This is a genomic window from Paracoccus homiensis (genome assembly GCF_900111675.1).
Lineage (GTDB): Bacteria > Pseudomonadota > Alphaproteobacteria > Rhodobacterales > Rhodobacteraceae > Paracoccus > Paracoccus homiensis.
Map to the genome: position 1 here is coordinate 111,986 of NZ_FOHO01000006.1, position 55,272 is coordinate 167,257.

At 64.4% G+C, this 55,272-nt stretch carries 56 protein-coding genes (1 of these 56 running past the window's edge); 40 read left to right on the plus strand and 16 right to left on the minus strand.

Annotated features, from left to right (window positions below; genetic code table 11):
* Positions 1-274: 274 nt before the first annotated feature.
* From sucD to mdh, 4 genes are all read right to left on the minus strand, one after another.
* Positions 275-1,159, minus strand: coding sequence for a succinate--CoA ligase subunit alpha (gene sucD, locus BMX67_RS10150; protein ID WP_090734589.1), 885 nt, complete (start codon positions 1,157-1,159; stop codon positions 275-277).
* Between the two features lie 79 nt (positions 1,160-1,238).
* Positions 1,239-2,432 (minus strand): ADP-forming succinate--CoA ligase subunit beta, encoded by a 1,194-nt coding sequence (gene sucC, locus BMX67_RS10155; RefSeq protein ID WP_090734591.1) that lies wholly within the window; start codon positions 2,430-2,432, stop codon positions 1,239-1,241.
* A gap of 181 nt (positions 2,433-2,613) precedes the next feature.
* The gene (locus BMX67_RS10160; protein ID WP_139206487.1) at positions 2,614-3,750 is read right to left on the minus strand and encodes a hypothetical protein; all 1,137 of its coding nucleotides are present in this window, start codon (positions 3,748-3,750) and stop codon (positions 2,614-2,616) included.
* 114 nt (positions 3,751-3,864) lie between these two features.
* Entirely contained in the window at positions 3,865-4,827 is a 963-nt protein-coding gene (mdh, locus tag BMX67_RS10165) for a malate dehydrogenase (protein ID WP_090734594.1), read from the minus strand.
* A 159-nt stretch (positions 4,828-4,986) separates the two neighbouring features.
* On the opposite strand from mdh, the gene BMX67_RS10170 reads away from it, so the two are divergent.
* The 12 genes from BMX67_RS10170 (at position 4,987) to BMX67_RS10225 (ending at position 13,658) form a co-directional block, all read left to right on the plus strand.
* Positions 4,987-5,736 carry a sulfite exporter TauE/SafE family protein gene (locus tag BMX67_RS10170; RefSeq protein ID WP_090734595.1) on the plus strand — a complete coding sequence of 250 codons (750 nt, stop codon included), beginning with the start codon at positions 4,987-4,989 and terminating at the stop codon, positions 5,734-5,736.
* A 92-nt stretch (positions 5,737-5,828) separates the two neighbouring features.
* Positions 5,829-6,680: an HpcH/HpaI aldolase/citrate lyase family protein gene (locus BMX67_RS10175; RefSeq protein ID WP_090734597.1), complete on the plus strand. Its 852-nt coding sequence runs from the start codon at positions 5,829-5,831 to the stop codon at positions 6,678-6,680.
* 42 nt (positions 6,681-6,722) lie between these two features.
* Complete coding sequence (locus BMX67_RS10180) at positions 6,723-7,268, plus strand: NnrU family protein (protein WP_090734599.1); 546 nt, start codon at positions 6,723-6,725, stop codon at positions 7,266-7,268.
* A gap of 1 nt (position 7,269) precedes the next feature.
* Positions 7,270-7,476, plus strand: a complete 207-nt coding sequence (locus tag BMX67_RS10185) for a DUF1737 domain-containing protein (RefSeq protein WP_090734600.1) — start codon at positions 7,270-7,272, stop codon at positions 7,474-7,476.
* Positions 7,473-8,507 carry a MaoC family dehydratase gene (locus tag BMX67_RS10190; RefSeq protein WP_090734602.1) on the plus strand — a complete coding sequence of 345 codons (1,035 nt, stop codon included), beginning with the start codon at positions 7,473-7,475 and terminating at the stop codon, positions 8,505-8,507. The genes BMX67_RS10185 and BMX67_RS10190 overlap by 4 nt, the downstream gene beginning before the upstream one ends.
* Positions 8,508-8,731: 224 nt before the next feature.
* On the plus strand, positions 8,732-9,124 hold the full coding sequence (sdhC, locus tag BMX67_RS10195) for a succinate dehydrogenase, cytochrome b556 subunit (protein ID WP_090734604.1): 393 nt from the start codon (positions 8,732-8,734) through the stop codon (positions 9,122-9,124).
* Positions 9,125-9,136: 12 nt separating this feature from the next.
* Positions 9,137-9,523, plus strand: coding sequence for a succinate dehydrogenase, hydrophobic membrane anchor protein (locus BMX67_RS10200; protein ID WP_090734605.1), 387 nt, complete (start codon positions 9,137-9,139; stop codon positions 9,521-9,523).
* Positions 9,524-9,530: 7 nt separating this feature from the next.
* Entirely contained in the window at positions 9,531-11,333 is a 1,803-nt protein-coding gene (gene sdhA, locus BMX67_RS10205; RefSeq protein WP_090734607.1) for a succinate dehydrogenase flavoprotein subunit, read from the plus strand.
* Entirely contained in the window at positions 11,333-11,701 is a 369-nt protein-coding gene (locus tag BMX67_RS10210; protein WP_090734609.1) for a hypothetical protein, read from the plus strand. The genes sdhA and BMX67_RS10210 overlap by 1 nt, the downstream gene beginning before the upstream one ends.
* Before the next feature lie 4 nt (positions 11,702-11,705).
* The gene (locus tag BMX67_RS10215) at positions 11,706-12,023 is read left to right on the plus strand and encodes a hypothetical protein (protein WP_090734611.1); all 318 of its coding nucleotides are present in this window, start codon (positions 11,706-11,708) and stop codon (positions 12,021-12,023) included.
* Positions 12,024-12,027: 4 nt separating this feature from the next.
* Positions 12,028-12,867 carry a hypothetical protein gene (locus BMX67_RS10220; protein ID WP_090734612.1) on the plus strand — a complete coding sequence of 280 codons (840 nt, stop codon included), beginning with the start codon at positions 12,028-12,030 and terminating at the stop codon, positions 12,865-12,867.
* An 11-nt stretch (positions 12,868-12,878) separates the two neighbouring features.
* On the plus strand, positions 12,879-13,658 hold the full coding sequence (locus BMX67_RS10225; RefSeq protein WP_090734613.1) for a succinate dehydrogenase iron-sulfur subunit: 780 nt from the start codon (positions 12,879-12,881) through the stop codon (positions 13,656-13,658).
* A gap of 107 nt (positions 13,659-13,765) precedes the next feature.
* On the opposite strand, the gene glyS is transcribed toward BMX67_RS10225, so the two are convergent.
* The 3 genes from glyS to BMX67_RS10240 are packed head-to-tail and all read right to left on the minus strand — an operon-like array spanning position 13,766 to position 17,441.
* Entirely contained in the window at positions 13,766-16,045 is a 2,280-nt protein-coding gene (glyS, locus tag BMX67_RS10230; protein WP_090734615.1) for a glycine--tRNA ligase subunit beta, read from the minus strand.
* A complete protein-coding gene (locus BMX67_RS10235) occupies positions 16,045-16,521 on the minus strand; it encodes a DUF6446 family protein (RefSeq protein ID WP_090734616.1) in 477 nt (158 codons plus the stop codon). Before BMX67_RS10235 ends, glyS begins: the two co-directional genes overlap by 1 nt.
* Positions 16,518-17,441 carry a glycine--tRNA ligase subunit alpha gene (locus tag BMX67_RS10240; protein WP_090734618.1) on the minus strand — a complete coding sequence of 308 codons (924 nt, stop codon included), beginning with the start codon at positions 17,439-17,441 and terminating at the stop codon, positions 16,518-16,520. Before BMX67_RS10240 ends, BMX67_RS10235 begins: the two co-directional genes overlap by 4 nt.
* Positions 17,442-17,560: 119 nt before the next feature.
* On the opposite strand from BMX67_RS10240, the gene BMX67_RS10245 reads away from it, so the two are divergent.
* A complete protein-coding gene (locus BMX67_RS10245) occupies positions 17,561-18,829 on the plus strand; it encodes a peptidoglycan-binding domain-containing protein (RefSeq protein ID WP_090734619.1) in 1,269 nt (422 codons plus the stop codon).
* Here the strand turns inward: BMX67_RS10245 and BMX67_RS10250 are convergent.
* Complete coding sequence (locus BMX67_RS10250; RefSeq protein ID WP_090734621.1) at positions 18,826-20,277, minus strand: TrkH family potassium uptake protein; 1,452 nt, start codon at positions 20,275-20,277, stop codon at positions 18,826-18,828. The two genes, BMX67_RS10245 and BMX67_RS10250, sit on opposite strands and share 4 nt — an antisense overlap.
* 211 nt (positions 20,278-20,488) lie before the next feature.
* On the opposite strand from BMX67_RS10250, the gene BMX67_RS10255 reads away from it, so the two are divergent.
* Together BMX67_RS10255 and BMX67_RS10260 are read left to right on the plus strand one after the other, a co-directional pair.
* Complete coding sequence (locus tag BMX67_RS10255; RefSeq protein ID WP_090734622.1) at positions 20,489-21,610, plus strand: Ppx/GppA phosphatase family protein; 1,122 nt, start codon at positions 20,489-20,491, stop codon at positions 21,608-21,610.
* Positions 21,610-22,362, plus strand: coding sequence for an RlmE family RNA methyltransferase (locus BMX67_RS10260; protein ID WP_090734624.1), 753 nt, complete (start codon positions 21,610-21,612; stop codon positions 22,360-22,362). Before BMX67_RS10255 ends, BMX67_RS10260 begins: the two co-directional genes overlap by 1 nt.
* Here the strand turns inward: BMX67_RS10260 and BMX67_RS10265 are convergent.
* Complete coding sequence (locus BMX67_RS10265; RefSeq protein WP_090734626.1) at positions 22,347-23,399, minus strand: helix-turn-helix domain-containing protein; 1,053 nt, start codon at positions 23,397-23,399, stop codon at positions 22,347-22,349. The genes BMX67_RS10260 and BMX67_RS10265 overlap by 16 nt on opposite strands.
* Before the next feature lie 104 nt (positions 23,400-23,503).
* On the minus strand, positions 23,504-24,391 hold the full coding sequence (gene miaA, locus BMX67_RS10270) for a tRNA (adenosine(37)-N6)-dimethylallyltransferase MiaA (protein ID WP_090734784.1): 888 nt from the start codon (positions 24,389-24,391) through the stop codon (positions 23,504-23,506).
* Positions 24,392-24,479: 88 nt separating this feature from the next.
* On the opposite strand from miaA, the gene pyrH reads away from it, so the two are divergent.
* The 9 genes from pyrH (at position 24,480) to BMX67_RS10315 (ending at position 33,843) form a co-directional block, all read left to right on the plus strand.
* Positions 24,480-25,214, plus strand: coding sequence for a UMP kinase (pyrH, locus tag BMX67_RS10275; RefSeq protein ID WP_090734627.1), 735 nt, complete (start codon positions 24,480-24,482; stop codon positions 25,212-25,214).
* A gap of 15 nt (positions 25,215-25,229) precedes the next feature.
* The gene (locus BMX67_RS10280; RefSeq protein ID WP_090734629.1) at positions 25,230-26,012 is read left to right on the plus strand and encodes an ion transporter; all 783 of its coding nucleotides are present in this window, start codon (positions 25,230-25,232) and stop codon (positions 26,010-26,012) included.
* Between the two features lie 120 nt (positions 26,013-26,132).
* Positions 26,133-26,696 carry a ribosome recycling factor gene (frr, locus tag BMX67_RS10285; protein WP_090734631.1) on the plus strand — a complete coding sequence of 188 codons (564 nt, stop codon included), beginning with the start codon at positions 26,133-26,135 and terminating at the stop codon, positions 26,694-26,696.
* Positions 26,697-26,704: 8 nt separating this feature from the next.
* Complete coding sequence (gene uppS, locus BMX67_RS10290; protein WP_090734633.1) at positions 26,705-27,436, plus strand: polyprenyl diphosphate synthase; 732 nt, start codon at positions 26,705-26,707, stop codon at positions 27,434-27,436.
* Positions 27,433-28,275 carry a phosphatidate cytidylyltransferase gene (locus tag BMX67_RS10295; RefSeq protein ID WP_090734635.1) on the plus strand — a complete coding sequence of 281 codons (843 nt, stop codon included), beginning with the start codon at positions 27,433-27,435 and terminating at the stop codon, positions 28,273-28,275. The genes uppS and BMX67_RS10295 overlap by 4 nt, the downstream gene beginning before the upstream one ends.
* 3 nt (positions 28,276-28,278) lie before the next feature.
* Entirely contained in the window at positions 28,279-29,436 is a 1,158-nt protein-coding gene (dxr, locus tag BMX67_RS10300) for a 1-deoxy-D-xylulose-5-phosphate reductoisomerase (RefSeq protein WP_090734637.1), read from the plus strand.
* The gene (gene rseP / locus BMX67_RS10305; protein WP_090734639.1) at positions 29,433-30,764 is read left to right on the plus strand and encodes an RIP metalloprotease RseP; all 1,332 of its coding nucleotides are present in this window, start codon (positions 29,433-29,435) and stop codon (positions 30,762-30,764) included. Before dxr ends, rseP begins: the two co-directional genes overlap by 4 nt.
* A 101-nt stretch (positions 30,765-30,865) precedes the next feature.
* Positions 30,866-33,169, plus strand: a complete 2,304-nt coding sequence (gene bamA, locus BMX67_RS10310) for an outer membrane protein assembly factor BamA (RefSeq protein WP_090734641.1) — start codon at positions 30,866-30,868, stop codon at positions 33,167-33,169.
* On the plus strand, positions 33,169-33,843 hold the full coding sequence (locus BMX67_RS10315; protein WP_090734643.1) for an OmpH/Skp family outer membrane protein: 675 nt from the start codon (positions 33,169-33,171) through the stop codon (positions 33,841-33,843). The genes bamA and BMX67_RS10315 overlap by 1 nt, the downstream gene beginning before the upstream one ends.
* On the opposite strand, the gene BMX67_RS10320 is transcribed toward BMX67_RS10315, so the two are convergent.
* Complete coding sequence (locus BMX67_RS10320) at positions 33,840-34,778, minus strand: nucleoside hydrolase (RefSeq protein WP_090734644.1); 939 nt, start codon at positions 34,776-34,778, stop codon at positions 33,840-33,842. The genes BMX67_RS10315 and BMX67_RS10320 overlap by 4 nt on opposite strands.
* A 99-nt stretch (positions 34,779-34,877) precedes the next feature.
* Positions 34,878-35,876, minus strand: a complete 999-nt coding sequence (locus BMX67_RS10325; protein ID WP_090734646.1) for a Fe(3+) ABC transporter substrate-binding protein — start codon at positions 35,874-35,876, stop codon at positions 34,878-34,880.
* A gap of 107 nt (positions 35,877-35,983) precedes the next feature.
* On the opposite strand from BMX67_RS10325, the gene BMX67_RS10330 reads away from it, so the two are divergent.
* The 5 genes from BMX67_RS10330 (at position 35,984) to BMX67_RS10350 (ending at position 40,474) form a co-directional block, all read left to right on the plus strand.
* Positions 35,984-37,801, plus strand: a complete 1,818-nt coding sequence (locus BMX67_RS10330; RefSeq protein WP_090734647.1) for an ABC-F family ATP-binding cassette domain-containing protein — start codon at positions 35,984-35,986, stop codon at positions 37,799-37,801.
* 232 nt (positions 37,802-38,033) lie between these two features.
* A complete protein-coding gene (gene rplU / locus BMX67_RS10335; protein ID WP_090734649.1) occupies positions 38,034-38,402 on the plus strand; it encodes a 50S ribosomal protein L21 in 369 nt (122 codons plus the stop codon).
* Positions 38,403-38,414: 12 nt separating this feature from the next.
* Positions 38,415-38,687 carry a 50S ribosomal protein L27 gene (rpmA, locus tag BMX67_RS10340; RefSeq protein WP_090734650.1) on the plus strand — a complete coding sequence of 91 codons (273 nt, stop codon included), beginning with the start codon at positions 38,415-38,417 and terminating at the stop codon, positions 38,685-38,687.
* 108 nt (positions 38,688-38,795) lie between these two features.
* A complete protein-coding gene (locus BMX67_RS10345; protein WP_175479875.1) occupies positions 38,796-39,365 on the plus strand; it encodes a GNAT family N-acetyltransferase in 570 nt (189 codons plus the stop codon).
* Between the two features lie 122 nt (positions 39,366-39,487).
* Entirely contained in the window at positions 39,488-40,474 is a 987-nt protein-coding gene (locus tag BMX67_RS10350) for an LLM class flavin-dependent oxidoreductase (protein WP_090734653.1), read from the plus strand.
* 3 nt (positions 40,475-40,477) lie between these two features.
* On the opposite strand, the gene cbiB is transcribed toward BMX67_RS10350, so the two are convergent.
* Positions 40,478-41,386: an adenosylcobinamide-phosphate synthase CbiB gene (gene cbiB, locus BMX67_RS10355; protein ID WP_090734655.1), complete on the minus strand. Its 909-nt coding sequence runs from the start codon at positions 41,384-41,386 to the stop codon at positions 40,478-40,480.
* Positions 41,383-41,916: a histidine phosphatase family protein gene (locus tag BMX67_RS10360; protein WP_090734657.1), complete on the minus strand. Its 534-nt coding sequence runs from the start codon at positions 41,914-41,916 to the stop codon at positions 41,383-41,385. Before BMX67_RS10360 ends, cbiB begins: the two co-directional genes overlap by 4 nt.
* Before the next feature lie 174 nt (positions 41,917-42,090).
* Here BMX67_RS10360 and BMX67_RS10365 point away from each other — a divergent pair, with 174 nt between their 5' ends.
* The 10 genes from BMX67_RS10365 to BMX67_RS10410 all read left to right on the plus strand — a co-directional run bounded on the left by BMX67_RS10365 (position 42,091) and on the right by BMX67_RS10410 (position 52,210).
* Complete coding sequence (locus BMX67_RS10365; protein ID WP_090734659.1) at positions 42,091-43,251, plus strand: isovaleryl-CoA dehydrogenase; 1,161 nt, start codon at positions 42,091-42,093, stop codon at positions 43,249-43,251.
* A 62-nt stretch (positions 43,252-43,313) separates the two neighbouring features.
* Positions 43,314-44,858, plus strand: a complete 1,545-nt coding sequence (locus tag BMX67_RS10370; RefSeq protein ID WP_090734661.1) for an AMP-binding protein — start codon at positions 43,314-43,316, stop codon at positions 44,856-44,858.
* On the plus strand, positions 44,846-45,319 hold the full coding sequence (locus BMX67_RS10375) for a lysozyme inhibitor LprI family protein (protein ID WP_090734663.1): 474 nt from the start codon (positions 44,846-44,848) through the stop codon (positions 45,317-45,319). The genes BMX67_RS10370 and BMX67_RS10375 overlap by 13 nt, the downstream gene beginning before the upstream one ends.
* A 56-nt stretch (positions 45,320-45,375) precedes the next feature.
* On the plus strand, positions 45,376-46,980 hold the full coding sequence (locus BMX67_RS10380) for a carboxyl transferase domain-containing protein (protein ID WP_090734786.1): 1,605 nt from the start codon (positions 45,376-45,378) through the stop codon (positions 46,978-46,980).
* Positions 46,981-46,987: 7 nt separating this feature from the next.
* A complete protein-coding gene (locus tag BMX67_RS10385; RefSeq protein ID WP_090734664.1) occupies positions 46,988-47,377 on the plus strand; it encodes an ASCH domain-containing protein in 390 nt (129 codons plus the stop codon).
* A gap of 183 nt (positions 47,378-47,560) precedes the next feature.
* Positions 47,561-49,489 carry an acetyl/propionyl/methylcrotonyl-CoA carboxylase subunit alpha gene (locus BMX67_RS10390; RefSeq protein WP_090734666.1) on the plus strand — a complete coding sequence of 643 codons (1,929 nt, stop codon included), beginning with the start codon at positions 47,561-47,563 and terminating at the stop codon, positions 49,487-49,489.
* Positions 49,486-50,139: a glutathione S-transferase family protein gene (locus tag BMX67_RS10395; protein ID WP_245739413.1), complete on the plus strand. Its 654-nt coding sequence runs from the start codon at positions 49,486-49,488 to the stop codon at positions 50,137-50,139. Before BMX67_RS10390 ends, BMX67_RS10395 begins: the two co-directional genes overlap by 4 nt.
* The gene (locus BMX67_RS10400) at positions 50,132-50,995 is read left to right on the plus strand and encodes a hydroxymethylglutaryl-CoA lyase (RefSeq protein WP_090734668.1); all 864 of its coding nucleotides are present in this window, start codon (positions 50,132-50,134) and stop codon (positions 50,993-50,995) included. The genes BMX67_RS10395 and BMX67_RS10400 overlap by 8 nt, the downstream gene beginning before the upstream one ends.
* Positions 50,988-51,770: a crotonase/enoyl-CoA hydratase family protein gene (locus BMX67_RS10405; protein ID WP_090734669.1), complete on the plus strand. Its 783-nt coding sequence runs from the start codon at positions 50,988-50,990 to the stop codon at positions 51,768-51,770. Before BMX67_RS10400 ends, BMX67_RS10405 begins: the two co-directional genes overlap by 8 nt.
* 29 nt (positions 51,771-51,799) lie before the next feature.
* On the plus strand, positions 51,800-52,210 hold the full coding sequence (locus tag BMX67_RS10410) for an SRPBCC family protein (RefSeq protein ID WP_090734671.1): 411 nt from the start codon (positions 51,800-51,802) through the stop codon (positions 52,208-52,210).
* Between the two features lie 79 nt (positions 52,211-52,289).
* On the opposite strand, the gene glyA is transcribed toward BMX67_RS10410, so the two are convergent.
* Positions 52,290-53,585, minus strand: coding sequence for a serine hydroxymethyltransferase (glyA, locus tag BMX67_RS10415; protein ID WP_090734673.1), 1,296 nt, complete (start codon positions 53,583-53,585; stop codon positions 52,290-52,292).
* 174 nt (positions 53,586-53,759) lie between these two features.
* On the opposite strand from glyA, the gene BMX67_RS10420 reads away from it, so the two are divergent.
* The gene (locus BMX67_RS10420) at positions 53,760-54,521 is read left to right on the plus strand and encodes an NAD kinase (RefSeq protein ID WP_090734674.1); all 762 of its coding nucleotides are present in this window, start codon (positions 53,760-53,762) and stop codon (positions 54,519-54,521) included.
* 3 nt (positions 54,522-54,524) lie between these two features.
* Here BMX67_RS10420 and BMX67_RS10425 read toward each other — a convergent pair whose 3' ends face one another.
* On the minus strand, positions 54,525-55,272 hold the 3' portion of the coding sequence (locus tag BMX67_RS10425) for a hypothetical protein (protein ID WP_090734676.1). The gene runs 275 nt beyond the window's last position; only the last 748 of its 1,023 coding nucleotides appear in the window; its start codon lies off the right edge, out of view — the gene reads right to left on this strand; the stop codon is at positions 54,525-54,527.

Consider the following 55,272-nt stretch of genomic DNA (forward strand, 5'->3'; position numbering starts at 1 on the left):
TCGGCTGGGTGATCTTTCGGTCCGGCGCTAGGTTCCTGAGCGGCCAATTTCATTCCCGGTGCCTAAGTAAGCCGTGCCCCCGATAGTTGGGGCGGGGACACGGGTTGTCAAATCGACTGTGGCTGACGGTTCTGCGAGTGAACCCGAAACCCCGCCCGCGCTGCACCTTCTGCCGACAGGATCGGCAGGCGGGGGCAGGCGATACGGACAGGCTTGCAGGTCATCGTCACACTTTCGTCAGGGGCCGCCCGCGCGTCGCGGACGGCATGGGCGCTTAGCCCTTGATGGCTTTCAGAACGGCCTCGCCCAGACCTGCGGGGCTGTCGGCGACGACGATCCCGGCCTTCTTCATGGCCTCGATCTTCGATTCCGCGTCGCCCTTGCCGCCCGAAACGATGGCGCCGGCATGGCCCATGCGACGACCCGGAGGTGCCGTGCGGCCTGCGATGAAGCCAGCGGTCGGCTTCCACTTGCCCTTCTTCTTCTGCTCGGCCAGGAACTCGGCGGCTTCTTCCTCGGCCGAACCGCCGATCTCGCCGATCATGATGATCGACTCGGTCTCGGGGTCGTCCAGGAACATCTGCAGCACGTCGATATGCTCCATGCCCTTGATCGGGTCGCCGCCGATGCCGACAGCGCTGGACTGGCCCAGGCCCACGTCGGTCGTCTGCTTGACGGCCTCGTAGGTCAGGGTGCCCGAACGCGACACGACGCCGACGCTGCCGCGACGGAAGATGCTGCCCGGCATGATGCCGATCTTGCATTCGTCGGGCGTCATGATGCCCGGGCAGTTCGGGCCGATCAGGCGCGACTTGGAATTGATCAGCGCGCGCTTGACGCGCATCATGTCCAGAACCGGGATGCCTTCGGTGATGCAGACGATCAGCGGGATCTCGGCGTCGATGGCTTCCAGGATCGAATCCGCCGCGAAGGGGGGCGGGACATAGATCGCGGATGCGTTGGCACCGGTCTTCTCGACGGCTTCGTGGACCGAGTTGAAGACGGGCAGGTTCAGGTGCTCGGACCCGCCCTTGCCCGGCGTGACGCCACCGACCATCTGCGTGCCGTAGGCGATCGCCTGTTCGGTGTGGAAAGTACCCTGCGAGCCGGTCAGGCCCTGGCAGATGACTTTGGTATTCTTGTCAACGAGAACGGCCATCATGGCCTCCTTGCGTGAGGTGCGCCGACGCGCACCGATGTTCCAGAGGAAGCTGCGCCACCGGGGCGCAGCCTGCTGCTCAGCCCTTCACGGCCTTGACGATCTTCTGCGCCGCATCGGACAGGTCGTCGGCCGCGATCACGTTCAGACCGCTTGCGCCGATGATTTCCTTGCCCTTCTCGACATTGGTGCCTTCCAGACGAACAACCAGCGGAACCTGCAGGCCGACCTCTTTCACGGCGGCGACGATGCCTTCCGCGATGATGTCGCAGCGCATGATGCCGCCGAAGATGTTGACCAGGATGCCTTTGACGTTCTGGTCGCTGGTGATGATCTTGAAGGCCTCGGTGACCTTTTCCTTGGTCGCGCCGCCGCCGACATCCAGGAAGTTGGCCGGCTCGGCGCCGAACAGCTTGATGATGTCCATGGTGGCCATGGCCAGACCGGCGCCGTTCACCATGCAGCCGATTTCACCGTCCAGCGCGATGTAGTTAAGGTCGAATTTCGACGCGGCCAGTTCCTTGGGGTCTTCTTCGGTCTCGTCGCGCAGCGCGAGGATGTCGGCCTGACGATACAGCGCGTTGTTGTCAAAGCCCATCTTCGCGTCGAGGCATTTCAGGTTGCCTTCGGTGGTGACGATCAGCGGGTTGATCTCCAGCATCTCCATGTCCTTCTCTATGAACATGCGATACAGGTTCTTGACCAGCGCGACGCATTGCTTGACCTGCTGGCCTTTCAGGCCAAGGGCAAAGGCGACGCGGCGGCCGTGGAAATCCGACAGGCCCGAGGCGGGATCGACGCTGAAGCTGACGATCTTTTCCGGGGTCGAGGCTGCGACTTCCTCGATATCCATGCCGCCTTCAGTCGAGGCGACAAAGCTGACGCGGCTGGTATGGCGATCGACCAGCAGGGCCAGGTACAGTTCGGTTTCGATGTCCGAGCCGTCTTCGATATAGATGCGGTTGACCTGCTTGCCCGCGGGGCCGGTCTGGTGCGTGACCAGCGTGCGGCCCAGCATCTGACGGGTCAGTTCCTCGGCTTCTTCCACCGACTTGGCCAGGCGGACGCCGCCTTTTTCACCGGCTTCGGCTTCTTTGAAGCTGCCCTTGCCGCGACCACCTGCGTGGATCTGCGCCTTCACCACCCAAAGCGGGCCGTCCATTTCGCCTGCGGCAGTCTTTGCCTCGTCGGCTTTCATGACGATGCGGCCATCGCTGACCGGCGCGCCGTACTGACGCAGCAGCGCCTTGGCCTGATATTCGTGGATGTTCATCTCGACCCCCTCGTTCGGTTCGACAGATTTGGGGTGTTGTGGCACAGCTTGATCGGCGGATGAACCGTTTTTCAGGGAAAATGGCTAAAACCCGCCGGTTCTGCGGAAATGTGATCACGGCCAGAAATCCTGTGATCACAAAATATGGGATAGGTCAGAACGGCTGTTTCTTTTTCGCGATTCAGTTCAGCAGAACCATGTACATTCCCGTGCGCGCGCCGAACATCTGGGTTACATTTTCGAACACATCGCCGCCCAATGTCAGCCCTTGGCGCAAATAGGGCAGGGCGGCGCTGCCCTGAACCCAGCCGACCAGATCGACGGGCTGCGGATCCTTGATCCACAATGACAGGTCGACACCATGACCCGGCGCCAACCGCCAGAACGGAATCAACTGCCGACCGTCCAACATATCCTGCGCCGCATCCAGCACCGCCAGCCATGCCGGGCCGGTGCCCTGGGGCAAGGCGAACCCAAGCGCCGCCTGCTGCGCGTCGTTCGGGATCCATTCCCGGTCATTGTCCTGTTCCTGCCTGACGCGATCCCAGAACAGGCGGTTCTCGGCGATCATCTGGCGCAACTGCGCATCGGTATCGGCAATCAGATCCGGATCGGGCTGCTGGCGCAGGGTCTGGATCACGACGGCCAGTCGATCCGCCGTGGGGCCAAAGGCGCGTGCCTGCATATGCATGTTCGGCGCGCGGGCCATCTGCCCGGGCGGTTCGGCGAATTGCCGCGAAATCTCGGTTTGCAGGTCGATGGTGCGTTGCAGGGCGGGTTGCGGATCGAAGGCCAGGGTCAGCGTCGCCATCGCCTCGATCAGATGGGTATAGGCGCGCAGCCAGGCGATATCGGCGTGATCAAAGCGGATCGTCGCCCCTTCGCTGGCCGACGGAAAACCCGCAAGCGCGGTCAGGCTTTCGGATGGGCCGCGGCGGCCATCGGCATCCACATCCAGCCACAGATCATCCAGCCGCAGGATCAGCGCCGCGTCGGGATCATCGCTTTGCAGCGCGGCGCGGGAGTCCTGCATCGCCTGCCGCAGCTCGCGGGACAGATCGTTCACAAAGCTCGCCCGCATCGGTTCGGGCGCGGGGTTGGCGGGCAGGGCGGTCCCAAGGATCGGCGCGGGGATCAGCGGATCGGTTGCGCCAATGCGCCAACGCGCCTGCCACGCATCTTCCAATCCACGCAGGAAGGTCACCGCGCCAAGCGCCATGTCGCGCGAGGGATCGGCGGGGCTGTCCTGCAAATGCTGTTGAGTGGCGCCCAGGCCGCGGGCGGCGATCATGCCAGAGGTGGTGCTGTCCTCTGCCATGGCAGGTCCGGCCAGCAGGCAGAGAAGGCACAGAAATCCACGCATCTCGGCATCCCAAATGAAAACGGCGCGCCAAACATGGCGCGCCGTCGGGATCGTGGCAAGTGGCCGCAATCAGGCCAGCGAGCCGTCGATGCCCTTGCAGGCTTCCATCAGGCCTTTCACGGCATCGACCGACTTGTCGAACATCGCCTGTTCGTCCTTGTCCAGCGTGATGTCGATCACACGCTCGATGCCATTGGCGCCGATGACGGTGGGCACGCCGACATACATGCCGTTCAGGCCATAGGCGCCGTCCAGATTTGCCGCGCAGGGCAGCACGCGCTTCTGGTCTTTCAGATAGGCTTCGGCCATTTCGATCGCGCTGGTGGCGGGCGCATAGAAGGCGCTGCCGGTTTTCAGCAGGGCCACGATCTCGGCGCCGCCGTCACGGGTGCGCTGAACGACGGCGTCCAGTTTTTCCTGCGTGGTCCAGCCCATCTTGACCAGATCCGGCAGCGGGATGCCGGCGACGGTCGAGTAGCGGGTCAACGGAACCATGGTGTCGCCGTGACCGCCCAGAACGAAGGCGGTGACGTCTTTCATGGACACGTCGAATTCCAGCGACAGGAAGTGGCGGAAACGGGCCGAATCCAGCACGCCGGCCATGCCGCAGACCTTGTTGGCGGGCAGGCCGCTGAATTTCTGCAGCGCCCAGACCATCGCGTCCAGCGGGTTGGTGATGCAGATCACGAAGGCGTTCGGGGCGTGGGCCGCGATGCCCTCGCCGACCGATTTCATCACTTTCAGATTGATGCCCAGCAGGTCATCGCGGCTCATGCCCGGCTTGCGCGGCACACCTGCGGTGACGATGCAGACATCGGCACCGGCGATATCGGCGTAATCGTTGGTGCCTTTCAGACGGGCGTCAAACCCTTCCGACGGGCCCGATTCCGCAATGTCCAGCGCCTTGCCCTGGGGGGTGCCTTCGGCGATGTCGAACAGGACGACGTCGCCCAGTTCCTTCATCGCAGCCAGATGCGCCAGCGTGCCGCCAATCTGCCCTGCACCGATCAGTGCGATTTTGGGTCGGGCCATGGGTAACCTCCGATTACATGGATGATTGTCGCCGCGGTGGTTACGCCCTTGCGACCCCGTTCGCAAGCCTTCAGCGCCACGCATCTTGTTGTTGGCCCTAACACTTGTATGTGCGGTCAGAACCTTGCATCGATTGCAGAACCCGCAAAAGGAGAGGCCATGCTGGAACTGACGACCGAGGGCTGGGTACTGGCGGTGCTGGCCGCGATGGCGGTGGGCATGGCGAAAGGCGGATTGGCGATGACCGCGATTCTGGCAGTGCCGATTCTGTCGCTGGTGATGTCGCCGGTTCAGGCTGCGGGGCTGATGCTGCCGGTCTATGTCGCGTCCGATGTCGGCGGGCTGATCGCCTTTCGGCGCAACTTTTCGACGACGGTTCTACGCACGGCCTTGCCCGGCGCGATGGTCGGTATCGGGCTGGGCTGGGCCACGGCGCATATCGTGCCCGACTGGGGTGTGACCCTGATCGTGGGGGTGATCGGTCTGGTCTTTGCGCTGAACGCGCTGATTCGTCCGGATCTGGGGGGCGAACCGCGCCGGCCCGACCACGCGCGCGGCGGAGTCTGGGGCGGCCTGGCCGGGTACACCAGTTTCGTCAGCCATTCCGGCGCGCCGCCATTTCAGGTCTATGTCCAGCCGCTGCGCCTGCCATCGCTGATCTATGCGGGAACGACGACATGGTTCTTTGCGGTCGTGAACTGGGTCAAGCTGGTGCCGTATTGGGCGCTGGGGCAGCTTTCGCCCGCCAATCTGATGGCCGCGGCAGTGCTGACGCCGGTGGCGCTGGCCTCGGTCTGGATCGGGTTGCGGCTGGTGCGGATCATCCCACAGGCGTTGTTCTACAAGCTGATCACATGGGGTTTGCTGATCGTTTCGATCCGGCTGGTCTGGCAGGCCCTGCTGGGGTGAACCGTCCCTGATGCCGCAGTGCGGCGAAATTTTTCTTGCCATTTCTGGCGTGCGCGGGCAGTTTCGCGCAAGAATGTTGCGAAGAGGTTTTCATGGCTCGTCCTTACCGGTCCGTTCTTTACATCCCCGCCGCAAATGCCCGCGCCATGGAAAAGGCGCAGACGCTGCCGGCCGATGCGATCATCTTCGATCTGGAAGACGCGGTGTCGCCCACCGAAAAGAGGGCTGCGCGTGATCATCTGGCCGCGGCGCTGCAGAATGATTACGGCGAGCGCGCCCGGATCGTGCGGATCAATGCGCTGGCGACCGAATGGGGTCAGGACGATGCGCGGTTCTGCGCCGCGCTGCCTGCGGGGCAGGTGGATGCGGTGCTGTTGCCCAAGGTGGACGGCCCTGCCGATCTGGACGCGCTGGCCGATCTGCTGCCTGGCCTGCCGCTGTGGGCGATGATGGAAACGCCGTTGGGGATGCTGAATGCCGCGCAGATCGCCGCCCATCCCCGCCTGCAGGGCATGGTGATGGGCACCAATGATCTGGCCAAGGAATTGAACAGCCGATTTCGTGCCGACCGCCTGCCCATGATGGCCGGGTTGGGGCTGTGCCTTCTGGCCGCAAAGGCGCATGGGACGGTCATCGTCGATGGCGTCTTCAATGCCTTCAAGGATGACGAGGGTCTGAACGCCGAATGTCAGCAGGGCCGCGACATGGGGTTTGATGGCAAGACGCTGATCCATCCCGCGCAGCTGGCGATCGCCAATCAGGCCTTCGCCCCGACCGAGGCCGAGATTGACCTGGCCCGCCGACAGATCGACGCCTTCGATCAGGCCGTCGCGGCGGGGAAGGGGGTGGCCGTCGTGGATGGTAAAATCGTCGAAAACCTGCATGTCGATACCGCCCGCAAGACGCTGGATCGCGCACAGGCGATTGCGGGCATGACGGGATAAGGGCAGTCTGGCGCCCAAATCCATCCAGCGAAAGGAAGCCAGATGTTGATCCTGATCCTTGGCGTGGCCCTGTGGTCTGCCGCTCATTTGTGGAAACGGGTCGCCCCGGCCCATCACGATCAGATGGGCGATCGGGCCAGGGGGATCGCGACCGCCGCCCTGCTGCTGTCGGTCGTGCTGATGGTCTGGGGCTACAAGATTTCGGACGGACCCTATTGGTGGGGACGTTCGCCCGCCTTGGTGGGCATCAACAATCTGCTGGTGCTGATCGCGTTCTACCTGTTCGCGGCCAGCGGCATGAAGACGCGGGTGACGGCGCTGACGCGGCATCCGCAACTGATCGGCTTTTCGCTATGGGCCGGGGCGCATCTGCTGGTGAACGGCGATCTGCCCAGTTTCATTCTGTTCGGCGGTTTGCTGGCATGGGCGCATGTCGAAATGCGGCTGATCAATCGCACGCCCTGGACGCCGCCCGCCGGGCCGTTTCCCGTGCGCAAGGAAATCATGGCCGCTGTCGGGGCCGTTCTGGTCACCGCAGCCGTGGGGATGATCCACGGTTGGCTGGGCCCCTGGCCGTTTGGAGGATAAGATGACGACGATCTATCGCTGCATCACCGAGGATGACACCTCGCAATTCTGTCACCGCGTCAGTGAGGCTCTGTCCAAGGGATGGCGCCTGCATGGCAGCCCGTCGATGGCATTCGACCCGGTCAAGGGCGTCATGCGGATGGCTCAGGCGGTCACCAAGGACATCGTGGCGGAATATCACCCCGACATGAAGCTGGGGCAGCAATGAGCAAGACAAACCCCGGCCGCTTCTTCGAGGATTACACCGTCGGTCAGGTGATCCGTCACGCCGTTCCGCGCACCGTCGCCGAAGGGGAACGCGCGCTGTATCACGCGCTGTACCCGGCCCGGCACGCCCTGTATTCCAGCGATGATTTCGCCGCCGATTGCGGGCTGGAAGGCAGCCCGCTGGACGACCTGATTGCCTTCCATATCGTGTTCGGCAAGACCGTGCCCGATATCAGCCTGAATGCGGTCGCCAATCTGGGCTATGCCGACGGGCGCTGGCTGCGCCCGGTCTATGCCGGCGACACGCTGCGCAGCGAATCCGAGGTCATCGGCCTGAAGCAGAACTCGAACGGGAAATCCGGCGTTGTCTGGGTTCGCACCCGTGGCATCAATCAGGTCGGTGAAACGGTTCTGGAATATGTACGCTGGGTCATGGTGCGAAAGCGCGATGTCGATGCGGCGGCCCCGGACACGGTCATCCCTGATCTGCCAAAGGCGGTCGCGGCGACGGATCTGGTGGTTCCAGAAAGCCTTAACTTCTCCGAATATGACACTGAACTTGCAGGGGAACCGCATCTTTGGGGTGATTATCAGATCGGTGAGAAGATCGACCATGTCGATGGCGTTACCATCGAAGAGGCCGAACACATGCTGGCCACCCGGCTGTGGCAGAATACCGCCAAGGTTCATTTCGACGCCACCAATCGCGATGATGGCAAACGCCTGATCTATGGCGGGCATGTCATCAGCATGGCGCGGGCGCTGTCCTTCAATGGTCTGGCGAACGCGCAGATGATCGTCGCGCTGAATGGCGGGGCGCATGCGAATCCCTGTTTCGCGGGCGATACGGTCCGGGCCTGGTCCGAGGTGCTGGACAAGGCCGAAACCGCCGCGCCCGGTGTGGGTGCCCTGCGCCTGCGTCTGGTTGCGACCAAGGGCGACAGTTCCGATTTCCCGCTGAAGGCGGAGGATGGCAAATACCTGCCGCAAGTGTTGCTTGATCTGGATTACTGGGCGCTGATGCCGATGTGATCGCGACGGGGCGGCCCCGTGCCGTCCCGTTGCCGTTCCTTGTGATCACTGGCGGTGTTTGTGTGATCACAAAATGCGAAATCCGGCTAAATTCCGCCTCAGGGGTGGCATAACCGGGTGACAGGTGGCAGAAATGCCGCCATCAACATCCCGATCGCCAGCCCGTGCGGCCAGCCAAAAGCCTGCGACGGGTCGAGCCAGAACCGACAAAGGAGGGCCGCCTCATGGCCGACGTGAACCGGGGCAACCGGCCACTTTCCCCCCATCTTCAGGTCTACAAGCTGCCTTTGGCGGCCGTGACCTCGATCCTGACGCGGATTACCGGGCATGCGCTTGTCGCCGGTATCCTTCTGCTGGTCTGGTGGCTGGTCGCCGCCGTCAGCGGCCCGGGCGCCTTTGCCGTCGCCGACTGGGTCGTGCGGTCCTGGCTGGGCTTTCTGATCCTGACCGGCTCGACCTGGGCGCTGTGGTATCACACGCTGGCCGGCATCCGTCACCTGTTCTACGACGCCGGTTACGGCATGGAGATCGAGCAGGCCAAGCAGTCCAGCCGCGCCATCATCTTCGGCTCGGTCGTGCTGACGCTGCTGTCGCTGATCCTGTTCTTCATTTTCTAAGGAGGGCCGACGATGCGCTATATCACCCCCCGCAAAGCCGCACAGGGTCTGGGCAGTTCACATACCGGGACATCCGACCACTGGTTCATGACCGTCAGCGCCTGCGCCCTTGCGCTGCTGACCCCGGCCTTCCTTCTGGTCATCGGCAGCGCCATCGGCCTGCCGCATGCCGATCTGGTGGCCTATTTCGGGCGGCCCTATCCCGCGATCATCACGTCGTTGTTCATCATCGTCGGCATGGTGCATTTCATCAAGGGCACCCGGATCATGATCGACGATTATTTCCAACACACCGCACGCAAGGTGGCGATCATCGTTTCGGTGATCTTCAGCTGGGCCGTCATCGCGTCCGCCGTCTTCGCCCTTGCGAAGATGACCTTCGTCACGCTTGCGATCTGAGGACAACATGGCTGAATACGAAATCCACACGCATGATTATGACGTGGTCGTGGTGGGCGCCGGTGGCGCCGGGCTGCGCGCCACGCTGGGGATGGCGGAACAGGGCCTGCGCACGGCCTGCGTGACCAAGGTTTTCCCGACCCGTTCCCACACCGTCGCCGCGCAGGGTGGCATCGCCGCCAGCCTGTCGAACATGGGCCCCGATAACTGGCAGTGGCATATGTATGACACCGTCAAGGGCAGCGACTGGCTGGGCGATACCGACGCCATGGAATACTTGGCCCGCGAAGCGCCCAAGGCGGTCTACGAGCTGGAACATTACGGTGTGCCCTTCTCGCGCACCGAAGAGGGTAAGATCTATCAGCGCCCCTTTGGCGGCCACACCACCGAATTCGGTGAAGGCCCCCCCGTGCAGCGCACCTGCGCCGCGGCCGACCGGACCGGCCACGCCATCCTGCACACGCTGTATGGCCAGTCGCTGAAGAACAATGCCGAATTTTTCATCGAATATTTCGCGCTGGACCTGATCATCACCGACGGGGCCTGCACCGGGGTTGTCTGCTGGAAGCTGGACGACGGCACGATGCATGTCTTCAACGCCAAGATGGTGGTGCTGGCGACCGGCGGCTATGGCCGCGCCTATTTCAGCGCGACCAGCGCACATACCTGCACCGGCGATGGTGGCGGCATGGTTGCCCGCGCGGGTCTGCCGCTGCAGGACATGGAATTCGTGCAGTTCCACCCGACCGGCATCTATGGCTCGGGCTGCCTGATCACCGAAGGGGCGCGCGGCGAGGGCGGCTATCTGACCAACAGCGAGGGCGAACGCTTCATGGAGCGTTACGCACCGACCTACAAGGATCTGGCCAGCCGCGACGTTGTCAGCCGCTGCATGACCATGGAGATCCGCGAAGGCCGTGGCGTCGGCGATGATGGCGACCACATCTTCCTGAACCTGATGCACCTGCCGCCCGAAACGCTGGCCGAGCGCCTGCCGGGCATCAGTGAATCGGCCAAGATCTTTGCCGGTGTCGATGTGACCCGCGCGCCGATCCCGGTCATTCCGACGGTGCATTACAACATGGGCGGCATCCCCACCAATTATTGGGGCGAAGTGCTGAACCCGACCGAGGAAAACCCCGACCAGATCTTCCCCGGCCTGATGGCCGTGGGCGAGGCCGGCTGCGCCTCGGTGCATGGCGCGAACCGCCTTGGGTCGAACAGCCTGATCGACCTTGTGGTCTTTGGCCGCGCCGCCGCGATCCGCGCCGGTCAGGTGATCGACCGCGATGCGGCGATCCCCTCGACCAATCAGGCCGAGGTCGATCGCGCGCTGGACCGTTTCGACGGGCTGCGCAACGCCAAGGGGGGCACCTCGACCGCGGAACTGCGCAACGAGATGCAGCGCACCATGCAGGCCGATGCCGCCGTGTTCCGTACCGACAAGACGCTGGCCGAAGGCGTCGTCAAGATGGAGGCGATCGCCGCCAAGCTGGACGACCTGAACGTCACCGATCGCGGCCTGATCTGGAACACCGATCTGATGGAAACGCTTGAGCTGACCAACCTGATGCCGAACGCGCTGGCCACCATCGTCGGTGCCGAGGCACGCAAGGAAAGCCGTGGCGCCCACGCGCATGAAGACTACCCTGAGCGGGATGACGCCACCTGGCGCAAGCATTCCCTTGCACGGGTCGAGGGGAACAAGGTTAAACTCGACTACCGCCCCGTCCATCTCGACCCGCTGACCAAGCAGGAAGAGGGCGGGATCGACCTGAAGAAGATCGCTCCGAAGAAAAGGGTTTATTGATGCGTTTGATCAACTTCCTCGGCATGGGTGTCACGGCTGTCGTTCTGGCAGGCTGTGTGGCGCCGACCGCGATGCAGGCCCCGGTGTCGCCGGTGGCCCCTGCCGCGCCCGCGGCCCCGACCACGCTGGACGCCGCGTCGCGTCAGGTGGCGCGCAATGTCATCAACTCGGAAATGCAGAACCGCCTGCCGGGGGTGAATGTCTCGCCCTATACCGATTGCGTGGTCAACAATGCCACCACCGCCGAGCTGATCGACCTGGCGCAAGCCTCGCGGGCCGGCGTGTCGGGAACCGCCGACAGCGTCGCCTCGATCGTTTCGCGCCCCGCGACCAGCCAGTGCATCGCATCCGCGGCACAGACGGCCTGATCGCATGAACCTGACTCGGCCCATAGGTTTTCTGGTCCCGGTGATGCTGGGACTGGCGGCTTGTGGGCCGGTTCCTGTCGACCGGGCGGAACAGATCTGCCTGGACGATGCAAGGCTGGCGGCCGGGCCGCGCGGCGAGATCGCGCTTGGCACCTCTTCGGGCAGCCGGGGATCGGGGATCGTCGGCCAGTTCGAGATGGAAATCTCCAGCGACTATATCCGGCAGCGCGATCCGTCGGATGTGTTCAATCGCTGTGTCCTGCGGAAATCCGGTCAATTGCCCAGCCGCGTTCTGGCCGACCAACCGGGTTGGCGAGGCTAGGCGAATGGCGGGGACCACGAATAACGGGCGCCGCAGGCTGATCCTGCATCTGGGCGTTCAGAAGACCGGAAGCACGGCCATTCAGCGGTTTCTACGCCAGAATGCCGATGCGCTGTCAGACGATCTGATCGTGCGCACCCCGGTCGAGGGGACGCCGATGCGCCCGCTTGGCCGTGCGGCCATCGCCCATAGCCTGTCCAACGACCCCGATACCGCAACCGCGCTGCGGCTGGCTTTTGCCGATGTTCTGGCCGAACTGCCCGACAATGGGCTGCCGGTCCTGATCAGCCATGAAAATCTGGCGGGGGCAATGCCCGGCAATGGTGGCGAGACACGCCTGTATCCCGCACTTCCCGAGATCCTGTCCCTGCTGCGCACCGAGGCCAAGGGGTTCGAGATCGAGGCCGTCGTCTATACCCGCAACATGAAGCAGTGGAAATCCAGCGTCTGGGCGCAGGCCGTGCGTACCGATGGCTATGCCAAGACCGAAGATGCGTTCCTGGCCGATATCGAAACGCTGCCCGGCTGGGGCGATCTGATCCGTCGTCTGGGCCAGGAAATCGGCGCCGAGAATGTGTGCCGCTGCCGGCTGGAGGATGAGGTCGATGCGAGCCGTCCCGCCGGTCAGTTGCTGCGCCATGCCGGTCTGGACGACGCCCGGATCGCCGCGCTGACGCCCCTTCAGGGGCAATCGATGCCGCGTCTGTCGGCATCCTCGACCGAATTCCTGCGACGCCTGAACGGCCTGTCGCTAAACCCTTATGCACGGGGCAAGGTAGCCGATCTGGTTGCCCGCGCCCAACCCCTGTTCGCGGCCGAATGGCCGTCCGAAGGCACTTCCTGAAAGGAGCACCCATGGTCCAGTTCACGCTTCCCAAGAACAGCCAGATCCGGGTCGGCAAGACCTGGCCCAAGCCCGAGGGCGCGACCAATGTGAAGAAATTCCAGATCTATCGCTGGGATCCGGAGGCCGGGGAAAACCCGCGTCTGGATACGTATTTCGTCGATCTGGACAAATGCGGCCCGATGGTTCTGGATGCGCTGATCAAGATCAAGTCCGAGATCGACCCGACCCTGTCCTTCCGCCGGTCCTGCCGCGAAGGGATCTGCGGGTCCTGCGCCATGGTCATCGATGGCGGCAACCGTTTGGCCTGCATCTTTGGTATCGACGAGGTGCAGGGTGATGTGGCGATCTATCCGCTGCCGCATATGCCGGTGGTGAAGGACCTGATCCCCGACCTGACGCATTTCTATGCCCAGCATGCCAGCGTGAATCCCTATCTGATCACCAAATCGCCCACGCCGGGCAAAGAATGGAAGCAGTCGATCGAGGATCGCAAGAAGCTGGACGGTCTTTACGAGTGCATCCTGTGCGCGTCCTGTTCGACCTCGTGCCCCAGCTATTGGTGGAACGGCGATCGGTATCTGGGCCCGGCCGCGTTGCTGCATGCCTATCGCTGGATCATCGACAGCCGTGACGAGGCCACGGGCGAGCGTCTGGACGAGCTGGAAGATCCGTTCAAGCTGTATCGTTGCCACACGATCATGAACTGCACCAACACCTGCCCGAAGGGGCTGAACCCGGCGAAGGCGATTGCCTCGATCAAGCATATGATGGTCGATCGGGTGGTCTGATTTCGGCGCCGGGGGCCAGCCCCCGGACCCCCGGGGTATTTCGACAAAGAAGAAGGGCCGAGGGTGGAGACACCTTCGGCCCTTTCGGTTTTGCGATGTGGCGGAGGTCAGCCCTCGATGCGGGTGAAATCGGCGATCTGGCGGCCGGCCTCGCGGATGCGGCTGAGCAGGTTCAGGCGGTTGCGGCGGACGATCTGGTTGTCGCTGTTGACCTGAACTGCTTCGAAGAAGGCGTCGATGGGGGCGCGCAGGGCCGCGATGGCGGTCATGGCGGCGGGGAAATCCTCGGACGCGGTGGCCTGTCTGATCGCGGGTTCGGCGGTGTCGAGGGCGGCGAAGAGGGCGCGTTCCTCGTCGGTTTCGGCGAATTTCACATCGGCCCCGAAGCTGTATTCGACGCCGTCCTTTTCCTCGGCCTGGGTCAGGATGTTGCTGGCGCGTTTCAGGCCCTGAGTCAGGTTCCGGCCGTTTTCGGTCGCCATCATGTCGTTCAGCGCTGTGGCGCGGTTCACGACCAGCACGAGGTCGTCATTGCCCGGTTGGGCAAGGACGGCGTCGATGATGTCGTGGCGGATGCCTTGGTCGCGGAGATGGACTTTCAAGCGGTCGTGGAGGAAGGCGAGGAGGTCGGCGGAAGCCTTGCTAACGATGGCGCGGACCATCGTTACGTAGTCACTCAGGTTCTGATCGTTCCTATTGGCCGATTCCAGCAATGCAGCCGATTTCGCGGCTGGCCCTTCGTCGATTGATCCGGTCGAGGCACCTGAGTGGAGATTGTCTGCGCAAAGACCATTCAGGAAATCGCGGATCCGCTGGTCTCCGCCTCGTTGAAGATATTGCTCCGCTCGGCTGAGACTGAATAGCGAACCGGTCGCGAAAAGGAAAATTTTCTCGAGTGAGAGCCTCAAATTGTTTCCGCTAGTCAACCGAATGGTCCCCAACGCCGCCCGCCGTAGGGCGAATGGGTCCTTCGATCCCGTCGGCTTCTCATCAATCGCCCAGAATCCGGTCAGCGTATCAATCTTGTCGGCCAGTGCGACGGCGACAGAGACGGGGGCGGTGGGCACGGCGTCGGAGGGTCCCAGCGGCGAATAATGATCGCGGGCGGCGTCGGCGACGGCTTCGGGATGGCCTGCGGCAAGCGCGTAATAGCGGCCCATGGTGCCTTGCAGTTCCGGAAACTCGCCGACCATGGCGCTGCGCAGGTCAAGTTTGGCCAGTTTCGCGGCCAGTTCGGCCTGATCGGGGTCGGCGCCGACCAGCGGGGCGATGTCGCGCGACAGCGCCGCGATGCGGGCGATGCGGTCGGCCTGGCTGCCCAGCTTGTTGTGGAAGGTCACGGAATTCAGGCCCTGGGCCCAGGTGTCCATTCCCGATTTCGCCTCGCGCAGGTCGTTCTCATAGAAGAAGGCGGCATCCGACAGGCGGGCGGCCAGAACGCGCTGATTGCCGGCGAGGATCGTTGCGCCATCATCGGGTGTCTCGATATTGGCGACGGTGACGAAACCCTCGATCCGGCCAGTCTTTGGGTTCTTGGCCGAGAAGAATTTCTGGTGTTCCTTCATCGAGGTTTGCAGCACCTCGGGGGGCAGGTCGAGGAAGCGGTCCTCGATCACGCCCATCAGCGGCACGGGCCATTCGACGAGGCCCGCGACCTCGGTCATCAGGGCGTCATCGGGGACGATGTCCCAGCCGCGTGCGAAAGCGAGGTTTTCGGCCTGCTGGCGGATGGCGGCTTCGCGTTCGGCGGGGTCCAGCATGACGCGAGCGCGGCGCAGCTTGGCGGCGTAATCGTCAAATCCGGTGACGGAGAAGGCGTCGGGGGCCATGAAGCGGTGGCCGCGCGTGCTGTCGCCAGCGGTGATGCCTTCGATCGTCAGGGGAACGACGGTGGCGCCGGAATCGTCGCTGAGCAGGCAGATGATCGAATGCAGCGGGCGGACCCAGCGCATCGCGCCTGCGCCCCAGCGCATGGATTTCGGCCAGGGGAAGTTGCGGATCGTGCCGTCCAGCACCTCGGCCACGATCTGATCGGCGGGGCGGCCCGGCTTTTCGATGGTGGCGAACCAGACCTGGCCCTTCTTGTCGTCGCGGGCCTCAAGCTGATCGCGGGTCAGGCCGGTCGAGCGCAGAAAGCCTTCCAGCGCCTTTTCGGGGGCGTCGGTGCGCGGGCCCTTGCGTTCCTCGCGGGTGGTGGGGCTGCCGGCGCTGAGGCCTTCGATGGTCAGGGTCAGGCGGCGCGGGGTGCTGAACGCGCCCGCGCTGGCATAGGTCAGCCCGGCCTCGACCAGGCCGTCGGTGACCAGGCGTTTCAGATCCTCGCGCGCGCGGGCCTGCATGCGGGCGGGGATTTCCTCGGAAAAGAGTTCGATCAGCAAATCGGGCATCAGTCCATCACTCCGCGTTCCGGGGTCTTGTCGTTGAATTGGTGCCAGCCAAAGATGCGGCCGTCGGGATAGACGGCCAGCACGCGATCCACGTCGGGGCGGATCTCGGACTGGCTGAGGACGGCGCGGGCGGCGCCGGTTTCAAGGTCCTGACCGATCTGTTCGGCGTCATAGCAGTCGAACCAGTTGGGTCCGATCAGGGGGGTGGGGGCGTCGAAGGGCTGGGCGCCGTCGGGCAGCCCGCCTTCGACACGAAAGCAGGCACGCCAGCGCAGGGGCGAGCTGTCGGCATCGATGCCCTCGAACCCGATTGCGGTCAGGGGCACCGCACCATCGGCGGTTTGCAGCATCACCTGTGCCCGCGGGCTGTCGGCGGGGATGCGGTCGTAGAAGCCGTATTCCTGCGCATACCACATGCCGACCCCGGCGCCGAGCGCGGCGAGGATCAGGGCAATGGCGGCGATCTTGCCGGTCACGCGCTGGCCCCTGCGGCATCGGTGGTCAGGAACAGGTCTGCACAGGCCTTGGCCAGCGCCCGGACCCGGCCGATATAGGCCTGACGTTCGGTGACCGAGATCACGCCGCGCGCGTCCAGCAGGTTGAACAGATGGCTGGCCTTGATCGCCTGATCATAGGCGGGATGCGCCATCGGGATGCGGCGGCCCGCATTGTCGGTTTCGGCGGCGGCCAGGATCCGGGCGCATTCGGCCTCGGCATCCTTGAAATGCTGGAACAGCATGTCGGTATCGGCCTGATCGAAATTCCAGCGCGAATATTCCTGTTCGGTCTGGCGGAAGATATCACCATAGGTCAGCGCGATGGGCGCGTCGGGATCGTTGAAGGGCATGTCCATCACATGCTCGACCCCCAGGACATACATCGCCAGACGTTCCAGACCGTAGGTCAGTTCGCCCGAGACCGGTTTGCAGTCATGGCCGCCGACCTGCTGGAAATAAGTGAACTGGCTGACTTCCATGCCGTCGCACCAGACTTCCCAGCCAAGGCCCCAGGCGCCAAGGGTCGGGCTTTCCCAGTCATCCTCGACGAAGCGGACATCGTGGATCATCGGGTCCAGTCCGATCGCGCGCAGGCTGCCCAGATACAGATCCTGCAGGTTCGGGGGGCTGGGTTTGATGATGACCTGATACTGGTAGTAGTGCTGCAGGCGGTTCGGGTTTTCGCCATAGCGGCCATCGGTCGGGCGGCGCGAGGGTTGCACATAGGCCGCGGCCCATGACTTGCCCCCAAGCGAGCGCAGCGTGGTCGCCGGGTGGAAGGTGCCCGCGCCCACCTCCATGTCATAGGGCTGCAAAACGGCGCATCCTTGTGCAGCCCAGTAGTTTTGCAGCCGCAGGATGATTTCCTGAAAGCTGCGCGGTCGGTTGGGGCTGGTCATATGGCCATCCTTTTGCATAGATCGGTCCAAGGCGTCTCGCGCCTTCTAGGCGTGGCTTTGGACAGGGTCAATAAAGGCCCGTACGCCAGATGCGGGATGCAACGGGGAAGGAGGCAGGAATGCGGCGTTTTTCGGGTGCGATACTGGCGGCCCTGATGCCGGTTGCGGGCTTTGCGCAGGATGCGGTGATCCGGATCGAGGCAAAGCGCGGCAGCGAGGCGGCGACGATTGCGGCGCAGGGCTGGCGGGACCGGTTCGAGGATGTGGTGACATTTCCGCTGTCGGGCGACTGGATCGGCATTGCGCTGGGTCCGATGCCGCAGGCGGGGGCCGAGGCGCGTCTGCGGCAATTGCGGGCGGCCGGTCAGATCCCGTCCGACAGCTTCGTCGCGGCCGCGGCACCCGGTCTGACGCCGGTTCCGGGCGATGACGCCACCGATGCAGCGCCGGAGACGGTGGTCGCGACCCCGGTGCCGCCCGGCACGCATATCCGGCTGGATGCCCGCAGGAATCGCGAGGATGCCGATGCCGTTCTGGCCCAATGGCGTCAGACCTTCCCGGAGGCAGGCTTGTGGCAATTGCCGAATGGCTGGTTCGCCGTGACGCTTGGGCCGATGCAGGACGCGACCGCGCGGGCATGGCTGTCGGCGTTTCGAGATGGTGGGCTGCTGCCTAAAGACGCCTTTACCACGGTCGCTGCCGATCTGGGCCAGGAGGTGACGCCCGGCACCGCGCTGGACCTGCCCGCACCGGGCGATGCCGCGCAGATGCCGCCCCTGGATCAGGTTCAGAAGGCGCTGCGATGGGCGGGCCATTACGATGGCGACATCGACGGCAAATCCGGTCCCCAGACCCGCGCGGCGATGCAGGCCGAAATCATGGCCGAACGACTGGCCCCCGACGTGCCGGGCGCGATGCGGAAACTGCTGGAACGGCGGGCGGCGTGGCGCGATCAGATGGGTCTGGTCGAATTGCGCGACGATCACACGGGTCTGTCGGTCGTCGCACCCATGGACCGGCTGCAATTCGACCGGGTCGAGCGTGTGCTGTCGATCTATGGCCCCAGAAATGACTCGGGCAGTGCGCTGATCCTGTTCGATCGGGCGGGCGGCCAGCAGGAATTGCAGGACCTTGGCGGCCTGGTCACGGCGCTTGGCTGGGTGCCGAACCCGGACCGAAAGATCGAACGCGGGCATATCCGGCTGGAAGGCCGAAACGCGGAACATCACGGGCTTGCCGAAGGCTGGGTCCGCGATGGCCGCGCCCAGGGCTTTGTCTTGATCTGGCCGGCGGATGATCCCCAGAACCAGCGTCGCATCGCGGCCGAGATCAGCGACTCGTTCCAGCGGATCCCGGCGGCCGACAGCGCGACGATGCCCGACGGCTAACCGCGCCAGAATTTGGGCATCAGCAGTACCAGCGCCGAGATCAGTTCCAGGCGGCCCAGATACATGCCCACGATCATCATCCATTTCGCCGCGGTGGGAAATTCGGCGATGGACCCGTTCGAGGTCACTTCGGGGCCCCAGGTCGGCCCGACATTGGCGATGGCGGTCCAGGCGGCCGTCAGCGCCGTTTTCGGGTGCAGACCGGTCAGCGACAAGCCGACGATCAGCAGCCCGAAGGTCAGCATGAACAGGGTGAAGAAGGCCATGACCGAATCGACGATATCCTTGTCCAGCGGGCGCCCTTCATAGCGCAGCGGATAGACGCGATGGGGCGAATGCATGCGCCGGATCTGGGCGCGCACGGCCTGCCACAGCACCAGATAGCGGAACACCTTGACCGAACAGCCGGTCGATCCGGTGCAGCCCCCGATCAGCCCGCAGATGATCAGCACGGTGAAGGGCAGGTGCCCCCATGCCATCATGTCGGTCGAGGCAAAGCCCGTCCCCGAAAAGGTCGAGATCGTGTTGAACACCGTCTCGCGCATCACCTCCAGCGGATGATCGCCCTGTTTCATCACCAGCAGGCGATACAGCACGATGATCGCGCAGGCATAGAAGATCCAGCGCAGATAGGCCCGGATCTGGGTGTCCTGCCAGATCGGGGTAAAGCTGCCGCGCATGACCTGCACCATGCGGATGAACGGGATCGAGGCCAGCACCATGAAGATCGAGGCGGCCCATTCCAGCGGCCCCAGAAACGCCCCGAAGCTGGCATCATAGCTGGAAAACCCGCCGGTCGACACGGTGCTGAGCGCGTGGACGATGGCGTCATAGCCAGTCATGCCCAGAAGGATATAGGTCAGGATGCAGGCCGCAGTCAGCAGCAGGTAGATGCGCGTCATCTCGGCCGCGATTTCGCCCGCGCGGGGCAGGATCTTGCCAAGCGTGTCGAACCCTTCGGACCGGAAGAACTGCATGCCGCCGACCTTCATCACCGGCAGAAAGACCATCGCGACGACGACGATGCCCAGGCCGCCGCTCCAATGCAGGATGGTGCGCCAAAGGTGGACGCCGTAGGACAGGCGATCCAGTTCGGGGAAGGCGGTCGTGCCGGTTGTGGTGACGCCCGACATCGCCTCGAAATAGGCGTCGGTCAGGCTGGCATGGGGTTCACCGATCACGAAGGGGATCGCGCCAAAGACCGGCAGCACCGCCCACAGACCGGATGTGATCAGAAAGGCCTGCTGGATGTTCAGCGACTGTTGGTCGCCGCGCGTTGCCACGGTGATCAGCAGTCCGATGGCGACGGTGACCGCCCCTGCCTCCAGAAAGACCGTCCAGTGCGGATTGCCCTGCCACCAATCCACCGCCATCGGCAGCGCCATGGCCACGCCCAGGGCCGTGATGATTTTTCCGATGGAATGGGCCACTGGCCGAATGTCGATCATGCTGGCTGCTTGCCGCGACCTGCGCGACGCGTCAAGCGCGACAGTCACAAGCCCGCGATTTCCCACAGCTCCGTTGCCCGATTGCGCGGGGAAACGCAGGGCGGCGGCCTCGGCTGCGATCCTGCTTTGCGGTCAGGGCCCTCGCGCGCCCTTGAACGCCGTGAAACGGCAGGTTAACTTTAGATCAACTTGCTATCGGAGGGCGTGTGCTATGGCGCCCAGGCGTCCTGCGGGTGAGGACGCGTTCCCGAAATTAACGGTTGAGCCTCCGGTCACCCGCCAAACCGAGGACGGGGCGCTTTATGCGGCCCTGGATCTTGGCACAAATTCGTGCCGGATGCTGATTGCGCGACCGCGCGGCAGTCAGTTTCAGGTCATCGACAGCTTTTCCAAGCCCGTGCAGCTTGGGCATGGGCTGGAAGCTTCGGGGCGTCTGTCCCGCAGTTCGATGGCGCGTACGGTCCACGCATTGCAGGTCTGTCGGCGCAAGCTGGATCAGCACCGTGTCCGCAAGATGCGCATGGTCGCGACCGAGGCCTGCCGCCGCGCGCGCAACAGCCGCGATTTCCTGCGCACGATCCGCCGCGAAACCGGCCTGCCCGTTGAAATCATCGGCGCCGAGGAGGAAGCGCGGCTTGCGGTGATTTCCTGCGCGCCCCTGGTCAGTCACAGCACCGACACCTTGCTGGTCGTCGATATCGGCGGCGGTTCGACCGAACTGGTCTGGATCGACCTTGAAGATGTCGAGCCCAAGGAACGGTCGCGCGCGATCATGCGGCTGTCGGACGGGTTCGGAAATCCGCAGCCGGGCGGGGCGCGGGTCGTGGACTGGATCAGCGTGCCGCTGGGTGTGGCGACGCTGCGCGACCAGTTCGCCGATGTCGAGGACGATCAGGGCCGCTTTGCCCTGATGAGCTGGTATTTCGAGGAAATGCTGGCCGATTTCGCCCCCTATGCCGACGGCGCCCCTGATGAGGGGTTTCAGATCATCGGAACCTCGGGGACGGTGACGACGGTCGCGGCCAGCCATCTTGGGCTGCGCCGCTATGACCGCACCAAGGTTGACGGTTTGGAGATGACGACCGAACAGATCGACCGGGTCATTCATTCCTATCTGGCATTGGGGCCGGATGGGCGGCGGCAGGACCCGCGCATCGGACGCGAACGGCATGCGCTGATCATGTCCGGCGCGGCGATTTTGCAGACCCTGATGCGGGTCTGGCCGACAAATCGACTTTCCGTCGCGGATCGCGGCCTTCGCGAGGGGTTGCTTTATGCCCAGATGGTGCGCGATGGGGTGCTGACGCCAGACGGCCTGAACGGAGTGGCATGATGAGCAAGGAACCAAACAGCCGCGCGGGCAAGACCAGCGGCCGTGGACAACGCGACCTGAAGGTTCGCGTCAAGACCGCCAAGGGGCGCAAGATGTCGTCCAAGCTGTGGCTGGAACGGCAGCTGAACGATCCCTATGTGGCCCGCGCCAAGCGCGAGGGCTATCGCGGGCGCGCGGCGTACAAGATTCTGGAACTGGACGACAAGTATCGCTTTCTGGTTCCCGGCGCCCGGGTCGTCGATCTGGGATGCGCGCCCGGCGGCTGGTGTCAGGTGGCCGTGGCCCGCGTGAATGCGCTTGGCGAGAAATCGGGCAAGAAGGTCGGCCGCGTTCTGGGCCTGGACCTGCAAGAGGTCGATCCCATCGCCGGGGCCGAGATCCATCAGTTGGATTTTCTATCCGACGGGGCCGACGATCTGGTCAAGGAATGGCTGGGCGGGCCTGCGGATGTGGTGATGTCCGACATGGCGGCATCTTCGTCGGGGCACAAGGGCACCGACCACCTGCGCATCGTCGCGCTGGTCGAGGCGGCGGCGCAGCTGGCCTTCGATGTGCTTGAACCGGGCGGCACCTTCGTCGCCAAGGTTCTGGCAGGCGGCGCCGAGACGGAAATGCAGGCGATGCTGAAGCGCAACTTTACCAAGGTCGCCAATGTGAAGCCGCCCGCAAGCCGCAGCGATTCATCCGAGAAATTCGTCGTCGCCACCGGTTTCAGGGGGCGTCAGGACGAGGTGGATCAGGACGAGGACTGAGCCCGGAACGCCTCGGGGGTGCGGCCGGTGGCGGCCACGAAGGCGCGGGTGAAATGGGTATGGCTTGCATAGCCGAAATCCCGCGCGATCTGGGCCGGGCTGTGGCGCGTTTCGCGCAGCGCCTGCACCGCCATTTCCAGCCGGATCTGATGTATCAGGTCGATGGCCCGCTTGCCGCGCCCCGACTGGCAGGCATGATCCAGCGCCGCCGATGTCGTGCCCAGTTCTTCGGCCAGATCGGCAATGGTGATGCCTTGCTTCAGGCGCGATCCCGCCAGGTTCATGAACCGTTCCAACAGGCTGCGATCGCGCTGCGGCATTGTCGCGCGATCCGGCGTTGCGATCAACGGCTGCAACCGGCCCAGCAGCAGCGCCAGCATCCCCAGCAGGCAATGCATTCCCGCCGCGCCGGCATTGCGGGCGGTTTCGATCGACAATTCGTGCAGCGTCAGGTGCAGCGCGGCGCCCTCGTCGCCCGCCATGCCCGCGATCATCCGGGCGGGAAAGGGCGGATCGTTGTCCTGCGCCATCTGAGGGGCCAGCAGCATGACCTGCCCCTCGGCCCCGGCGCGGGGAAGGAAGGCGAAGGCCGTGCCGGCGGGGATGAAGCAGACCGTATCGGGCGCCAGCAGCCGTTCCTTGCGCGGCAGATCCAACTGTGCATACCCGCGCGTCACCCAGATCAGGCTGTGGTCGCTGCGCGTGCGTGGCTGGGGCGGGTTGCCTTTCGCGCCCCAGACGAAGCTGCCAAGCGGCAGCAGCCGCAATCCCGTCTGACGTGCGATCGGGCGCTGCGCATAGGGTCTGCTTGTGGGCAGCGCGACCGAGTTCGGGGCGGCGGGGGCGATGTTCTGCAGACGGGGCGCGGGGTCGGCGAAAACCGGCGCATGACCTTCGGGGATACTGCCATCCGTTACCTTGGCCGCGCCGGGATCGGGGCGCGGGCCGCCAACACTTGCCCAACCGGCATTCTTGCCGAACGGGCTGGCAGAAAACGGAAACCCGTTCCTGAAACTGCCTGCGTCATGCGTTGCCATGCGGAACCATTCCCTCAAAGCCGAATAAGCGAATTTTCGCCTATAAGCGGCTTTGTTGCAATAAAGTTCCCCGTGATCCGCGCGTAGGCGGGTGCGGTGTGGCTTTAATGTGCCGGTCCCACCGGCCAGCGATCCCAGCTTTTCATCCGCCCGCGAAACCAGATCCGCTGCGATTTGGCATATTGCCGCGTTGCGATGATCGCCCGCTGGGTTGCGGTGGCCAGATCGGTTTCGCCACGCAGATGCGCGATCAGTTCTGGGGCACCGATCGCGCGGGCCCATTGCCGGTCCGGGTTCCAGTCGGGGAACAGGGCGCGGGCCTCGTCCAGCGCGCCCTGATCCATCATCTGGTCGAAGCGACGGGCGATGCGGTCGGCCAGCCAGTCACGATCCGTCGTGATCAGCAGGCGCTGGCTGTCGGCCGCCGCGATCAGGGGCGGTGGCGTGTCGGCCTGCCATTCGGCCAACCCGCGGCCGGTGGCGCGCAGAACCTCCCACGCGCGCTGGACACGGGCGGGGTTGCGGGTGTCGATCCTGTCGCGCGTCATCGGGTCCAGGTCGGCCACCATCCGCGAAAGCCCGCCATCCTGACGCAGCAGCGCGTCGCCATCCTGCCGGACCTGCGGCGGCGTCGGCGGGACATAGGCAAGGCCCTGCGTCAGCGCCGTCAGATACAGGCCGGTTCCGCCGACGATGATCAGCCGCTGATCCATCAGCGCCGCCACATCGCGCAGCCAGTCCCCGACCGAATAGCTGCGATCCGGCGTCACATGCCCGTACAGCCGGTGGGGGGCCAGCGCCTCGTCCCGAGCCGGGGGGCGCGCGGTCAGGACGCGCCAGCAGGACCAGACCTGCAACGCGTCGGCATTCACGATCAGACCGCCCTGTGCCTGTGCGACGGCAAGCGCCAGCGCGGATTTCCCGCTGGCGGTCGGTCCTGCAATCAGCAGGTGGCGCGAAGGGTCGATCTGTGACAGATCGGGATCAGACATGGGCCGCTCCGGGCGGTTGAACATGCGCGTCTTTTGCGACATTTTGCGGCGCGATGAAAGCGGGCGGCCCTTTGGAAAAGGACAGGACATGACCGATCAAGAGGGCGCAGCGCCCACCCAATATGGCCGAGTGATGCTGAAAATCTCGGGCGAGGCGTTGATGGGCGATCAGGGTTTCGGCCTGCATCCGCCCACCGTCGCGCGAATCGCCAACGAGGTCGACAGCGTCGCCAAGATGGGGGTCGAGGTGTGCATGGTCATCGGTGGCGGCAATATCTTCCGCGGCCTGCAGGGCAGCGCCCAGGGGATGGAACGCACCACCGCCGACTATATGGGCATGCTGGCCACAGTCATGAACGCGCTGGCGATGCAATCCGCGTTGGAGGCCCTGGGCCATCATTGCCGTGTCATCAGCGCCATCCGCATGGATGAGGTCTGCGAGCCCTATATCCGCCGCCGCGCGATCCGCCACCTTGAAAAAAAGCGGATCATCATCTTCGCCGCAGGCACCGGGAACCCCTATTTCACCACCGATACCGCCGCGACCCTGCGCGCCAACGAGATGAACTGCGAAGCCATCTTCAAGGGCACCAAGGTCGATGGGGTCTATGACAAGGACCCGGCCAAGCATTCCGACGCCAAGCGTTACGGCAGCGTCAGCTATGACGAGGTGCTGCAAAAGCATCTGGGCGTGATGGACGCCTCTGCGATCGCGTTGGCCCGTGACAACCGCCTGCCCATCGTGGTCTTTTCGCTGGATGAGCCGGGCGGCTTCCGCTCGATCCTCGAAGGTCGCGGCACTTATACGCGCGTTCACGTCTAGGACAGGGCATTGGGGATGCGTGCGCGTATCGACGGGCTGATCCACGGCCCGGCCTTTCAGACATTCATCACGGCGGTGATTCTGTTCAACGCCGTGATCCTGGGCCTTGAAACCGCGCCGGCCGTCATGGCCAGCGCGGGGCCGCTGATCCTGTTTCTGGACAGCCTGTGCCTTGCCATCTTCGTGGTCGAGATCGCGGCCAAGCTTTATACCCGCCGTCTTGGGTTCTTCCGGGACGGGTGGAACATCTTCGATTTTCTGGTCGTGGGCATCGCGCTGATTCCGGCAGCGGACGGTCTGTCGGTGCTGCGGGCGCTGCGGATCCTGCGGCTGTTGCGCATCGTCTCGGTCACGCCGCGCCTGCGTCGCGTGGTCGAGGGGTTCCTGGCCGCGCTTCCCGGTATGGCCAGCGTGTTCCTGCTGATGGGGATCATCTTCTACATCTTCGCGGTCATCGCGACCAAGCTGTTCGGCGGGGCGTTTCCCGAATGGTTCGGTTCGATGGGGGAATCGGCCTATTCGCTGTTCCAGATCATGACGCTGGAAAGCTGGTCGATGGGCATCGTGCGCCCGGTGATGGAGGTCTATCCCAATGCGTGGCTGTTCTTCGTGCCCTTCATTCTGGTCACCACCTTCGCGGTGATGAACCTTGTCGTCGGTCTGATCGTCAATTCCATGCAGGATGCCCATCAGGCCGAAGAGAACGAAGCGACCGGCGCCTATCGCGACGAGGTCCTGCAACGGCTTGAGGCGATCGAGCGTCGGCTGTCCGAGCAGGGTCGTCCGCCGGGGCAATGACGGTTCTGCCGGAGGCCCTGGCCGTCCGGCATTTCCTCGCCCATTTTACGGGCAAATGCTTTGCCAATACCCGGCATTGCGGTTACAAGCGGTGAAAATTCAAGTCAGAGGCAGTCCCACATGGCAGAGGACATCGAAATCGATATCGACGATCTGGAACGTCGGATGAAAGGCGCGATGGACAGTCTGCGCCACGAATTCTCTTCGTTGCGCACCGGTCGCGCATCGGCCTCGATGGTCGATCCCGTCCAGGTCGAGGCCTATGGCCAGATGACCCCGATCAACCAGCTGGGCACCGTCAACGTCCCCGAACCGCGCATGGTCACAGTGAACGTCTGGGACAAGGGAATGGTCGGCAAGGTTGAAAAGGCGATCCGCGAAAGCGGTCTGGGCATCAATCCGCAGACCAATGGCACGATCATCATGCTGCCGATCCCCGAACTGAACGAAGAGCGGCGCAAGGAACTGACCAAGGTCGCCGCGCAATATGCCGAAAGCGCCCGCGTCGCCATCCGCAACGTGCGCCGCGATGGCATGGATCAGGTCAAGAAGGGCAAGGCCAATGGCATGCCCGAGGATGATCAGAAGTTCTGGGAAACCGCGGTTCAGGAACTGACGGACAAGATGATCGGCAGCGTCGATGAGGCGCTGGAATCGAAGCAAGCCGAAATCATGCAGGTCTGAGGACGTCAATGGCCGCCGAAACCGCACAGGCCGTCGCGTCCCCGGGCGCAGCCGCACCGCGTCATGTCGCCATCATCATGGACGGCAATGGCCGTTGGGCCGTCGAACGCGGCTGGCCGCGTCTGGTCGGCCATCGGCGCGGGGCCGAGCGGGTGAAGCAGATCGTCCGGGCCTGCCCGGATCTGGGCGTCAACTGGCTGACGATCTACGCCTTCTCGACCGAGAACTGGAAACGCTCGACCGAAGAGGTGCTGGGTCTGATGAAGATCTTTCGCCGCTATATCGAGCGTGAGGCCGAGGGCATGTCCGCCGAGGGCGTGCGCATGCGGTTCATCGGCGGGCGGGAACGTCTGGACCCGAAACTACAGGCGCTGATGGCCGCGATCGAGGCACGGACGGCCGGCAACACGCGGCTGAACCTGACCGTCGCGATCAATTATGGCGGGCGTGACGAATTGACCCGTGCCGCGGGTCGCCTGTCGCAGAAAGTGGCGCGGGGCGAAATCGGCGAACCGACAGAGGCCGACTTCGCGGCCTGTCTGGACACGGCCGGACATCCCGATCCCGATCTGGTGATCCGCACCTCGGGCGAGACGCGCACCTCGAATTTCCTGCCCTGGCAGGCGGCCTATGCCGAATATGAATTCACGCCCACGCTGTGGCCCGATTTCACGCCGGACCATCTGGGCGCGATCCTTGACCGCTTTGGCCTGCGCGAGCGTCGCTTCGGGGGCGTATGAGCCCGGCTTCCCGAATAGACAAGCCCGGTGGCGGCAAATGGGCCGATCTGTCGCGGCGCATCGCCTCGACCGTGGTTCTTCTGGGCATCGGTGTTCTGCTGGCCACGGCCACCGGGATCTGGCTGCGTCTGGGCATGGCGCTGATCTGTGCGATCACCTTCTGGGAACTGGCCAGCATGACCGGGTGGCGCCACCCCGAACTGCATGCCGGACCCTTCGGGACATGGCGACCGCTGGCCTTGGCCGCGATTGCAGGGATGTCGCAGCTTGCGGCGCTGGTACTGTACCATCCGCTGGCATGGCTGTTGCTGTTGCTGCCGATCCTTGCGGGGTTGCCCGGTGCGGCCAGGCGGGATCGCGGGACCTACACGATTTTCGGCATTGCAATCCTTTTGGTTGCCTATGGTCTGGTGATCTTCCGCGAGGATTTCGGCCTGCCATTCGTGCTGTGGCTGATGGGGATCGTGATCGTGTCGGACACGGCGGGTTACTTCTTCGGCCGCATTCTGGGCGGTCCGAAGTTCTGGCCCTCGCTTAGCCCCAAGAAAACCTGGTCCGGAACGGTCGCAGGCTGGATCGGCGCGGCCATTCTGGGCGTGTTGCTGTGGCTGTCGGGTCATGGCGACGCCTCGCTGATCTGGGTGTCGCCGCTGGTCTGCTTTGCCGGCCAGCTGGGCGATATCGCCGAAAGCTGGTTGAAGCGGCGGGCAGGGGTCAAGGACAGTTCAAACCTGATTCCGGGTCATGGCGGTTTCATGGATCGATTTGACGCAGTGACGGGCGCGGTTCTGGCGACCATGCTGATCTGGGCCCTGAACTTCGTTCCTGCGGTGAACTGACAGATGCGACGCATTTCCATTCTGGGCGCCACCGGCTCGGTCGGCGCGAACGGTGTTGACCTGATCCGCCGCGCGGGCGGCGCTGCGGCCCATCACACGGTTGCCCTGACCGGCGGGCGCAATATCGCCAAGCTGGCCCAGATGGCGCGTGAACTGAGGGCCGAGATTGCCGTGACCGCGCATGAGGACCTTTTGTCGGATCTGCGTGATGCATTGTCGGGCAGCACCGTTGCCGCCGCTGCCGGACCATCCGCGCTGATCGAGGCGGCCTCGCGCCCTGCGGATTGGGTTCTGTCCTCGATCGTCGGTTCGGCCGGATTGGCACCGGGTCTGGCCGCGTTGAACCAGGGTGGCGTGCTGGCGCTTGCGAACAAGGAATCGCTTGTATGTGCCGGGCCGCTGATCCACGCCGCCGCCAAGGAAAGCGGCGCGCGGATTCTTCCCGTTGATTCTGAACATTCCGCTATTTTTCAGGCACTTGGGTCAGATAATCTAGAAACGGTCAAGGATGTGACCATCACCGCTTCTGGCGGTGCGTTCCGCGATTGGCCCTTGGAACGTCTGGCGGCGGCCACGGTTGCACAGGCTTCGACCCATCCGAACTGGGCCATGGGACAGCGGATCACGATCGACAGCGCCTCGATGTTCAACAAGGCGATGGAAGTTATTGAGGCCAAGGAATTTTTTGGCCTTGGCGCGGACAGGATCAAGGTTCTGGTCCATCCTGAATCGGTCATTCACGCCATTGTGTCGCATGTCGATGGTGGCAGCATCGCGCATCTTGGCGCGCCCGATATGCGTCACGCGATCGGCTATGCGCTGAACTGGCCGGACCGTGCGCCTTTGCCGGTGGCCGCGCTGGATCTGGCCCGGATGGGCAGTCTGACCTTCCGCGCGCCCGATGAAACCCGTTGGCCCGCGCTGCGCCTTGCGCGCGAGGTGATGGCGGCCGGCGGCATGGCGGGGGCCGTGTTCAACGCGGCCAAGGAACAGGCGCTGGACGATTTCATCGGCGGGCGCATCCGCTTTACCGACATGGCCCCAAGGGTCGAGGCCTGCCTGAGCTGCCTGTCCGGGAAGGACGGCTTCAGTCTCGATGCCGCCGATCTGGACACCGTGATGCATTGGGACCGCGCCGCAAGACAGGAGGCCGCCGCATGACAGACCTGATCCCGCAATTCGGCAGCACGATCTATACGCTGGCCTCGTTCGTGGTCGCCCTGGCGGTGATCGTGACGGTGCATGAATACGGTCATTACATCATCGGCCGCCTGTCGGGCATCCGCGCCGAGGTGTTTTCCGTCGGCTTCGGTCCGCGTCTTGTCTCGCGTCGGGACCGCCGGGGAACGCTGTGGCAGATCGCGGCGCTGCCGCTTGGTGGCTATGTCCGGTTTCTGGGCGACGCCAATGCCGCAAGCGCGGGCACGGGGCACAGGGTTGATCCGGCGCTGCTGCGGCAAACGCTGACCGGGGCACCGCTTTGGGCGCGGTTCGCGACCCTGCTGGCGGGACCGGTCTTCAACTTCATCCTGTCGATTCTGATCTTTGGCGGGTTCGCGCTGTTTCAGGGCTTGCCGACCCAGCAGGTCGAGGTCGGGGAGATTTCCCCCGCGCCGCCCGGCATCGTGAACCAGTTGCAGCCCGGCGACCTGATTACCGGTATCGGCGGGCAGAAGGTCGAAAGCTGGGCCGATATCGGCGCGGCCGTCGATACGCTGCCGATTGCGCCGCAGCAGGACTGGCAGGTTCTGCGCGACGGATTGGAAATCACCGTGACCGGTCCGGACCCGATGCCCGCACGGATCAGCGGCGTGGCACCGCGCAGTGCCGCCGCCGATGCAGGTTTGATGGCGGGCGACGTCGTCATCGGGATCGACGATCAGCCCATCACCCGCTTTACCCAGATGCGCGACATGGTCGAGGCGGCACAGGGCAATCCCCTGGCCCTGCAGGTCTGGCGTCCGGACAGCGGCGTCGCGAACTATATGTTGATCCCGAAGGAACAGGATCTGCCGGCGGCCGATGGCGGTTACGAAAAGCGCTGGCTGATCGGCGTGACCGGCGGCGAAAGCTTTTTCGCCCCGGCCATGCGCCGCGCCGGCCCGATCGAGGCGCTTTGGCTGGGCATCGGGCAGACCTGGCAGATCATCGCAGGCTCGATCACCGGGCTGTGGGCGATGATCACGGGACAGATCGGCAGCTGCAATCTGGGCGGCGCGATCAGCATTGCCGAAAGCACCGGGCAGGCGGCCAGTGCGGGGGGCGCAAGCTTTCTGTGGTGGATCGCGGTGCTGTCCGCGGCGATCGGCTTTTTGAACCTGTTGCCGATCCCGGTTCTGGATGGCGGGCATCTGATGTTTTACGCGTGGGAGGCCGTGACAGGACGCCCGCCGTCGGATCGTGCGCTGAACCTTTTGACCGCGATCGGCATGGCCGCCGTGCTGAGCCTGATGATTTTCGGACTCACCAACGACCTTTTCTGCCCCTGACCGGCGATGCGGTTTTGACAGCCGCCCCGGTTTGAGGCACAAGCTTTCAGCAAAAGAAGGCGCGTTTGGCGCCGTGCAGGCAGAAAGCAAGAGGGGCGGCAATGACACAGAAACTGGGCAGGGGCAGTGTGGCCCTGATAGCGGCGCTGACCATGTCGGTGCCTGCATCGCTGATGGTGCCTCACGCGGCTTCGGCATATGTTTTCAACGATGTCCGGATCGAAGGATCGCAGCGGGTCGAGGCGGCGACGGTTCTGTCCTACGCCAATATCGCGCGGGGGCAGGATGTCTCGGCGGGCGAATTGAACGACGCGTTGCAGCGGCTTCAGGGATCGGGCCTGTTCGAGACGGTGGAAATCGTGCCGCAGGGCGGGACCCTGATCATCAAGGTCAGCGAATACCCGACGATCAACCAGATCAGCTTCGAGGGCAATCGCCGGATCAAGGACGATCAGCTGGCCGAGATCGTGCAAAGCCAGTCGCGCCGCGTCTATCAGCCCAGCCAGGCGATCGAGGATGCGAACAACATTGCCCAGGCCTATGCCAGCGAGGGTCGTCTTGCCGCCCGCGTCGATCCCAAGATCATCCGTCGCAGCGACAACCGCGTTGATCTGGTGTTCGAGGTTCGCGAGGGCGACCTGACCGAGATCGAGCGCATCAGCTTTACCGGCAACCGGGCGTTCAGCGACAGCCGTCTGCGGAATGTGCTGCAGACCAAACAGGCCGGCATCCTGCGCACCTTCATTCGCCGCGATACCTTCGCCGCCGAGCGTATTCCGCTGGATGAACAGCTGCTGACCGATTTCTACCGCTCGCAGGGGTATGCCGATTTCAAGGTTCAGGGCGTTGCCCCGGAACTGGCCCGCGAACGCGATGCGCTGTATATCACCTTCAACATTCAGGAAGGCCCGCGCTACAAGTTCCGCAGCGTTGATACGATCTCGGAGATTCCGGGTGTCGATGCGGCTGATTTCGCGGCGCAGAACCGCGTGAAGCGCGGCTCTTTCTACAACCCTTCGGATATCGACATCACCATCCGCCGCATGGAAACGGTCGCGATCCAGAAGGGGCTGGATTTCGTCAGCATCGAACCGCGGGTGCAGCGCAACCCGGCGACCCAGTCGCTGGACCTGACCTTTGCGCTGACGCGCGGGCCGCGCGTTTTCGTCGAGCGTATCGATATCGAGGGCAACACGACCACGCTTGACCGCGTGATCCGCCGTCAGTTCAACACCGTCGAGGGTGATCCGTTCAACCCGCGCGAAATCCGCAACTCGGCCGAACGGGTGCGGGCGCTGGGTTATTTCGCCGATGCGCAGGTCGAGACCCGTCAGGGCACCAGCGACCAGCAGGTCATCGTCGACGTCAATGTCGAGGAACAGCCGACCGGCTCGCTGACCTTCGGTGCGTCCTACGGCGTCAGCGCGGGCGTCGGTCTGAACGCATCGCTGACCGAGCGGAACTTCCTGGGGCGTGGACAGACCGTCGGTCTGACGATTTCGACGGCCGATGGCGACCGCGAAGGGTCGATCAATTTCATCGAGCCGTATTTCTTGGGTCGTGACCTGCGCTTCCGCTTCCGCACCTGGTACAGCGAGACCGAAGATCTGAATTCGGATTACGACACGCGCAGCATCGGCATCAGCCCGTCGATCGAGTTCCCGATTTCGGCCAATGGGCGGTTGGAACTGCGCTATACGCTGAAACAGGACAAACTGGACAATGTCGACGAGGACAGCTCGGTCATTCTGCAGCGTGAAGAGGGCGACCGTTTGTCCTCGGCGCTTGGCTACACCTACACCTGGGATACACGCCGCACGGGCCTGAACCCGGTCACGACCTACAAGTTCAGCTTCAGCCAGGATGTCGCGGGTGTCGGTGGCGACGTGAAAAGCGTGACCACCACGGCATTGGCCGGGCTAGAAAGCAATGCCTGGCGCGAAGATGTCACCTTCCGGGCCGAGCTGGAGGCCGGGGCGGTCTATGGTTACAGCGATTATACGCCCTACATTCTGGACCGCTTCCGTGCCGGATCGCGGATACGCGGCTTCGAATCCAACGGCATCGGACCGCGTGACCTGAACGCGGTCAACGAGGATGCGTTGGGCGGCAATTACTTCTGGGCGGCGCGCGCGGAAAGCCAGTTCCCCATCGGTCTGCCGGAAGAATACGGCATCACCGGCGGTCTGTTCGCCGATGTCGGGTCGATCTGGGGGCTGGACGATACCATCGGCACCGATGGCATTGCCGTGGATGACGACATGTATGTCCGCGCATCTGTCGGCGCGTCGATCTTCTGGACCACGCCCATCGGTCCGCTGCGGTTCAACTTCTCGAAGGCGATCGCGCAGGAAGACTATGACGAGGAACAGAATTTCGACCTGACGATCTCGACCCAGTTCTGATGATCGCCCGATCGGTCACGACCTGTCTGCTGTCGGTTCTGCTGTCTGGCGGATCGGCAGCGGCGCAGCAGGCGGCCCCACCGCCCGCGGCGGAATTGGCCGAACCCAATACCGAGGCGACCCCGGATCAGGGGTTGCCCAGCCGCACCATCGAAAGTGACGGGAACAGCCCGGATCCGCTGGCGGCGCCCTTGCTGACCGTCGATCAAGAGGCGCTGTTCGCCCGGTCGGCATGGGGGCAGCGGACACAGCAATTGCTGGAAGATGCGGGCAGTCAGATCGCTGCCGAGAATGAACGCATCGCGCAGGAACTATCCGACGAAGAAGCGCGTCTGACCGAACAGCGCAAGGCGCTTGCCCCGGCCGAATTTCGTCAGCGGGCCGAGGCGTTCGACGCCCGTGCCACCCGCATTCGGCGAGAACGCGCGCAGGTGGTTCAGGAATTGAACGCGCGTGGCGAGGCCAGCCGCAATGCGTTTTATCAGGCGGCCCTGCCGATCATGGGCGATGTGATGCAGCAACGCGGCGCGGTCGCGGTGCTGGACCGGCGCACGGTCTTTGTGTCGCTGGACGCGATCGACGTGACCGATGTTCTGGTTGTCGAACTGGACCGCGCGCTTGGTGCAGGCCCCGAGGAATTGCCAGGGCCTGCAGACGATCCCGCGCAGGATTAGGGCAGGCGTGCGATCCGCTCGCTCAGCAGTGCGAACAGGCCGTCCCGGTCCAGATCGCGGATGAACAGGGCGTTGGCCGGACGGCCCGACACGCGCCACCAGTCGGCCACGGTCATGCCAAGCGTGAATTCGCCGCTTGTCTCGATTTCGACATTGATCTCGCGGCCGCTGAACAGATCGGGCCGCAGCAGCCACGCGATGGTGCAGGGGTCATGCAGGGGTGCGCCGGCGCTGCCGTATTTTTCACGATCATAGCGCTCGAAGAAATCGGTCCAACTGGCGACGGCGGGGCCGCAGCGGTTGGGCAGATCGGCCATGGCCTGCACCCAGTCGCGCGAGGTCAGCGCCTGATGCGTCGCGTCCAGCGGCAGAACAACCAGCGGGACGCCCGACCCAAAGACCAGGCTGGCCGCTTCTGGGTCGACATAGATGTTGAACTCGGCAGCCGGGGTGATGTTGCCCACTTCGAAATAGGCGCCCCCCATCAGAACCACCTGCTTGACCCGGCTGACGATGTCGGGGGCTTTGCGGAAGGCGGTCGCGATATTGGTCAAAGGTCCGATCGGCACCAGCGTGACACTGCCTTCGGGTTCGCGGCGCAGCGTTTCGATGATGAAATCGACCCCGTGGCCGGGATGCAGCGGGGTCGAGGGTTCGGGCAGCTCGATCCCGTCCAGACCGCTTTTGCCGTGCACATGTTCGGCGGTGACCAGCTTGCGGCCCATCGGGGCGTCGCAGCCGGCAAGGACCGGAATGTCGCTGCGTTCGGCAAGTTCCAGGATCTTGCGCGCATTCAGTTCGGTCAGCGACAGGGGAACATTTCCCGCGACGGCGGTGATGCCCAGAAGCTCGATCTCGGGGCTGGCCAGCGCCAGAAGGATGGCGACCGCGTCGTCCTGTCCGGGATCGGTGTCGATGATGATTTTCTGGGTCATGCCATCCGCCTTGTCGGTTTGGCAGTAATCTGACCGGGCGGTAAAAAAGGCGCAAGTCGAAACCTGCGCCTTTTGGTATGTTCTTGTTTTTCGGGCAGATCAGCCGTCGAAGTTGACCTCTTCGATCAGGGTCAGCGCCTGCGGACGCAGATCCGAGATCTCGGTCAGGGGGGTGCTGTCGGCGGTGAACTCACCCCAGCTTTGGACGATCTCGGACCGCTCGACATGGTCCGAGACCGGGAATTCGTAATTGGTTTCGGCGTAGATCTTCTGTGCTTCGTCGCTGACGAGGAAGTCGATCAGTTTCTGCGCGGCTTCCTTGTTCGGGGCCGCTTTGGTCATCGCCACGCCCGAGACGTTCACATGCGTGCCGCCGTTTTCGAACACGGGGAACAGGATGCGGACGGAATCGGCCCATTCCTTCTGTTCCTCGTCTTCCAGCATCTTGCCCATGTAATAGGTGTTGCCCAGGCTGATATCGCATTCGCCGGCCCAGATCGACTTGACCTGCGCACGGTCGTTGCCTTCGGGCTTCTTGGCCAGGTTTGCCTTGACGCCTTCCAGCCATTCGCGGGTTTCGTCCGGGCCGTGATGCGCCAGGAAGGCCGCGGTCAGCGCGACATTGTAGTCATGGGTGAAGGGGCGGGTGCAGATGCGGCCCTTCCATTTGGGATCTGCCAGATCTTCATAGCTGGTCAGTTCGCCATCGGCGACGCGATCCTTGCTGGCATAGACGATGCGGGCGCGGGTGGTCAGGCCGAACCACTGGCCATCGGCATCGCGCAGAGTGGCGGGCACCACGTCCAGTGCCTCGTCGGTCACCGGCTGGGTGACACCTGCGTCCTTGACCTCGCCCAGGCGTGCGACATCGACTGTCATGATCAGGTCGGCGGGGCTGCGATCGCCCTCGGCCTGCAGACGCTCGACCATGCCTTTTTCGACAAAGGCCGTGTTGACGGTGATCCCGGTCTTTTCGGTGAAGGCATCGGTCAGCGGCTTCAGCAGCTCGGGCTGGCGATGCGAATAGATGTTCACTTCTTCGGCCAGGGCGGGCAGGGCAGTCGCGCCCATCAGCGAAGCGAGGATCAGGTGACGCATAATCGACTCCTTTAGTCGGAAATTTGGCGTCTTTTGCCAAGTCGCGGATCCCGCGTCAATGCGTCCTGTGGATTGACCGGGCATGACGGGCAGGATAGGGCGCGGGAATGGCACGCGCACCCCTTCTTCAATTGACCGATATCTCGCTGACCTTCGGCGGCAATCCGGTTTTCGACAATCTTTCGCTGACGGTTCAGCAGGGCGACCGGGTCGCGCTGGTCGGCCGCAACGGGTCGGGCAAATCGACCTTGATGAAGGTCATGGCCGGATTGGTCGAACCCGACCGCGGTCAGGTGGTTCTGAATGCCGGCGCCCATACCGGATATATGGAACAGGACCCGGATCTGTCGGGCTACGAGACGCTTGGCGATTTCGCCAGTGCCGACCTGCCCGAGGCCGAGGCCTATCGCGTTGAAATGGCGGCTGAAGGGCTGAAATTCGATCCTGACCGTCCGGTGTCCACGGCCTCGGGTGGGGAACGTCGCCGCGCCGCGCTTGCGCGACTGCTGGCGCAGGCACCCGAACTGATGCTGCTGGACGAGCCGACGAACCATCTGGACATCGAGGCGATCGGTTGGCTGGAAGATCACCTGAACCAGACCCGCGCGGCCTATGTCATCATCAGCCACGACCGCGCCTTTCTGCGCCGTCTGACCCGCGCGACCCTGTGGATCGACCGCGGCGAGGTGCGCCGTCAGGAACGCGGATTCGAGCATTTCGAGGAATGGCGCGAGGCGACATGGACCGCCGAGGATGACGCCCGCCACAAGCTGGACCGCAAGATCAAGGCCGAAGCCCGGTGGGCGGTCGAAGGCATCAGCGCCCGTCGCAAGCGCAACCAGGGCCGCGTTCGCGCACTTCAGGCATTGCGGGCCGAACGTGCCTCGCAGATCCGGCGTCAGGGAACAGCCGCGCTTGCGCTGGAATCCGGTGCACAATCGGGCAAGCGCGTGATCGAGGCCAAGGGCGTCACCAAGACTTTTGGCGAACGCGCGATCCTGAAACCCTTTGATCTGTTGGTCAATCGTGGCGACCGCGTGGCGTTTGTCGGGCCGAACGGCGTCGGCAAGACCACCCTGATAAAATTGCTGACCGGTGAGATCGCCCCCGATGACGGCCAGATCAAGCTGGGGACCAATCTTGAGGTCGCGGTATTCGATCAGGCGCGTGCGGCGCTGAACCCCGATCAGTCGCTGTGGGACTCGCTGACCGGCGATCCGGATATGCGGGTCTCGGGGCGGGCCGATCAGGTCATGGTCCGTGGCCAGCCGCGCCATGTCGTCGGCTATCTGAAGGATTTCCTGTTCGACGAGGGGCAGGCCCGCGCGCCCGTGCGCAGCCTGTCGGGCGGTGAAAAGGCGCGGCTTCTGCTGGCACGGCTGATGGCGCGGCCCTCGAACCTGCTGGTCATGGACGAACCGACCAACGATCTGGATGTCGAAACGCTGGATCTGTTGCAGGATCTGCTGGGCGAATATGACGGCACGGTCCTGCTGGTCAGCCACGACCGGGACTTCATCGATCGCGTGGCCGATACCACGGTCGCGATGGAAGGCGATGGCCGCGCGACGGTCTATGCCGGCGGTTGGAGCGATTACCGCGATCAGCGTGGCGATGTGGCGCGCACCGAAACTGCGGCGCCCCCGCAGGCCGCAAAGGATGTCGCAAAGCCGTCTGCGCCTGCAAAGGCCGCCAAGCCTGGCCTCAGCTTCACGGAAAAGCATCGCCTGGACGAACTTCCGTCGGTGATCGAACGGCTTGAGGCCGAGATCGCGAAACTGTCACAGTTCCTGTCGGACCCCGATCTTTACCAGACGGCGCCCGCAAAGTTTCAGAAGGCAACCGACGCGCTGACCGAACGGCAGGCCGCCCTGTCCGCCGCCGAAGAGGAGTGGTTGGCGCTGGAAGAAAAGGCCGCCGGCTAGGCGCGTTTTCGCGGCAAAAGATGCCGCAGGATCGCCGGGTTAGAGCCGGGGCTTGCTTGACTTGTGCGGCCAAATGCGGCATATCCCAGCGGACCGGCCGGGCTTTTGTCCTTGGCCGGTGAATTATTTTGAATGAACTCCGTTACATACGGGGCGCAGTCCGAAGGCGGGGCAACCCGGAACACCGATGCGAATCGGGGCCGAGGGACGCGGTTAACGAAGGAAAGAAGCGATGTTCGCGGTTCTGAAAACGGGCGGCAAGCAGTACAAGGTGCAGGCGGGTGACGTTCTGCGCGTTGAAAAGCTGAATGCTGCAGCTGGTGAAAAAGTCCAGTTCAACGAAATTCTGATGGTTGGTGCGACGCTGGGTGCGCCGCTGGTCGACGGTGCCTGCGTTCAGGCCGAAGTGATCGATCAGATCAAGGCTGACAAGGTCATCACCTATGTCAAGCGCCGCCGCAAGCACAGCTCGCAGCGTACGCGCGGCCACCGTCAGCAGCTGACCCTGCTGCGCGTGACCGACGTGCTGGAAAAGGGCGCGGACAAGACCGGCGTGAAAACTGCCGTCGGCGCCCGCACCAAAGAAGCTGCTGAAGCGTAAGGAGACTGACCCATGGCACATAAAAAAGCAGGCGGTTCTTCCCGTAACGGCCGCGATTCCGCGGGCCGCCGTCTTGGCGTGAAACTGTATGGTGGCCAGGAAGCCATCGCAGGCAACATCATCGTGCGTCAGCGCGGCACCAAGTGGTGGCCGGGCGTCAATGTCGGTATGGGCAAGGATCACACCCTGTTCGCGCTGACCGACGGTCACGTCACCTTCAAGAAGGGCCTGAAGGGCCGCACCTTCATTTCGGTGATTCCCGCGAGCCTCGAAGCCGCCGAGTAACCCAAGCTTAACATAGCGATGTTAAAGGGGGGGACCGGCGAAAGCCGGTCCCCCCGACCTGTTTCAGGGTACGTTTTCCGGGAGGGGAAAATGGTTATGTCTGCACCCATGCGTGAGGGTACGCGATTGGACGATCTCAAACTTGCCGATGCTGTCGGCGGCCAGCCGATCATCGAAACGCAGCGCTTGGTTCTGCGCCCGCTTCGCCCGTCCGATGTGGGCATGATCGCGCATTATACGGCCGACCGCCGCGTAGCCGAAGGCACCCGCGCCATCCCCCATCCGCTGCCCCCTGGCGCGGCCGAGGATTTCGTGGCCCGCGCCATGGCTGTGAACCGGATCGAGGATGTCTGGGCGATTGACGGCTCGGCCCATAATCTGACCGAGTTGCTGGGCGTCGTCTCGCTGACCCGCATGGAAAGCGACCAGTCCGAGCTTGGCTTCTGGGTCGGGTCCGGCTTCTGGAATACCGGCTTTGCCACCGAAGCCGTGGAAGGGCTGGTGCGGGCCAATCCGCACGGGTCGCGCACATTGTTCGCCGAGGCTTTTCAGGACAATCCCGGCTCGGCCCGCGTTCTGACGAATAGCGGTTTTGAATATCTGGGCGATGCCGAAAGCTGGTCCGTGGCCCGCGACGCAAGGGTCCCGACCTGGACCTATCTGCGCAAGATGGCCTGACGATCCGACGCGCCCGCCGATCTGGCGGGCGTTTGCATGACGGGTTTGCGCCCATTGCGGGTCATTGCAGTTTCTGCATTTCGGGGAATTGTAATCGGCCCGCGAACGCCTAACTCAGCGGAATGAGCACGACTTATTCCCTTCTCGATCTGGCGCCGGTCCCCGAGGGGTTTACCCCCGCCGACGCGATCCAGAACACCCTTGACCTTGCGCGTCATGCCGAGGATTGGGGGTATCACCGCTATTGGCTGGCGGAACATCACAACATGCCCGGCATCGCCAGTTCCGCGACCGCGGTCCTGATCGGGCTGGTGGCGCAGGCGACCGCGTCGATGCGGGTTGGGGCGGGCGGCATCATGCTGCCGAACCACGCGCCGCTGACCGTGGCCGAGGCGTTTGGCACGCTGGCCACCGCCTTTCCCGACCGGATCGATCTGGGCCTTGGCCGCGCGCCCGGCGGGGACGGTGCCGTCATTCGCGCATTGCGCCGTGACCCGATGGCCGACAGCTTCCCGCAGGATGTCGTTGAATTGCTGACATATCTGGGGCCGGAACAGAAGGATGCCGCTGTCCGTGCACTGCCGGGCGAAGGAACGAATGTGCCCGTCTGGATCCTTGGCAGCAGCCTGTTCGGCGCGCAACTGGCCGCGCATCTGGGGCTGCCCTATGCCTTTGCCAGCCATTTCGCACCGTCGGATCTGACGCAGGCGCTGCAGGTGTATCGGGATCGGTTCCGCCCTTCGCCCTGGTCTGAGAAGCCGCACAGCATGATCGCGATCAATGTCTTTGCCGCCGATGACTCTGCCGAGGCGCATTACATGCGTACGACAATGCAGCTGGCCTTTGCGCGTCTGCGGACCGGAATGCCCGGCAAGCTGCCGCGTCCGACCCGCGATCTGGATGGCGAAATCGGCGTGAAGATGCGCGAGGCGGTCGATCATGCGCTGACGATCAGCGCGGTCGGCAATCCCGATGAGGTGCGCGACCAGTTGCGCATCCTGATCGACACCTACAAACCCGACGAGGTGATCCTGACCGGGCAGATCCACGATCACCGCGCGCGGCTGCGTAGCTTCGAGATCGCGGCCGATGTGATGCAGGACCTGTAGCCTCTAGGCGATTGCGGCGGTCAGCAGCAGCGCCGCCGCGATCATCAACGCCCGCCGATACAGCCCGATGCCGCGGTCAAGATCCGCGACCTGCGGATCGGGGGCGGCTTCGTTCAGCCACGGTTCGGCGCTGGTGCGATCGCCATAGGCGCGGGGGCCTGACAGCCGCACATTCAGCGCCCCCGCCATCGCGGCCTCGGGCCAGCCCGCATTGGGCGAGCGGTGTGCGCGGGCGTCGCGCCGGGCGATCCGCCAGGATCGCGGACTGCCGGATGCCAGCGCCAGCAGCAGCGCGGTCAATCGTGCGGGCAGCCAGTTCGCCACGTCGTCCAGGCGTGCCGCGAACCAGCCAAACTGGTGATAGCGGGCGTTCTTGTGACCGATCATCGAATCCAGCGTATTGATGGCCTTGTAGGCGGCGATCCCGGGCAGCCCCGCGACCATCGCCCAGAACAACGGCGCGATCACCCCGTCCGAGGCGTTCTCGGCCAGGCTTTCAAGGCTGGCGCGGGTCAGGGCTGCCTGATCCGCCTGCGTCACATCGCGCCCGACGATCATCGCGGTGGCATGCCGCGCGGCCGTCAGGTCGCCGTGTTGCAAGGGATGCAGCACCGCACGCAGGTGATCGTGCAGAGACCTTGCCGCCACGAGGGGCCAGGCAAGGATCGCCGCGACCCAGAACCCCAGAAGATCCTGTAGCAGGATGGCGGGCAGGGCGGCGGCGGCGATGGCGATGAGGGTGGTTGCAATCCCTTTCAGACGCCGCGCCTGTCCGCGATTCAACCGCTGTTCCAGCGCCCCGATCAGCCGCCCCAGCCATGTCACGGGATGGCCGATCCGCCGATACCAGCGATCCGGCCAGCCGAAGATGACGTCCAGAAGCAGCGCGATCAGGGCGAGGGCAGGGGTCATGTCAGGTTCACCGCTTCGACCGACCAATCCGAGCCTGCGCGACGCAGGATGGTCAGCGACAGGGGCGCGATCGCAAAGGACAGCGCGGCCGTCCCCACCACCATCGCAAGCGCCGCGCGCGCCGTTCCGGCATGGGCGATGATCACGCTGTCGCGGTCCAGCCTTTGCAGAATGGGCTGAACCCGCGCGGCCATGTCCTGAAAACTTTCGCCCCCGTCAGGACGATGCCGCGCCAGTTCAGACATCGGCAGCGCCCCAAGATCAGGCAGATCGGCATAGCGCAGGCCTTCCCACGCGCCGTAATCCTGTTCCCACAGATCGCGATGCGTCTGCGTCGGTGTCAGCCCCAGGGCAGCCGCCGTTTGCAGACAGCGCTGCGCGGGGCTGGCGATGATCTGTGCATCCCGGCGCAGCCGCGCCCGGACCCGCGCGATCATCTGCGAATCGCCGATATCCGCCGACACGTCACGTCGCCCGGCAAGACGGCCATCGGTCAGTGGCGGCGCATGGCGCACGATTGTCAGCAGCATCGCGTTCCCCCCTCTGTGCCGGTGCAGGACTATCCCGGCTTTCGCGCTGACAAAAGCCGAAAGCCACCGCCATTGACCGATGCGCAGAAGACGCGCAGGCTCTGCTTGACGCTTGGGGGGAAACTGCCTTATTCAAGGAAATGAACAAGCGTTCAATAAATGGGAGGTGATGCGATGTTCACGCGCGGGATGGAGTTCGATCTGGGCGAGGATGTGAATGCCCTGCGGGACATGGTTCATCGTTGGGCGCAGGATCGGATCAAGCCGATCGCCAGCGCGGTGGATCGCGACAACGCCTTCCCGAACGATCTTTGGACCGAAATGGGCGATCTGGGCCTTCTGGGCATCACCGTGCCCGAAGAATTCGGCGGCTCGGGGATGGGCTATCTGGCCCATGTCATCGCGACCGAGGAAATCGCCCGCGCCAGCGCCAGTGTCAGCCTGTCCTATGGCGCGCATTCGAATCTGTGCGTGAACCAGATCAAGCTGAACGGCAGCGATGAACAGCGCGCGAAATATCTGCCCGATCTGTGCAGCGGCAAGGCGGTGGGCGCGCTGGCCATGTCCGAAGAGGGCGCGGGCAGCGATGTCGTCAGCATGAAGCTGCGGGCCGAGAAAAAGAACGACCGCTATGTTCTGAACGGCAACAAATACTGGATCACCAACGCCCCCGATGCACAGACGCTGGTCGTCTATGCCAAGACCGACCCGGATGCCGGCAGCAAGGGCATCACCGCATTCATCGTCGAACGCGGAATGGCCGGGTTCAGCACCAGTCCGCATTTCGACAAGCTGGGGATGCGCGGATCGAACACGGGCGAGTTGATCTTCGAGAACTGCGAAATCCCGTTCGAAAACGTTCTGGGCGAAGAGGGGCGCGGCGTCCGCGTCCTGATGTCGGGGCTGGATTACGAACGCGTCGTGCTGTCGGGGATCGGCACTGGCATCATGGCCGCCTGTCTGGACGAGGTGATGCCATATATGGCCGAGCGCAAGCAGTTCGGTCAGCCCATTGGGTCCTTCCAGCTGATGCAGGGCAAGATCGCCGATATGTATGTCGCGCTGAACACCGCCCGCGCCTATGTCTACGAGGTCGCGCGGGCCTGCGATGCGGGCAAGGTGACCCGGCAGGACGCGGCGGGCGCGGTGCTGTATGCCAGCGAACAGGCGATGGTCCAGGCCCATCAGGCGGTTCAGGCGATGGGCGGCGCGGGCTTTCTGAATGACAGCGTGGTCAGCCGTCTGTTCCGCGATGCCAAGCTGATGGAAATCGGCGCAGGCACCAGCGAGATCCGTCGCATGTTGATCGGTCGCGAGTTGATGACGCTGGTCTGATCCAGGATCCCGCCGCGACGAGGGGCGCGGCGGGGATCTGGCCGACCGCAAGGGGGGAAGGAATGAGCCGTCTGTTGCCGCATGCCGATCATGCCGCGCTGTGTCGCGGGTTCAGGTGGGAATATGCGCCCGACCTGAACATGGCTGCGCAATGTCTGTCACATGATCCCGATGCGACAGCGATCATTGACTATGACGGTGCCGCGCATCCGATCAGCTTTGGCCGACTGGGCCGCATGAGCGATCAGCTGGCCCATGCGCTGAATGCCGAGGCGGGCGATCGCGTGGGGGTCTTGCGCACGCAATCGGCATGGACGGCCGCTGCGCATCTGGCGATCTGGAAATCTGCGGCGATCTCGGTCCCGCTGTTCAAGCTGTTCGGCCCCGAGGCGCTGGCCCTGCGGTTGCGTGACGCGGGTGTGACCTGCGTGATCGCCGACCCCGAAGGTCGCGACATGCTGCGCGATTTCGACGATATCCGCGTGATCGTTCCGGAAGATGGGCAGCCCGATCAGGGCGGTTTTGCGGCGCGACCCACCGGACCTGAAACGCCTGCCATCATCATCTACACCTCGGGTACGACCGGGGCGCCGAAAGGGGCGCTGCACGGCCATCGGGTGCTGACAGGCCACCTGCCGGGCGTCGAGATGAGCCACGATCTGCTGGGCCAGCCGGGCGACTGCCTGTGGACGCCGGCTGACTGGGCCTGGATCGGCGGGCTGTTCGATGTGCTGATGCCGGGGCTTGCGCTTGGCGTGCCGGTGGTCGCCGCACGAATGCCGAAATTCGACCCTGCCGCCGTGGCCGATCTGATTTCGACATGTGGCGTGCGCAACGTGTTCTTTCCGCCCACCGCGCTGAAGATGCTGAAAGCCGCCGACGCGCGCGTGCCGGGCCTGCGCAGCGTCGCCTCGGGCGGCGAGACGCTGGGGGCCGAGATGCTTGACTGGGGACGCGGTGCATTTGGCCTGACGATCAACGAATTCTACGGCCAGACCGAATGCAACATGGTCGCCAGTTCCGCCAGCACGATGTTCCCGGTGCGCCCCGGCGCGATCGGCAAGGCCGCGCCCGGTTTTGACGTCCAGATCATCGACCTGCAAGGCCAGCCGACCAAGGCCGAGGGCGACATTGCCATCCGTCGTGGCGCGGGCAGCATGATGTTGAACTACTGGAACCGACCCGACGCCACCGCCGACAAGTTTCGCGGCGATTGGCTGCTGACCGGCGATCGTGGCGTGATCGAGGATGGCTATATCCGCTTTGTCGGGCGCGACGATGACGTGATCACCAGCGCAGGCTATCGCATCGGCCCCTCCGAGATCGAGGATTGCCTGCTGAAACATCCGGCCGTCGCGGCGGCGGGTGTCGTCGGCAAGCCCGATGCCCTGCGCACCGAAATCGTCAAGGCCTATGTGGTCTTGCGCGACGGTCATACCGCGTCCGACGCGCTGGCCAAAGACCTGCAATCCCATGCAAAACGCATGTCGGCGGCGCATTCCTACCCGCGCGAGATCGCGTTTCTGGACGCCCTTCCGATGACCGTGACCGGCAAGGTCATGCGCCGCGAGTTGCGCAATCTGGCGGAGGATGAATGCACAAGCTGATCGCCCTTGGCTTGATTCCTCTGCTTTCCGCGCCCTTCGCGCAGGCCCAGCAGGCACCACCGCTGGACAAGCCCGCCATTCGCGCCTGCTTCAAGGATCACCGCAACACAGACGGTCTGCCCGACTGCGTGGGCCGGGCTGCAACGGCCTGTCAGACGGCGCATCCTCAGCCTGAAACGACCATCGCGATCTCGGAATGTCTGATGGCCGATGCGACGGTCTGGGACCGCATTCTGAGCAATCAATACAAGCAGACGCGCACGCATTTCGACTATCAGCCCGAACTGGGCGACCATCTGCGCGATGCGCAGCGCGGCTGGATCGCGATGCGCGATGCCGATTGCGCGCTGGCCTACGCCCAATATGGCGGCGGGTCGATGCGGGGGATCGCGGCGGCCAATTGCCGGTTGCGCCACACCGCGTTGCGGGCGTTTCAACTTTACAAGATGCGACAACCCTAGCGACCGATTGTCGTGAAATGGGGGCAGGTGAGGCCTGCGAATTCAAGGACCGGACCATGAAACTGAAAAGCCAAGCTTTGACCAATTCCGATGCCTATCGTGCCAACCGGCAGGCGCATCTGGCGCTTCTGGATACCGCGCGTCAGGCGGCGCAGGCCGCTGCGGCGGGTGGCGGGGCCAAGGCGATGGACCGCCATGTCAGCCGGGGCAAGATGCCGCCGCGCGAACGGGTCGCCAACCTGCTTGATCCCGGTTCGCCCTTTCTGGAAATCGGTGCGACGGCGGCCCATGACATGTATGACGGCGCGGCCCCCGGCGCGGGCGTGATCGCGGGCATCGGACGGGTGCATGGGCAGGACGTGATGGTCGTGGCCAATGACGCGACGGTCAAGGGCGGCACCTATTACCCGATGACCGTCAAGAAACATCTGCGCGCCCAGGAAATCGCCGAGGAATGCCATCTGCCTTGCGTCTATCTGGTCGATAGCGGCGGCGCGAACCTGCCCAATCAGGACGAGGTGTTTCCCGATCGCGACCATTTCGGCCGCATCTTCTTCAATCAGGCACAGATGAGCGCCAAGGGCATTCCCCAGATCGCCGTCGTGATGGGGTCCTGCACGGCGGGCGGCGCCTATGTTCCCGCCATGTCCGATGTCACCATCATCGTCCGCGATCAGGGCACGATCTTTCTGGCCGGCCCGCCACTGGTCAAGGCTGCCACGGGCGAGGTGGTCTCATCCGAGGATCTGGGCGGCGGCGATGTCCATACCCGCCTGTCTGGCGTCGCGGACTATCTGGCCGAGGATGACGCCCACGCGCTGGCCCAGGCCCGCCGCGCCATCGCCAATCTGAACCGCCGCATGCCCGACAGCGTTGTCTGGCAATCGCCCGAGGATCCCGCCTATGATCCCGACGAAATCCTGGGCGTCGTGCCCGCCGATCTGCGCACGCCCTATGACATCCGCGAGGTGATCGCCCGCACCGTCGACGGCAGCCGCTTTGACGAATTCAAGGCCCGTTTCGGCGAAACGCTGGTGACGGGCTTCGCCCATGTTCAGGGCTGCCCGGTCGGGATCGTGGCCAATAATGGCGTGTTGTTCAGCGAGGCCGCGCAGAAGGGCGCGCATTTCGTCGAACTGTGTTCGCAGCGCGGCATCCCGCTGGTCTTCCTGCAGAACATCACCGGCTTCATGGTGGGACGTAAATACGAAAACGAAGGCATCGCCCGCCACGGCGCCAAGATGGTCACCGCTGTCGCCACCACCAATGTCCCCAAGATCACCATGCTGGTCGGTGGCAGCTTTGGCGCGGGCAATTACGGCATGGCGGGTCGCGCCTATTCGCCGCGATTCCTGTGGACCTGGCCCAACAGCCGCATCAGCGTGATGGGCGGCGAACAGGCCGCAGGCGTTCTGGCCACCGTCAAGCGCGACGGGATCGAACGGCAGGGCGGCACCTGGTCCCCCGAGGAAGAGGCCGAGTTCAAGCGCCCCACGATCCAGATGTTCGACCGCCAGTCGCACCCGCTCTATGCCTCGGCGCGCCTGTGGGATGACGGCATCATCGACCCGCGCCAGACCCGCGATATTCTGGGCCTCTCCCTGCGCGCCAGCCTGAACGCCCCGATCCAGCCCACGCGCTTTGGCGTCTTCCGGATGTGAGGACGCAATGACCGCCCCCGAACCCGCCATCAGCTTCACCTTCGGCGATTCGCGCGACCTGAACGCCGAATTGCTGCAACTGGTGCGCGACGGGGTGAAAACCGCAACCTGCGGCGCCCTGCGCGATTTCCAGAACGGGGCCGAGCCGATGCCGCAGGTCGGTCGCCGCGACATCGCGCTGGACTGGGACGGCAACCCGGCGCTGCTCATTGAAACCACGCAGGTCAGCATCCACGCCTTTCGCGACGTGCCCGACGATTTTGCCCTGGCCGAGGGCGAGGGCAGTGTCGCCGAATGGCGCGAAGGCCATATCGCCTATTTTACCCGCAATGGCGGCTACGATCCCGACATGCTGCTGGTCTGCGAACGCTTCCGCCTGATCAGGGTGCTGCCATGATCCGCGTCTGGCAGGGCGAAATCACCACCCTGGCGGCGGGTGCGATCGTCAGCGCCGCCGCCAGCGCACAGCTTCTGGAAGGGGCGCTGCGATGACGGCTTCTTCTTTGCACAAATACCCATTCGCACGCCCGCAACCCGCAGCCACGACCCAAGGCGCACAGCCCCAAGAACGAGAGACGCCATGTTCGACAAGATCCTGATCGCCAATCGCGGCGAAATCGCCTGCCGCATCATCGACAGCTGCCGCCGCCTGGGCGTGGGCACGGTCGCCGTATTCTCGGATGCCGACCGTGCCGCCCGCCATGTCGCCATGGCCGATGAGGCCGTGCATCTGGGTGGCCCGGCCCCGGCTGACAGCTATCTGCGCGGCGACGCGATCATTCAGGCGGCCAGGGATTGCGGGGCGCAGGCCATCCATCCCGGCTATGGCTTTCTCAGCGAGAACCCCGATTTCGTCGATGCGGTCGAGGCTGCGGGCCTTGTCTTTATCGGACCCTCGGCCAAGGCCATTCGCGCGATGGGTTTGAAAGACGCCGCCAAGGCCCTGATGGAAGAGGCGGGCGTTCCCGTCGTTCCGGGCTATCACGGCAGCAATCAGGACCCGGCGCATCTTGCGCAGCAGGCGGATGACATCGGCTACCCGGTGCTGATCAAGGCCGTCGCGGGGGGCGGCGGCAAGGGTATGCGCCGCGTCGATGATCCCAGGGATTTCGCCGACGCGCTGGCCTCGGCCCAGTCCGAGGCGAAGAACGCTTTCGGCAATCCCGATGTGCTGATCGAGAAATACGTCCTGCAGCCCCGCCATATCGAGGTGCAGGTCTTTGGCGACGGCCACCGCGCCGTGCATCTGTTCGAACGCGACTGTTCGCTGCAGCGCCGCCACCAGAAGGTGATCGAGGAAGCCCCGGCCCCCGGCATGACCGAAGACATGCGCAAGACGATGGGCGCCGCCGCCGTCCGCGCGGCCGAGGCGATCGGTTACAAGGGTGCGGGCACGATCGAATTCATCGTGGACGGCTCCGACGGGCTGCGCAGCGACGGGTTCTGGTTCATGGAAATGAACACCCGCCTGCAGGTCGAACATCCCGTGACCGAGGCGATCACCGGCATCGATCTGGTGGAATGGCAGCTGCGGGTGGCCGCCGGCGAAGCCTTGCCCGCCCGGCAAGAGGATCTGACCATCACCGGGCACGCCTTCGAGGCCCGCCTTTACGCCGAGGATGTGCCCGCAGGCTTTCTGCCCGCCACTGGCCGTCTGGCGCATCTGAATTTCCCGGACGGGGCGCGGATCGAAACCGGCGTGCGTCAGGGCGATACGATCAGCCCGTGGTATGATCCGATGATCGCCAAGATCGTCACCTATGGCGCGACCCGCGCCATCGCGTTGCGCGCGCTGGAATCCGCGCTTGTCGATACCGAGGTTGCGGGCTCGGTCACCAATGTCGATTTCCTCATCGCGCTGACCCGTCATGACGGGTTCCGCAAGGGCGAGGTCGATACCGGTCTGATCGGGCGCGATCTGGACGACCTGATTGCCGCTGCCGAACCCGATCCGCGCGCGCGTGCCTTGGCCGTGATCGGCCTTGCCGGTCTGGCCGATGCCGATGTGAAGGGCGGCGCGACCATGTGGCAACCGCTGCGCCGGACCATCTCCTGGGAAGGCGGTCAGGCCATGCTGGAGGTACTGGGTCCGGGCGCGGCGCGGGTCGATCTGGGCGACAGCATCCATGAGGTGCGCTGGCAGGGCGACCGCTGGTGGGTCGATGACGCGCTGCGCCGCAACCGGATCGTGTCCCATGACGCCGGGATCAGCGTCTTTGGTGGCCGGACGGTGCATCTGACCCGTCACGACCCGCTGGCCCGCGATGCGGCCTCGGCGGGTGGCGATGCCCTGACCCTGTCGCCGATGCCGGGACTGGTGAAGGCCGTCCATGTCAGCGCGGGGCAGGAGGTGAAGGCAGGCGACAGGCTGGCCGTGCTGGAAGCGATGAAGATGGAACACAGTCTGACCGCCGCCCGCGACGGCACCGTGGCCGAGGTTCTGGCCCAGGCCGGCGATCAGGTCGAGGCCGGCGCACCGCTGATCCGTCTGGAAGAGGAAGAGGCATGATCCGCCTGCACCATATCCCCGGCTCGCGCTCGATGCGGGTGTTGTGGCTGCTAGAGGAACTGGGGCTGGACTGCGATCTGCAGAACTGGTCGCTGACCGATGGCAGCCTGCGCCGCCCGGACTTCGTCGCGATGTCGCCCGCCGGACGCATTCCCGCATTGGAAATCGACGGGCGTGCGATCTTTGAATCCGGCGCGATCATCCAGTACCTGACCGAGCGTCAGGGCCAGTTGGCCCCCGCGCCGGGCGATCCCGAACGCGCGGAATTTCTGGAATGGATCGGCTTTGCGGAAACGCAGGCCAATATCATTCAGGCGCTGAACATCCATCACATCTTTCTGCGCCCCGAAGCGGCGCGGTCGGTCCCGCTGATGAAACTGGACACGAAACGGCTGGCGGTGACGGCGGCCGCCTTGGACCGGCATCTGACGGATCACGACACGCTGCTGGCCTCGGGTTTTTCCGCTGCCGACTGCATGCTGGGCTTCAACATTCAGGCGCTGTTCCGTTTTCTGCCCGAAGGCGACTATCCCAACCTGACCGCCTATCGCGACCGGATGACCGCCCGCCCGGCCTATCGCCGGGCCGAAGAACGTGGCGGGTCCGATGCAATCTATGCGCAGGATTTCTACGAGGTGCCCCATGACTGAGAAGGTCGAAATCTTCGAGATGGGCCCGCGCGACGGGTTGCAGAATGAAAAGCGCCTGATTCCGGCCGCCGACAAGATCGCGCTTGTCGATCTGCTGTCGCGATGCGGCTTCCGGCGGATCGAGGTGACCAGCTTTGTCAGCCCGAAATGGGTGCCGCAAATGGCCGATGCGGCGCAGGTCATGGCCGGGATCACGCGCGCGCCCGGCGTCAGCTACGCCGTGCTGACCCCGAACATGAAGGGATGCGAGGGCGCACGCGCGGCCCGCGCCGATGAGGTCGCGATCTTTGCCAGCGCCTCGGAAGGGTTCAGCAAGGCCAATCTGAATGCCACCATCGCCGAAAGCCTTGATCGCTTTCGCCCGGTGGCCGAGGCCGCGCGGGCCGACGGAATCCGGGTGCGCGGTTATGTCAGCGTGGTGACCGATTGCCCCTATGACGGACCGACGCCGCCAGAAAATGTCGCGCGTGTCGCGGCCGCGCTGCGCGATATGGGCTGCTACGAGATCAGCCTTGGCGATACGATCGGGCAGGGTCGTCCCGAAACAATCGATGCGATGTTGTCGGCGGTCCTGAAGGAACTGCCCGTCGAACAGCTGGCCGGGCATTATCACGACACTGCCGGGCGGGCGCTGGACAATATCGTGGCCAGCCTTGCACGCGGGCTGCGGGTGTTTGACGCGGCAGTGGGCGGTCTGGGCGGCTGCCCCTATGCGCCCGGCGCGAAAGGCAATGTCGCGACCGAAAAGGTGGCGCGGCATCTGGCGGCCTCGGGCTATGAAACCGGGCTGGACATGGAACTGATCGAACAGGCCGCCGACATGGCGCGCGGTCTGCAAGGGGGCGGCGATGTATAACACGATCAAGATCGAGACCGATGCGCGGGGCGTGGCGACGCTGTGGCTGGCGCGGTCGGAAAAGCATAACGCCCTGTCCCAAGAAATGATGCAGGAACTGACCGATGCCGCGGCCCGTCTGGGGCAGGATCCGGCGGTGCGGGTCGTCGTGCTGGCCGCCGAGGGTGCCAGTTTCTGTGCCGGTGGCGATCTAGCATGGATGAAATCGCAGATGCAGGTCGATGCCGAAACCCGCCGTGATGGGGCGCGGGTGCTGGCCGGGATGCTGTCGGCGCTGAACCTGCTGCCGAAACCGCTGATCGGCAAGGTTCAGGGCAATGCCTTTGGCGGCGGCGTCGGCATGATGTCGGTCTGCGATATCGCCATCGCCTCGCGCGATGCGAAATTCGGCCTGACCGAGGTCAAGCTGGGCCTGATCCCGGCCACTATCGGTCCCTATGTTCTGGCCCGCATGGGCGAGGACAAGGCGCGACGCGTCTATTTTTCGGGGCGGATCTTCGGCGCGGAAGAGGCGGTCGGCCTGAACCTTGCGGCCCGCGCCGTGCCGCTGGCCGATCTGGATCAGGCGGTCGAGGATGAGGTCGCGCCTTTCCTGTTGGGTGCGCCGGGGGCGATCGCCGCCGCCAAGGCTCAGTGCCGCGCCCTTGGCCCGCGCATCGATCAGGCGGTGATCGAGGACAGCATCGACCGGCTTGTCGCCGCGTGGGAAGGCAGCGAGGCCCCCGAAGGGATTGGCGCATTCTTCGACAAACGCAAACCGATATGGCAGGCTTGATCCGACCCTGACAGGGAAAGGATCGCATCATGAAGATCACGGTCGAGGCGCTGGTCAAGGCGCCCGTCGACACCGTCTGGCGCTGCTGGACCACGCCGCAGGATATCATGGCGTGGAACGCCGCGTCGGACGATTGGCACACGACCGCCGCCACGGTCGATCTGCGCGAGGGCGGTCGGTTTTCCTCGCGGATGGAGGCCAGGGACGGCAGCATGGGCTTTGATTTCGCGGGCCTCTATCGCCGCGTCGAACCGCCCCGTCTGTTGCAGGCGGTGATGGCGGACGGGCGCGAAATTCTGGTCGAGTTCCTGCCGCAGGACGGTGCCGTTCTGGTCCGCGAAACCTTCGATGCCGAGGACCAGCATCCTGCCCAGATGCAGCGGCAGGGCTGGCAGGCGATCCTTGATCGCTTTGCCGCCCATGTCGAAGGCGTGGCCTGAATTTCGGCGCCCGCCATCCGGGTATGAAAAAGCCCCGCTGCACTGCCATGCAACGGGGCGAGGCGTTCTGCTATAGAACTTACAGACCGGCGTAAAGCGGGAAACGCGCGCAAAGTTCCGAAACTTCGGCCTTCACCTTGGCTTCGACCTCGGCGTTGCCGTCATCGCCATTGGCGGCCAGGCCGTCGACGACCTCGACGATCCAGCGGGCGATCTGGCGGAACTCTTCTTCCTTGAAGCCGCGGGTGGTGCCGGCGGGGGCGCCCAGACGGATGCCTGAGGTGACGAAGGGTTTTTCCGGGTCGAACGGCACGCCGTTCTTGTTGCAGGTGATGTGGGCGCGGCCCAACGCGGCCTCGGTCGCCTTGCCGGTCACGCCTTTCGGGCGCAGGTCGGCCAGACACAGATGGTTGTCGGTGCCGCCCGACACGATGTCGATGCCGCCCTTCATCAGCTCATCCGCCATGGCCTGCGCGTTCTTGACGACCTGCGCGGCGTAATCCTTGAACTCGGGGCGCAGCGCCTCGCCGAAGGCCACGGCCTTGGCGGCGATCACATGCATCAGCGGACCGCCCTGCAGGCCGGGGAACACGGCGCTGTTGATCTTCTTGGCGATGTCGGCGTCGTTGGTCAGCACCATGCCACCACGCGGACCGCGCAGCGATTTGTGGGTGGTGGTGGTCACGACATGCGCATGCGGCAGCGGCGAGGGGTGCTGACCACCCGCGACCAGACCGGCGATATGGGCCATGTCGACCATCAGATAGGCGCCGACCTCATCCGCGATCTTGCGGAACGCGGCCCAGTCCCAGACGCGGCTATAGGCGGTGCCGCCGGCGACGATCAGCTTGGGCTTGTTCTGACGGGCGCTTTCGGCGATCGCTTCCATGTCCAGCAGCTGGTCCTGCTGACGCACGCCATAGCTGACGACGTTGAACCATTTGCCCGACATGTTCACGGGCGAACCATGGGTCAGGTGACCGCCGGAATTCAGGTCCAGACCCATGAAGGTGTCGCCCGGCTGCAGCAGCGCCAGGAACACGGCCTGGTTCATCTGGCTGCCCGAGTTGGGCTGGACGTTTGCGAATTCGCAGCCGAACAGTTCCTTGGCGCGTTCGATCGCCAGATTTTCGGCGATGTCGACATATTGGCAGCCGCCGTAATAGCGCTTGCCGGGGTAGCCTTCGGCGTATTTGTTGGTCAGAACCGAACCCTGAGCCTCCATCACGGCGCGGCTGACGATGTTCTCGGATGCGATCAGCTCGATCTCGTCGCGTTGGCGGCCAAGTTCCAGACCGATGGCTTCGGAGATTTGGGGATCACGGCTGGCCAGCGTTTCAGTGAAGAAACCTGTTTCACGGGTGGGAGCGTTCATGGTCTCGCGTCCTCTCGGGCTAGGGTGCGGCGGAATGGCTGCGTCTTAACGCAAGGACAGTTTTACCGAAAGTGACAAAACGACGCCTTTGCGCCCGGTTGCGTCCTGTGGTGGTCTTGTGTTCGGCAGTCTTCGCGTCAATGCTGCGCCGACGCAGGGAGGGCCCGTGACCGAATGACCGCGAATATCCATTTCACCGCAAGTCAGGCCGAAATGGCGCAAACCGCGCTGGCGCGACTGTCCGACCGCTATGGCAATGCCAGCCCCCAGACCGCCGATGTGGTCGTGGCACTGGGGGGCGATGGGTTCATGTTGCAGACGCTGCATGCGATGCAGGGGACCGGCAAGCCGGTCTATGGCATGAATCGCGGTACTGTCGGCTTTCTGATGAACGGCTATTCCGAAGAGGCGCTGCCCGAACGGCTAGCCGCCGCGGAAGAGGCGATCATCAATCCGCTGCGCATGACCGCGACCTGCCGCGACGGCGGACGGCACGAGGCGCTGGCCATCAACGAGGTCAGCCTGCTGCGCGAGGGTCCGCAGGCCGCCAAGTTGCGCATCCATGTCGATGGCCGGGTGCGGATGCCGGAACTGGTCTGCGATGGGGTGCTGCTGGCGACGCCCGCAGGGTCGACGGCCTATAACTATTCCGCCCACGGCCCGATCCTGCCCATCGATTCCGAGGTTCTTGCCCTGACCGCGATCGCGCCGTTCCGTCCGCGCCGCTGGCGGGGGGCCTTGCTGCCGAAGAATGCGCATGTCGCCTTCGAGGTTCTGAACCCCGAACGCCGGCCCGTCATGGCCGATGCGGATTCGCGGTCGGTCCGTCACGTCACCTGGGTCGAGGTTCACAGCGCGTCGGACGTGTCGCATCAGTTGCTGTTCGATCCCGGCCACGGATTGCAGGAACGGCTTTTGCGGGAACAGTTCGTCTGACGCCTAACCGGCGCAGATCTGTTGCAACGCCAGCCATTGCTGATCGGTCAGCAGGGTTGCGGGCTTGCCGCCATTGCGCATCGGGTCCTGCTCGATCAGGTTCAGCACGCTTTGCCCGGTCGGGTCCAACGTGCGGGCATAAGGCTCTGCGCCAATGCCGCGACGGCCCAGTTCTTCCAGCAGGGGGCCGTCCTCGGGCATGGGGGCTGGTTCGGACAGCAGCGTCTGCCCATAGCCGCGCAGCGCCCCTTGGGGCAGGGTGCCAAGCGTCATCAGCCGCAGCACGGCCTGCGTTCCGGCATAATCCAGCGCGTCTTGCAGGGTCTGTTCGTCCGACACCGCCAGTTTGGCCGCGATCAGATGCGCGGCGGCGGCTTCCGGTCCGTCATGGGTTTCCAGCAGATCCGCGCCCATCACATACAGATCGCCGGGCAGGCGGCGCGCGCCATTGACCGGCGCGGGCACCACGCGGATTGCGCTGTCGGTACCGGTGATACGCGGGGCCGACCAGTCCAGCACCGCTTGTCCCGATTTGCGTGTGCAGACCGCGCCCGTGCTTTGGGCAATATCGGCCAGAACCGCCAGCCCGACATCCCGGGCCTGTGCGGGGGGCGCGATCCGGGCGGCATGACGGATCAGCGCGTCGGGCAGCCAGACGACCGCCGCCGCGGCCATCGCCAGCGCCGCGACCACGAACAGACCGCCGCGCAGGCGACCGGGATGGGCGCGGCGCGACAGGGTGGCCCGCAGG

What these genes read in the sequence shown, in the direction of transcription:
- sucD (WP_090734589.1), bottom strand. Translation starts at nt 1,159, where the DNA reads ATGGCCGTTCTCGTTGACAAGAATACCAAAGTCATCTGCCAGGGCCTG.
- sucC (WP_090734591.1), bottom strand. Translation starts at nt 2,432, where the DNA reads ATGAACATCCACGAATATCAGGCCAAGGCGCTGCTGCGTCAGTACGGC.
- BMX67_RS10160 (WP_139206487.1), bottom strand. Translation starts at nt 3,750, where the DNA reads ATGGCAGAGGACAGCACCACCTCTGGCATGATCGCCGCCCGCGGCCTG.
- mdh (WP_090734594.1), bottom strand. Translation starts at nt 4,827, where the DNA reads ATGGCCCGACCCAAAATCGCACTGATCGGTGCAGGGCAGATTGGCGGC.
- BMX67_RS10170 (WP_090734595.1), top strand. Translation starts at nt 4,987, where the DNA reads ATGCTGGAACTGACGACCGAGGGCTGGGTACTGGCGGTGCTGGCCGCG.
- BMX67_RS10175 (WP_090734597.1), top strand. Translation starts at nt 5,829, where the DNA reads ATGGCTCGTCCTTACCGGTCCGTTCTTTACATCCCCGCCGCAAATGCC.
- BMX67_RS10180 (WP_090734599.1), top strand. Translation starts at nt 6,723, where the DNA reads ATGTTGATCCTGATCCTTGGCGTGGCCCTGTGGTCTGCCGCTCATTTG.
- BMX67_RS10185 (WP_090734600.1), top strand. Translation starts at nt 7,270, where the DNA reads ATGACGACGATCTATCGCTGCATCACCGAGGATGACACCTCGCAATTC.
- BMX67_RS10190 (WP_090734602.1), top strand. Translation starts at nt 7,473, where the DNA reads ATGAGCAAGACAAACCCCGGCCGCTTCTTCGAGGATTACACCGTCGGT.
- sdhC (WP_090734604.1), top strand. Translation starts at nt 8,732, where the DNA reads ATGGCCGACGTGAACCGGGGCAACCGGCCACTTTCCCCCCATCTTCAG.
- BMX67_RS10200 (WP_090734605.1), top strand. Translation starts at nt 9,137, where the DNA reads ATGCGCTATATCACCCCCCGCAAAGCCGCACAGGGTCTGGGCAGTTCA.
- sdhA (WP_090734607.1), top strand. Translation starts at nt 9,531, where the DNA reads ATGGCTGAATACGAAATCCACACGCATGATTATGACGTGGTCGTGGTG.
- BMX67_RS10210 (WP_090734609.1), top strand. Translation starts at nt 11,333, where the DNA reads ATGCGTTTGATCAACTTCCTCGGCATGGGTGTCACGGCTGTCGTTCTG.
- BMX67_RS10215 (WP_090734611.1), top strand. Translation starts at nt 11,706, where the DNA reads ATGAACCTGACTCGGCCCATAGGTTTTCTGGTCCCGGTGATGCTGGGA.
- BMX67_RS10220 (WP_090734612.1), top strand. Translation starts at nt 12,028, where the DNA reads ATGGCGGGGACCACGAATAACGGGCGCCGCAGGCTGATCCTGCATCTG.
- BMX67_RS10225 (WP_090734613.1), top strand. Translation starts at nt 12,879, where the DNA reads ATGGTCCAGTTCACGCTTCCCAAGAACAGCCAGATCCGGGTCGGCAAG.
- glyS (WP_090734615.1), bottom strand. Translation starts at nt 16,045, where the DNA reads ATGCCCGATTTGCTGATCGAACTCTTTTCCGAGGAAATCCCCGCCCGC.
- BMX67_RS10240 (WP_090734618.1), bottom strand. Translation starts at nt 17,441, where the DNA reads ATGACCAGCCCCAACCGACCGCGCAGCTTTCAGGAAATCATCCTGCGG.
- BMX67_RS10245 (WP_090734619.1), top strand. Translation starts at nt 17,561, where the DNA reads ATGCGGCGTTTTTCGGGTGCGATACTGGCGGCCCTGATGCCGGTTGCG.
- BMX67_RS10250 (WP_090734621.1), bottom strand. Translation starts at nt 20,277, where the DNA reads ATGATCGACATTCGGCCAGTGGCCCATTCCATCGGAAAAATCATCACG.
- BMX67_RS10255 (WP_090734622.1), top strand. Translation starts at nt 20,489, where the DNA reads ATGGCGCCCAGGCGTCCTGCGGGTGAGGACGCGTTCCCGAAATTAACG.
- BMX67_RS10260 (WP_090734624.1), top strand. Translation starts at nt 21,610, where the DNA reads ATGAGCAAGGAACCAAACAGCCGCGCGGGCAAGACCAGCGGCCGTGGA.
- BMX67_RS10265 (WP_090734626.1), bottom strand. Translation starts at nt 23,399, where the DNA reads ATGGCAACGCATGACGCAGGCAGTTTCAGGAACGGGTTTCCGTTTTCT.
- miaA (WP_090734784.1), bottom strand. Translation starts at nt 24,391, where the DNA reads ATGTCTGATCCCGATCTGTCACAGATCGACCCTTCGCGCCACCTGCTG.
- pyrH (WP_090734627.1), top strand. Translation starts at nt 24,480, where the DNA reads ATGACCGATCAAGAGGGCGCAGCGCCCACCCAATATGGCCGAGTGATG.
- BMX67_RS10280 (WP_090734629.1), top strand. Translation starts at nt 25,230, where the DNA reads ATGCGTGCGCGTATCGACGGGCTGATCCACGGCCCGGCCTTTCAGACA.
- frr (WP_090734631.1), top strand. Translation starts at nt 26,133, where the DNA reads ATGGCAGAGGACATCGAAATCGATATCGACGATCTGGAACGTCGGATG.
- uppS (WP_090734633.1), top strand. Translation starts at nt 26,705, where the DNA reads ATGGCCGCCGAAACCGCACAGGCCGTCGCGTCCCCGGGCGCAGCCGCA.
- BMX67_RS10295 (WP_090734635.1), top strand. Translation starts at nt 27,433, where the DNA reads ATGAGCCCGGCTTCCCGAATAGACAAGCCCGGTGGCGGCAAATGGGCC.
- dxr (WP_090734637.1), top strand. Translation starts at nt 28,279, where the DNA reads ATGCGACGCATTTCCATTCTGGGCGCCACCGGCTCGGTCGGCGCGAAC.
- rseP (WP_090734639.1), top strand. Translation starts at nt 29,433, where the DNA reads ATGACAGACCTGATCCCGCAATTCGGCAGCACGATCTATACGCTGGCC.
- bamA (WP_090734641.1), top strand. Translation starts at nt 30,866, where the DNA reads ATGACACAGAAACTGGGCAGGGGCAGTGTGGCCCTGATAGCGGCGCTG.
- BMX67_RS10315 (WP_090734643.1), top strand. Translation starts at nt 33,169, where the DNA reads ATGATCGCCCGATCGGTCACGACCTGTCTGCTGTCGGTTCTGCTGTCT.
- BMX67_RS10320 (WP_090734644.1), bottom strand. Translation starts at nt 34,778, where the DNA reads ATGACCCAGAAAATCATCATCGACACCGATCCCGGACAGGACGACGCG.
- BMX67_RS10325 (WP_090734646.1), bottom strand. Translation starts at nt 35,876, where the DNA reads ATGCGTCACCTGATCCTCGCTTCGCTGATGGGCGCGACTGCCCTGCCC.
- BMX67_RS10330 (WP_090734647.1), top strand. Translation starts at nt 35,984, where the DNA reads ATGGCACGCGCACCCCTTCTTCAATTGACCGATATCTCGCTGACCTTC.
- rplU (WP_090734649.1), top strand. Translation starts at nt 38,034, where the DNA reads ATGTTCGCGGTTCTGAAAACGGGCGGCAAGCAGTACAAGGTGCAGGCG.
- rpmA (WP_090734650.1), top strand. Translation starts at nt 38,415, where the DNA reads ATGGCACATAAAAAAGCAGGCGGTTCTTCCCGTAACGGCCGCGATTCC.
- BMX67_RS10345 (WP_175479875.1), top strand. Translation starts at nt 38,796, where the DNA reads ATGCGTGAGGGTACGCGATTGGACGATCTCAAACTTGCCGATGCTGTC.
- BMX67_RS10350 (WP_090734653.1), top strand. Translation starts at nt 39,488, where the DNA reads ATGAGCACGACTTATTCCCTTCTCGATCTGGCGCCGGTCCCCGAGGGG.
- cbiB (WP_090734655.1), bottom strand. Translation starts at nt 41,386, where the DNA reads ATGACCCCTGCCCTCGCCCTGATCGCGCTGCTTCTGGACGTCATCTTC.
- BMX67_RS10360 (WP_090734657.1), bottom strand. Translation starts at nt 41,916, where the DNA reads ATGCTGCTGACAATCGTGCGCCATGCGCCGCCACTGACCGATGGCCGT.
- BMX67_RS10365 (WP_090734659.1), top strand. Translation starts at nt 42,091, where the DNA reads ATGTTCACGCGCGGGATGGAGTTCGATCTGGGCGAGGATGTGAATGCC.
- BMX67_RS10370 (WP_090734661.1), top strand. Translation starts at nt 43,314, where the DNA reads ATGAGCCGTCTGTTGCCGCATGCCGATCATGCCGCGCTGTGTCGCGGG.
- BMX67_RS10375 (WP_090734663.1), top strand. Translation starts at nt 44,846, where the DNA reads ATGCACAAGCTGATCGCCCTTGGCTTGATTCCTCTGCTTTCCGCGCCC.
- BMX67_RS10380 (WP_090734786.1), top strand. Translation starts at nt 45,376, where the DNA reads ATGAAACTGAAAAGCCAAGCTTTGACCAATTCCGATGCCTATCGTGCC.
- BMX67_RS10385 (WP_090734664.1), top strand. Translation starts at nt 46,988, where the DNA reads ATGACCGCCCCCGAACCCGCCATCAGCTTCACCTTCGGCGATTCGCGC.
- BMX67_RS10390 (WP_090734666.1), top strand. Translation starts at nt 47,561, where the DNA reads ATGTTCGACAAGATCCTGATCGCCAATCGCGGCGAAATCGCCTGCCGC.
- BMX67_RS10395 (WP_245739413.1), top strand. Translation starts at nt 49,486, where the DNA reads ATGATCCGCCTGCACCATATCCCCGGCTCGCGCTCGATGCGGGTGTTG.
- BMX67_RS10400 (WP_090734668.1), top strand. Translation starts at nt 50,132, where the DNA reads ATGACTGAGAAGGTCGAAATCTTCGAGATGGGCCCGCGCGACGGGTTG.
- BMX67_RS10405 (WP_090734669.1), top strand. Translation starts at nt 50,988, where the DNA reads ATGTATAACACGATCAAGATCGAGACCGATGCGCGGGGCGTGGCGACG.
- BMX67_RS10410 (WP_090734671.1), top strand. Translation starts at nt 51,800, where the DNA reads ATGAAGATCACGGTCGAGGCGCTGGTCAAGGCGCCCGTCGACACCGTC.
- glyA (WP_090734673.1), bottom strand. Translation starts at nt 53,585, where the DNA reads ATGAACGCTCCCACCCGTGAAACAGGTTTCTTCACTGAAACGCTGGCC.
- BMX67_RS10420 (WP_090734674.1), top strand. Translation starts at nt 53,760, where the DNA reads ATGACCGCGAATATCCATTTCACCGCAAGTCAGGCCGAAATGGCGCAA.